The organism is Paenibacillus sp. 1011MAR3C5 (genome assembly GCF_003591485.1).
GTDB lineage: Bacteria > Bacillota > Bacilli > Paenibacillales > Paenibacillaceae > Pristimantibacillus.
Genome location: NZ_QZCF01000011.1, coordinates 115,343 through 156,079 on the forward strand (window position 1 = coordinate 115,343; position 40,737 = coordinate 156,079).

Annotated in this window: 35 protein-coding genes (1 of these 35 running past the window's edge); 29 read left to right on the plus strand and 6 right to left on the minus strand. The window is 51.2% G+C overall.

Annotation, left to right across the window (positions count from 1 at the left end; translation table 11 throughout):
* The 5 genes from D3P07_RS24385 to D3P07_RS24405 all read left to right on the plus strand — a co-directional run.
* Positions 1 to 1,568, plus strand: the 3' portion of a protein-coding gene (locus tag D3P07_RS24385) for a heparinase II/III domain-containing protein (RefSeq protein WP_182914496.1). The gene continues 931 nt to the left of window position 1, outside the view; 1,568 of the gene's 2,499 nt are visible here — the last part of the coding sequence; the start codon falls outside the window, past its left edge; it ends in the stop codon at positions 1,566 to 1,568.
* A gap of 183 nt (positions 1,569 to 1,751) precedes the next feature.
* Positions 1,752 to 2,375: a TetR/AcrR family transcriptional regulator gene (locus tag D3P07_RS24390; protein WP_259391681.1), complete on the plus strand. Its 624-nt coding sequence runs from the start codon at positions 1,752 to 1,754 to the stop codon at positions 2,373 to 2,375.
* Between the two features lie 309 nt (positions 2,376 to 2,684).
* A complete protein-coding gene (locus tag D3P07_RS24395; RefSeq protein WP_119803318.1) occupies positions 2,685 to 3,428 on the plus strand; it encodes an SDR family oxidoreductase in 744 nt (247 codons plus the stop codon).
* Between the two features lie 278 nt (positions 3,429 to 3,706).
* Positions 3,707 to 4,243 carry a sigma-70 family RNA polymerase sigma factor gene (locus tag D3P07_RS24400; RefSeq protein ID WP_119803234.1) on the plus strand — a complete coding sequence of 179 codons (537 nt, stop codon included), beginning with the start codon at positions 3,707 to 3,709 and terminating at the stop codon, positions 4,241 to 4,243.
* Positions 4,244 to 4,247: 4 nt separating this feature from the next.
* Positions 4,248 to 5,246: a DUF4179 domain-containing protein gene (locus tag D3P07_RS24405; RefSeq protein WP_119803236.1), complete on the plus strand. Its 999-nt coding sequence runs from the start codon at positions 4,248 to 4,250 to the stop codon at positions 5,244 to 5,246.
* 52 nt (positions 5,247 to 5,298) lie between these two features.
* Here the strand turns inward: D3P07_RS24405 and D3P07_RS24410 are convergent, their stop codons facing one another.
* The 3 genes from D3P07_RS24410 to D3P07_RS24420 all read right to left on the minus strand — a co-directional run bounded on the left by D3P07_RS24410 (position 5,299) and on the right by D3P07_RS24420 (position 8,249).
* Positions 5,299 to 5,817 carry a DUF3231 family protein gene (locus D3P07_RS24410; protein WP_119803239.1) on the minus strand — a complete coding sequence of 173 codons (519 nt, stop codon included), beginning with the start codon at positions 5,815 to 5,817 and terminating at the stop codon, positions 5,299 to 5,301.
* A 35-nt stretch (positions 5,818 to 5,852) separates the two neighbouring features.
* Complete coding sequence (locus D3P07_RS24415) at positions 5,853 to 6,473, minus strand: spore coat protein (RefSeq protein ID WP_119803241.1); 621 nt, start codon at positions 6,471 to 6,473, stop codon at positions 5,853 to 5,855.
* A gap of 87 nt (positions 6,474 to 6,560) precedes the next feature.
* Positions 6,561 to 8,249, minus strand: coding sequence for a ribonuclease J (locus D3P07_RS24420; RefSeq protein WP_119803243.1), 1,689 nt, complete (start codon positions 8,247 to 8,249; stop codon positions 6,561 to 6,563).
* A gap of 612 nt (positions 8,250 to 8,861) precedes the next feature.
* Between D3P07_RS24420 and D3P07_RS24425 the strand changes: the two genes are divergently transcribed.
* The 23 genes from D3P07_RS24425 (at position 8,862) to D3P07_RS24535 (ending at position 38,344) form a co-directional block, all read left to right on the plus strand.
* Positions 8,862 to 10,247, plus strand: a complete 1,386-nt coding sequence (locus D3P07_RS24425) for a sugar phosphate nucleotidyltransferase (protein WP_119803245.1) — start codon at positions 8,862 to 8,864, stop codon at positions 10,245 to 10,247.
* Positions 10,244 to 12,301 carry a cyclic di-GMP-binding domain-containing protein, MshE-related gene (locus D3P07_RS24430; protein ID WP_119803247.1) on the plus strand — a complete coding sequence of 686 codons (2,058 nt, stop codon included), beginning with the start codon at positions 10,244 to 10,246 and terminating at the stop codon, positions 12,299 to 12,301. Before D3P07_RS24425 ends, D3P07_RS24430 begins: the two co-directional genes overlap by 4 nt.
* 28 nt (positions 12,302 to 12,329) lie before the next feature.
* Positions 12,330 to 13,895 (plus strand): glycosyltransferase family 39 protein, encoded by a 1,566-nt coding sequence (locus D3P07_RS24435; protein WP_119803249.1) that lies wholly within the window; start codon positions 12,330 to 12,332, stop codon positions 13,893 to 13,895.
* A 215-nt stretch (positions 13,896 to 14,110) separates the two neighbouring features.
* Entirely contained in the window at positions 14,111 to 15,385 is a 1,275-nt protein-coding gene (locus D3P07_RS24440) for a ribulose-bisphosphate carboxylase large subunit family protein (RefSeq protein WP_397334620.1), read from the plus strand.
* A gap of 20 nt (positions 15,386 to 15,405) precedes the next feature.
* Positions 15,406 to 16,779 (plus strand): four-carbon acid sugar kinase family protein, encoded by a 1,374-nt coding sequence (locus D3P07_RS24445; RefSeq protein ID WP_119803253.1) that lies wholly within the window; start codon positions 15,406 to 15,408, stop codon positions 16,777 to 16,779.
* A 40-nt stretch (positions 16,780 to 16,819) separates the two neighbouring features.
* Positions 16,820 to 17,467: a GntR family transcriptional regulator gene (locus D3P07_RS24450; RefSeq protein ID WP_119803255.1), complete on the plus strand. Its 648-nt coding sequence runs from the start codon at positions 16,820 to 16,822 to the stop codon at positions 17,465 to 17,467.
* Between the two features lie 41 nt (positions 17,468 to 17,508).
* Positions 17,509 to 18,534, plus strand: a complete 1,026-nt coding sequence (locus D3P07_RS24455) for a zinc-dependent alcohol dehydrogenase (protein WP_119803257.1) — start codon at positions 17,509 to 17,511, stop codon at positions 18,532 to 18,534.
* A 134-nt stretch (positions 18,535 to 18,668) separates the two neighbouring features.
* Positions 18,669 to 19,688 (plus strand): TRAP transporter substrate-binding protein, encoded by a 1,020-nt coding sequence (locus D3P07_RS24460; RefSeq protein WP_119803259.1) that lies wholly within the window; start codon positions 18,669 to 18,671, stop codon positions 19,686 to 19,688.
* Between the two features lie 122 nt (positions 19,689 to 19,810).
* The gene (locus D3P07_RS24465; RefSeq protein ID WP_119803261.1) at positions 19,811 to 20,335 is read left to right on the plus strand and encodes a TRAP transporter small permease; all 525 of its coding nucleotides are present in this window, start codon (positions 19,811 to 19,813) and stop codon (positions 20,333 to 20,335) included.
* Entirely contained in the window at positions 20,335 to 21,609 is a 1,275-nt protein-coding gene (locus D3P07_RS24470; RefSeq protein ID WP_119803263.1) for a TRAP transporter large permease, read from the plus strand. The genes D3P07_RS24465 and D3P07_RS24470 overlap by 1 nt, the downstream gene beginning before the upstream one ends.
* A gap of 30 nt (positions 21,610 to 21,639) precedes the next feature.
* Entirely contained in the window at positions 21,640 to 22,305 is a 666-nt protein-coding gene (locus D3P07_RS24475) for a class II aldolase/adducin family protein (RefSeq protein ID WP_119803265.1), read from the plus strand.
* Positions 22,306 to 22,670: 365 nt separating this feature from the next.
* On the plus strand, positions 22,671 to 23,603 hold the full coding sequence (locus D3P07_RS24480) for an ABC transporter permease (RefSeq protein WP_119803267.1): 933 nt from the start codon (positions 22,671 to 22,673) through the stop codon (positions 23,601 to 23,603).
* Entirely contained in the window at positions 23,603 to 24,523 is a 921-nt protein-coding gene (locus D3P07_RS24485) for a carbohydrate ABC transporter permease (RefSeq protein WP_119803269.1), read from the plus strand. The genes D3P07_RS24480 and D3P07_RS24485 overlap by 1 nt, the downstream gene beginning before the upstream one ends.
* 102 nt (positions 24,524 to 24,625) lie before the next feature.
* On the plus strand, positions 24,626 to 26,197 hold the full coding sequence (locus tag D3P07_RS24490) for a response regulator (protein WP_119803271.1): 1,572 nt from the start codon (positions 24,626 to 24,628) through the stop codon (positions 26,195 to 26,197).
* Complete coding sequence (locus D3P07_RS24495; RefSeq protein ID WP_119803274.1) at positions 26,194 to 27,960, plus strand: cache domain-containing sensor histidine kinase; 1,767 nt, start codon at positions 26,194 to 26,196, stop codon at positions 27,958 to 27,960. The genes D3P07_RS24490 and D3P07_RS24495 overlap by 4 nt, the downstream gene beginning before the upstream one ends.
* Before the next feature lie 97 nt (positions 27,961 to 28,057).
* Entirely contained in the window at positions 28,058 to 29,542 is a 1,485-nt protein-coding gene (locus D3P07_RS24500) for an extracellular solute-binding protein (protein ID WP_119803276.1), read from the plus strand.
* Between the two features lie 171 nt (positions 29,543 to 29,713).
* Positions 29,714 to 30,655 (plus strand): helix-turn-helix transcriptional regulator, encoded by a 942-nt coding sequence (locus D3P07_RS26765; RefSeq protein WP_182914497.1) that lies wholly within the window; start codon positions 29,714 to 29,716, stop codon positions 30,653 to 30,655.
* Positions 30,648 to 31,658, plus strand: coding sequence for a hydroxyacid dehydrogenase (locus D3P07_RS24510; RefSeq protein WP_182914498.1), 1,011 nt, complete (start codon positions 30,648 to 30,650; stop codon positions 31,656 to 31,658). Before D3P07_RS26765 ends, D3P07_RS24510 begins: the two co-directional genes overlap by 8 nt.
* A 10-nt stretch (positions 31,659 to 31,668) precedes the next feature.
* Entirely contained in the window at positions 31,669 to 33,519 is a 1,851-nt protein-coding gene (locus D3P07_RS24515) for a hypothetical protein (RefSeq protein WP_119803280.1), read from the plus strand.
* A 75-nt stretch (positions 33,520 to 33,594) separates the two neighbouring features.
* The gene (locus tag D3P07_RS24520) at positions 33,595 to 35,169 is read left to right on the plus strand and encodes a glycoside hydrolase family 3 protein (RefSeq protein WP_119803282.1); all 1,575 of its coding nucleotides are present in this window, start codon (positions 33,595 to 33,597) and stop codon (positions 35,167 to 35,169) included.
* Entirely contained in the window at positions 35,159 to 36,730 is a 1,572-nt protein-coding gene (locus D3P07_RS24525) for an FAD-dependent oxidoreductase (protein ID WP_119803284.1), read from the plus strand. Before D3P07_RS24520 ends, D3P07_RS24525 begins: the two co-directional genes overlap by 11 nt.
* A gap of 19 nt (positions 36,731 to 36,749) precedes the next feature.
* Positions 36,750 to 37,433: an N-acetylmannosamine-6-phosphate 2-epimerase gene (locus D3P07_RS24530; RefSeq protein ID WP_119803286.1), complete on the plus strand. Its 684-nt coding sequence runs from the start codon at positions 36,750 to 36,752 to the stop codon at positions 37,431 to 37,433.
* Entirely contained in the window at positions 37,430 to 38,344 is a 915-nt protein-coding gene (locus D3P07_RS24535) for an ROK family protein (RefSeq protein ID WP_182914499.1), read from the plus strand. The genes D3P07_RS24530 and D3P07_RS24535 overlap by 4 nt, the downstream gene beginning before the upstream one ends.
* Positions 38,345 to 38,580: 236 nt before the next feature.
* Here D3P07_RS24535 and D3P07_RS24540 read toward each other — a convergent pair whose 3' ends face one another.
* Positions 38,581 to 39,204 carry a DUF2812 domain-containing protein gene (locus tag D3P07_RS24540; RefSeq protein ID WP_119803290.1) on the minus strand — a complete coding sequence of 208 codons (624 nt, stop codon included), beginning with the start codon at positions 39,202 to 39,204 and terminating at the stop codon, positions 38,581 to 38,583.
* A gap of 4 nt (positions 39,205 to 39,208) precedes the next feature.
* Entirely contained in the window at positions 39,209 to 39,529 is a 321-nt protein-coding gene (locus D3P07_RS24545; RefSeq protein WP_119803292.1) for a PadR family transcriptional regulator, read from the minus strand.
* A gap of 204 nt (positions 39,530 to 39,733) precedes the next feature.
* Between D3P07_RS24545 and D3P07_RS24550 the strand changes: the two genes are divergently transcribed.
* The gene (locus tag D3P07_RS24550; RefSeq protein ID WP_119803294.1) at positions 39,734 to 40,594 is read left to right on the plus strand and encodes a patatin-like phospholipase family protein; all 861 of its coding nucleotides are present in this window, start codon (positions 39,734 to 39,736) and stop codon (positions 40,592 to 40,594) included.
* 58 nt (positions 40,595 to 40,652) lie between these two features.
* Here D3P07_RS24550 and D3P07_RS27980 read toward each other — a convergent pair whose 3' ends face one another.
* Positions 40,653 to 40,736, minus strand: coding sequence for an IS3 family transposase (locus D3P07_RS27980; RefSeq protein WP_397334621.1), 84 nt, complete (start codon positions 40,734 to 40,736; stop codon positions 40,653 to 40,655).
* Position 40,737: the final 1 nt, after the last annotated feature.

A 40,737-nucleotide genomic window follows, 5' to 3' on the forward strand; every position in this document is an offset into this window, starting at 1 on the left:
CGCTTGCCATCGTGGACGAAGAGCCGGCAGCAGCCAAATATGTCAAGCAAGCCTTCGATTATATTCATGCGTATCTGGATGCTCGTGTGGAGTCGGAAGAGACAGAAGGGCTCATGTACAACAACATCGCAGCTACTCATCTGGCGCAAGCGGCGGCGGCATTCAAGAAATCGACTGGCCATGCGGAGCTTATGGAGCATCCATTCTTGACGGTCTTCGTGCCGGACCAGTTTTTTTACTTCCAGTCAGCGGGGAATCAGCCTACGTTCGCGAATCTGTCAGACTGCCATCCCAAGCTGAATTTGGCCTATATGATGTCGATGCTTGCTGAGAATGCGTCTAATGGTGCCGCGATGTGGTATGTGCAGCAATATGAGTCGAATAGTCTAACGGTGCTGTTAAATGTGGTCCGAGGGACGGAGGCGATCCCGCCTGAGCGGTATTTTGCCGGACGTATGTCCAAGGCATTCCCGAGGATCGGTTGGGTTGCTTTGCGAAGCGGATGGGGAGAGCGTGATCATGTCATGGCGTTCACCTCTAGTCCATCGGCACGGGGACATAATCATCTCGATCAGAATCATTTTATCTTGAACGTAGCCGGTGAATGGTTGATTGCCGATCCGGGCTATCAGGATTACAGGCCCGGTCCGAAAAATGAATTTACAGACGGTTCGGTCGGACATAATGTGCTCTTGGTGAATGGACAGGGACAGCGATTGCGCGGGGGCGGCAGACTGACTTCGTCGCATATGTCTCCAGGCTTCGATGCAGTGAGAGGAGATGCGACCGCCAGCTACGAGGGAGCCATTCGTCATTGGTACCGGACAGTAGCCCATATGGACGAGAGCTGCTTCATCATCATCGATGATATAGCACTTCATGACGCTTCAGATCGGGCAGAGCTCCTGCTTCATGCGAAGGACGGTATTGTCATCTCGGAAGCGGGCGATGGCGGAGCATACACCTTCTCCGGTGAGAGAGCATCGGTGCTTGTGTGTACATCCTCCTCCCACGGAGCCTCTTCCATGATCACAGAGTACCCGGGGGCAGAGGAGTATGGGCCGTATTTGGTCTACCAGGTGAACGCTGACCCGAAAGGGAGAGCGCGCTTCGCAACACTGCTTGTGCCACGCCCGGAGCTTGAGTCTATAGAGAACGAGCCTTGCGAGTGGCATGTCGAATGGAGAGAAGAGGGCTCGGTCATCACGATCAATGGCCGGGACCGGCTGCGCATCTGGAATCACGGCGGCATGGAATGGGTCCGCGAGTCTGCTCCCAATGGAATGCCGGAAGCATATGCGCTATTTGCAGGCCAATCGCTTCTCGCGGATGACAAGGAGCTGCTTTCGTTCTCGCTTCCGGCGAGCGGGTCTGTACGGCATGACAGGGATGTCTATACCATCGCGCTTACGCTGCCGGCCGCGACTCAAGTAAAGCTGATGCTGCCGGCAATCTCAAGTATTCAAGATCAGTCTGGCTCTGAGGTTCAAGCCATGATCGTTGAAGAAGGGCGAATTCTTATGGACTTGCCAGCGGGAGAGCATCGGTTGATTGCGACCCTGTCATGATTGATTAAGCTTGTCCATTGCGAAGCCACAGCTTGTTGAAGCTGTGGCTTCGCTTCGTTTCCTATGAACGAGATCAAGGTGTGATCGGTAACAATAAACGGTTAATGATAGTTGTGTTCAAGATCATCGATGCTATAATGAACGGAGTGAAAGGGGGGAGGCAAGTGGCCGAGCTGGCTTTAGTTGAATGCTTGGCTGCTGATTCCTATGACGGCTCATGATTTGCCTTTGTCGAGAGAGGCGATATTGGATGCGGCAGAGCAGGTGTTGAGGCGCTTTGGACCGGACAAAACATCGGTTGTGGATATTGCGAAGGTGCTGAAGGTTAGCCACGGCACGCTGTACCGCCATTTTGCAAGCAAGGCTTCCATTCGAGAAGCGGTAACGGAGAGATGGCTGCATCAGAGCATTACGATCCCATTATCGGCCATCATGGACGAGGACGGAGGCAGCGCGGTGGAGCGCTTGCGCCTATGGATGGAGACGCTTATCCGGCTTAAGCGAACCTTCTCAATCGAGGATGCGGAGATGTTCAGCATGTACGCAGCTGTCACGCTTATTGAAGTGGAGATGATATCCGCACATGTGAACCGGCTCATTGCTCAGATGGGTCAGTTGATTGAATGGGGCATGCAAGCCGGAGATATTAAGTCCGGGGATTCGGCGCAAATGGCAAGGGCTGTCTTCCTGGCGACCTCGCGCTTCCATCATCCCGCTCATGCGCAGGAATGGCTGCAAGACAGTTCTACCGCTGATTTTGATGCTGTGTGGCAGCTGGTTTTGACAGGATTGCTGAGCCGAGAATGAAGCTAGATCCAATACGAATACCAATCAGGAAGTTGAAACCTTCGATCCGCTGACGCGGCTCGAAGGTTTTTTAATCAGTTTTTTGGTGAATGAATGAGGCCATTCATTGTATCAAAGGGGAAGCTGTATCTTTGAATGACAAATAATAAAAAATGTCATTTGACATTTATTTGGCGAATGAGCTATGATGATCTCACATTGCACACGGCAAAGTATTCAACTGCATATGAGGATAGACTAGCAATTAGTCAATAAGCCGCGGTTGTGCTTGATGTCTGGCAGCTGAATGACGATAAAGGCGGGATAAAGATGGAACAATCATTAGTTGGCAAAGTGGCTCTCGTTACAGGCGCATCAAGAGGCATGGGGAGACAGATCGCCGAGGATCTGGCGCAGCATGGCGCCAAGGTCGTTGTGAATTATTCAAGCAGCCCGGCCAAGGCGGAGGAAGTTGTAGCGGGTATTGCGCAGCGCGGCGGCGAGGCGATCGCTATTCAAGCGGACATCAGCCAGGTAATGGAGGTTGAGCGCTTGTTCCGGGAGACGCTGGACGCGTTTGGGCAGGTTGATATATTGGTTAATAACGCGGGTGTTATGGTGACGAAGCCGCTGCTTCAAACGACTGAAGAAGACTTTGACAAGCAATTTGCTATCAATGTGAAAGGGACGTTCTTTGCAATCCAGCAAGCGGCGAAGCATATGGGCGAGGGCGGTCGCATTATCAACTTCTCTACTTCGGTGGCGGGTCACATGTTCCCGGCTTACAGCACTTATGCAGGCACGAAGGGCGCTGTCGAGCAGTTTACGCGTCAGCTTGCCAAGGAGCTGGGACCTAAAGGCATAACAATCAATGCTGTGGCGCCAGGCCCAGTGAGCACGGAGCTGTTCACCGTAGGCAAGTCGGAGGAGCAGATCAAGGCGATCGGCAGCATGAATGCTTTCGGACGTATCGGCGAGCCGGAGGATATCTCCGAAATCGTCCTGTTCCTTGCGAGCGAGCAGTCGCGCTGGGTGACAGGGCAGACGCTTCGCGCTAACGGCGGATTTATTTAATAGCATGAATGGTTTATCGGATAAGTGACAGAGGAGCCGGACCCGGAGGTCCGGCCTTTTGGTTTGAACCGGATCACTTACAGGTCTCATTCGCGTCTGTTACCCTGCCGTGTCAAGAAAGGAGTTAAGATAAGAGGGAAGGACTGACTGACTCAGATCGGTGCGGCATCGACAATGGAACAATATTTTGTGAATGGATATAGATACTGATAGGAATCGGCAATGGCAGTCGTATTAGCTTGTAGGAACAACCACTTAAGCAAAGGAGGGCAGACAGGGTGAGCATATCGGAGGATAACGTAGTGAAGCACATTAAGAAACGCAACGAAAGCGCGCTGGCATTCATCGTCAGGACATATGGAGGGTTGCTGGCGGCGATTATTAAGCGGCATGTGCAGTTCAATGAGCAAGAGTACGAAGAGTGTCTGGACGATGTGCTCCTTGCGGTCTGGCATCATATCGACTCGTTCGATGAGGAAAGGAATACGTTCAAGCAATGGATTGCGGCCATTGCGAAGCACCGCGCCATTGATTATCAGCGTCGAATGTCGAGAAGAAGGCAGCATGTGGTGCCGGCAGACATCACAGATGAACTGTACTACAAGCAGCCTGTATCCATGTCATCGCATGATGTAGAGGATGTGCTGGAGCAATTATCGGATACGGAACGGGCTGTGTTCGAAAAATATTATCTCGAAGGCGTGCCTTCGCGCGAGATGGCGCAGCAGTTGAACGTGAAAGAATCATGGATTCATAACAAGCTGTCGCGGGGACGCAGCAAGCTAAGGGACATATTGATTCCGAGGAAGGTGTAAAGGGATGTCGATCTATCGCGATTTGAATGAGATGAGACTGGACGTATCGCAGTATGAGGAGGAGTCTCTGTCCGATATTGAACAGAAGCATTGGGTGAACCGTGTCAAAAATAAGCTGGGCCGCCGCAGCATGATGGCTGCGAGAAGATGGGTTGGTTTCGCCGCGGTATTGGTTTTGGCGATGGGTGTGACGCTGTCTTATGGGAAGCTGACGCTTGCCAAGATCCCGGCAACGGCAGGCCAGATCGAACGATTCATCCATAGCGAGAATCCTCCGGATTATTCCGCTTACAAGACTATCATTGGCGAATCTGCCGAGAATGCGTACGGCAAGCTGACGCTGAACGAAGTGCTCGTCGATTCCGATCGACTGCTCATCAGCTCGACCTTCGAGCCGGCAAAGGGAGTCGACTTCAACTATCAGACACAGCTCAGGCCGAGCGTGCTGGTGAACGGAGAGGATCTTCAGCTTACGAGAGGCTCGCAGTCGGTTAGGGTGGTGGAAGGCATGTACACCGTCTATGGAGATATTAACGTAGGGGAGCTCCCGCGAGACGGGCGGCCGCTCCAGTTGGCTATCACCTACGATCGGATCATTGGAAGTGGCGAGCATGAGATCACAGGCAAGCCAATCGAGGAGCCCTGGGTATTTCATGTGGAGGTGTCTACGAGCGAGCTTAACGCTGCCATAACAGCCATTGAATTGAATGAAACGATACCGCTTCTTCATGGAGAGGCCGTCACGATCGATAGTGCGATCCTGTCGCCGATATCGACGCTGATTTATTTTGACGCGGCGGAGGCATCGGATTCACTAAGGTTGAAGCTTGTCTCGGACAGCGGTCAAGAGATTCTGGAATCGGAAGGTTATATCTCGGATGAACCGGGAGAGAGGTCGTATATTCGATTCCGTTCAATTGATGTAGGGCAAGAGTCGTATCGCATCGTTCCGATCGGCTTTGACGATCGTCAGGAGCTCGGGCAGGGCGTTCAGATTCCATAGGTTAAAAAAAGGATGGCGCGGACCTTGAAGGCCGTGCCATCCTTTCCGCTTGCTATGCTTCTACCGCTTCCGGACGTTTAATTTGAAGAGGAGGGGGGACGAGCCAGCCCTTTTCTTTGCTGATGCGAAGTATTTTTAGACCATTGGCCATTTTGGTTGCATGGTACTTCGCGAACAACGCACCAACATCCTCACGGATGGACTTGCCCATAATCTGGCTGCAGGCTACAAGCCCGGCCGCATTATCGGCTGCTACCATAGGAGCGATCTCATTGTCAGCGAATCGCGCGCCTGCAGGGATATCCTCCAGCCTTGCTTCAGGTCTCGAAGGCAGAGCTGGGGGAGGAGCAATGCCGTTTTCTTTTAAAATCTCATCACATTCTTCGGCCTCAAGCTTGGCTTGATCAATCGTCTGGTCGAGATATTTTTTTAAATCCCCATCGCCCGCGTGGAGTTTAAGGGCGCTATTGACCGAGATACAGCCCTTGGCAACCATAGAAAATTGCCAGATATCGTAGATCTCGCCGTAATGAAGAGGATTGTCCTTCGGATTTCCTGTTAAAATGCCCATGTTGACTTCTCCTTATTTGCCTATTTTTTGCTGTGTTATTGAGTCATAGTAGGGTATGTCATAGTCGCCGTTCTTTGATAGTAGCCCGGCGCACCCATTGCGTTCGCATTTGCAGGCTGGTAATGATTCAATACTGTATTGGTCGTCATTTCCTTCATCGTTGGAACCTGATAATATCCAGCCTGGTTCATGTATTGCCAGACTTCGTAGGCTTGCTCGGAGCAATTCACCGCGCCTTGCTGCATCATGGACCGCAGCTGCGGGTTAGCGCATTCCAAGGCAGCAATGATCTTCATCGATGCGGAAGACTTGTGTAGTCCAAGCAATGCACAAGCAACATCTCTGTCATCAATTTGATTCGCAGATGCATTCGGGCTTGCAGGAGCCGGATGATCCAGACCGTATGTCGGTGTGAAGTTTTTGGATGCTGCATAAGGCGAGCCTGGAGTGGCGCCTTGTCCAGACAGGTGTTGTACAGCTTGAACGCAGCGGTTATATTCATCAATCGTGAATTGAAGCTGCTTGTCCATAATTTGAGTAAGCTGCGGATCCTTGGCGTGCGGTCGATACAGTTGCATCGTGTTGATACCCGTAATTGTGGCCGACAATACTTCATGTACTTCCATTGTTTCATGAGCGCCCAAATGTGCTGCCAAAATAGTTCCTCCTCAAGGGTTGAAGTGTACATCGTGTTTAAATTGCCTATATAGGCTGTTAAATATGCAAAGCTAAGGGAACTTGTTCTAAACCTCGATAATGATAGGGAGAATCATCGGTCTTCTTTTTGTTTTCGCATAGAGGAACGATCCGACCGAGTCTTTTGTTTTTGTCTTTAACAAGGACCATTTCCAGTCATTCCCTGATTCTTGAAGCTCTTCTATCGCGCGAATGACGATTCTGCTGACTTCGCCAAGCAGGCCTTCCGATTCCTTGACATACACGAAACCTCTCGAAATGACGTCCGGATCCGATAGCAGCGCGTTTTCCTGACGGCTTAGCGTGATGACGATGACGATAATGCCATCCTCGGACAGATGCTTGCGATCCCGCAGTACAATATTCCCCACATCGCCAATTCCGAATCCGTCAACTAACGTATTGCCTGCTGGTATTTGTCTGGTGCTGACTGCTTTGCCGCCGCTAATATCCAATACATCACCGTTTCTTAATATAAAAATATGCTCCCGTTCAACTCCGACATCTACGGCAAGCTGCCGATGCTGGTGAAGCATACGGTATTCTCCGTGGATGGGGACAAAATAAGTCGGCTTCATGAGGGTGAGCATCAGCTTCAGCTCTTCCTGGCTGCCATGCCCGGATACATGCATCCCGGTAGATCCGCTGCCGCCATGGATCACATGCGCCCCCAGCAAATACAGATGATCCAGCGTGCTGGCAACATTGCGTTCATTGCCGGGGATCGGAGACGAAGCGAAGATGACGGTATCGCCGGGATCGATTGTGATCAAAGGATGTGTAGAGCTTGCCAGGCGAGACAAGGCTGCCATAGGCTCGCCTTGGCTGCCGGTGCATAATATTGCGATGCGATCGCGAGTGAACTGGCCGGCCTCCTTGGGCTCGATGAGCATGCCTTCCGGTACATCCAGATAGCCAAGCTCCTGGGAAACCCGGACGACATTCACCATGCTGCGCCCGAGCAACAGCAGTTTGCGGTCGGTTATGCGCGCAGCGTTGATTACCTGCTGCAGTCGGTTTACGTTGGAAGCGAAGGTAGTGAGAAAAATTTTATTTGTTGCTTTCTGGAAGGCTTCTTCGATTCTCTCTCCGACCAGCTTCTCGGATGGCGTGAATCCGGGACGCTCCGCATTGGTGCTCTCGGATAATAAGAGAAGCACACCGCGTTCGCCTATCCGGGCCATTTTATGCACATCGGGAAATTGCTTGTTGGCGGGGGAGAGGTCAAACTTGAAGTCTCCGGTATGAACAACTGTACCCTCTGGCGTATCTATGGCGATCCCTACGCAATCTGGAATACTGTGATTGGTGCGGAAAAAGGATAGCTTCATCGCTCCGAGCTCGACGATGCTGTCGGTTTTAATTATATGCAGCCCTTTATCGCTCAGGTTATGCTCCTTCAGCTTCCCCCTTATCAGGCCGAGCGTCAGCGGTGTTCCATATACCGGCATATCCAGCTGCTTCAATATGTATGGGATGGCCCCGATGTGATCCTCATGTCCATGAGTGATAATTAAACCGCGGACCCGCTGCTTGTTCTCCAGCAAATACGTAATATCGGGAACGATGAGGTCGATGCCGAGCAGGCTCTCGTCCGGGAATTTGGAGCCGCAGTCAATAACGATGATATCGTCGTCATATTGCAAGACGTACATGTTTTTACCAATCTCGAATACGCCGCCTAGCGCGAACACGGACAGTTTTCCTGCATGTTGCGGTTTTTTATGTTGATTCATCTTATCCGTCCTTCCAGTAGAATCCACAATCGATATTCAGCATGCACTTGCGGTTTAGGTTACCTTTAATATTCGATTATTCGGTTAATCTATTCACTAGCCGATCTTTATGCAGCTGTAAGGTTATGGAACCCTGTGATTAAACTAGTTATGTGAATGGAATAATGTTAAGATAGTGTTTAAAACTAAAGTGGGTAAAATGATGCATGCTGACCATTAACTATTTTTGCAACTTCTTGTCGAATTTTTCGTTATAATAAGCATGTGGCACACAAAATGTATATATAGAACTCAGTCATTGTCAGACTGGGTTTTCTTGTGATGGTCACAATTTATTCGAAGAGTCATTTACCAATAATATAAATACTAGAAACCTCTGGCATCATGACAGTATTTAGGTTATATTGAGTACTGTACGTATTACTTTAAGACTACTACCATAACTAATGAACTAGTTTTTTGGCGAGATTCGTGCTTCTCAAGTCCTCTATGAATATATGTCTCTATGAATGTGGTCCATACTCCGCGCACTATGATCTGTTAGCGTTCACCTGGTTCCATTCGAAGCATGCGGCAATTAGTCTTGAATTATGCATGAAGGGAGAAGGTGTCATGAAATTAATTCTACTATCAGGCGGATCCGGCAAGCGTTTGTGGCCCCTATCTAATGACAATCGTTCCAAGCAGTTTATCAAAGTTATGCATAATGATAATGAAGGCGAAGGACCAACTTCAATGATTCAGAGGGTTTGGGCTTCGCTTCAGAAGATGGGATTGGCTGAGTCGGCTGTTATCGCTGCTAGTCAAGTTCAGGAAGAAGTGATTCAATCTCAATTAAATGGGGCTGCGCATCTTGTGCTGGAGCCTGTTAAACGTGATACATTTCCTGCGATAAGTTTAGCATCGACATATCTTTTTTCGAAAATGGGGGTTAATGAAGGCGAGATTGTTGTCGTGATGCCGGTTGACGTTGAGGCGGACGATAGCTTTTTTGAAGCTATTAAGCAGCTGGGCAAAGAGTTCGAAGAATCGGATTCCAACATCGGTTTGATTGGACTTAGACCAACAAGCCCCTCAGAGAAGTTTGGGTATATACTTCCCCGTAAGGGGCTTGCAGATTCGGGTATGCTTCAGATTGATCGATTTATTGAGAAGCCCGACTCTGCTGCAGCGGAAAGGTTAATTAAGCAAGGAGCTATGTGGAATTGTGGCGTGTTTGCATTCAGACTTGGCTATATGCTTGAATTGTTGCGTTCTAGTGGATGGTCCACCGACTATGAGAAGATGATTGCTAACTATCATTTGATGCCTTCTATTAGTTTTGATTATGAAGTGGTGGAGAAAGAACAGAATGTGTCAGTGAAGCCGTATTCAGGCCGCTGGAATGATCTGGGAACTTGGAATGAATGGACAAGCATGATGCCTCGGAGACTGAATGGCAAGGGAGTATTGAGCGAGGACAGTATCAATACTCATATCGTTAACGAGCTGCAAATCCCAGTCGTCGTTTTGGGAATACCGAATGCTGTAATTGCAGCGAGTCCCGACGGCATACTTGTATCGGACAAGGAGTCCAGTACGAAGCTCAAAGACGCGGTCAAATCGTTGTCTGCCCGACCCATGTATGAAGAAACGATCTACGGTTGGTACCGGGTTATGGATTGTGAGCGTAATGGATTGAATCAACAAGTTGTGACAAAACGAGTTCATGTATGGACAGGGAAGCATATCAGCTATCATGTGCACACTGGTCGAGATGAGATATGGACGATTATTGGCGGAAAGGCTGAAATTATGATAAACGGACGAAAATTTCAGGCCGGCGTCGGTGAAGTTATTCATATTGAATCGGGTATCCGGCATGCAATTCGGGCAATTGAAGCTGTCGATTTAATTGAAGTTCAAATCGGAATGAATGTGAATGAAGACGATATCATACGATATGAGTTTGATTGGCAAGTAGGAGAGCAGCGAAAGAAAGGACGTAAGACCATATGAAGGCAGTACGGATTGGCGATGCTTTGCTGCAGGCCGGATTAATATCGGAGAAGCAATTGCAGGAAGCGGTCGAGTATCAAACCAAAAATGGCGGGAGACTTGGTGATATTATCATCGAGTTGACAGGCATTGACCGGGAAGAAGTGCGTGCAATAACAGATAACGTACCTGTCAAAGGCCGACTAGGCGAGATGCTTGTGAATACAGGGCAAATTTCGCAGGAACAATTGGATCGCGCTCTTGCCTTCCAGCAGAAGAGCGGCGGCATATTGGGCGATATTTTGCTCTCACTGAAATTTATTGAACCCGATCGCTTGTATAGAGCTATAGCTACACAAAACAATATGGGAAGAATCGGCCAGGAATTTACCTTTGAGAAGGATGAGAAATTGCCTGAAGAGATGGCTCGCTCCTATAATGCAGTCATTATCAATAAAGATTTCAATCGCTACCTGATTGCTGTTGGATCGAGGCTTACTGAAGAGCAGCAGTCCGGGCTGGAACAATATTTGGGCAGTCCAATTGAACAGGTTATGGCCACAAGGGATGAGATGGAGTTTTTCTGGAAGGAAATCTATGTAAGTGAGCTTATGCAGCAAAGCACAGAAAAGCTGATCGCCGAAAAACCGGAAGACTCTGCCCATATCACTTTTACAACAAGCCAGAAAATATTCCTGTATATTACCGCGGCTCTTTTTATAGGAGGACTGTTGTGGAATTGGCTATGGACGCTTCTTGCTATTAATATTGCCGTTCAGATCGGTTATTTGCTTATGTCCGTCTTCAAATACGGCATATTGATTATTGGGGCTAAGGAAACATCACAGTTGAGGTTTACACCAGAGGAAATCGCGGCAATTGATGAGAGAGATCTGCCAATATACAGTATCCTTGTGCCAGTGTACAAAGAAAGCAACATTATCCCTCAGTTGATTCGCAATATCGAAAATTTGGATTATCCCAAATCGAAGCTAGATGTACGGTTGCTTATCGAGGAAGATGATATTGAAGCCATTGAATTGTTGAAGAAAGACAAACCGCCATCTTATTTTACCGTATTGGTCGTACCGCATAGTCTGCCTAAAACAAAACCGAAGGCATGCAATTACGGTCTTATTCGTGCGCGTGGAGAGATTGTCGTCATCTATGACGCTGAGGACCGTCCGGATCCTGATCAGTTGAAAAAGGTGTATCTGTCCTTCAAAGCAAGTCCAGATAATTGCTGCTGTATTCAAGCCAAGCTCAATTATTACAACAGCAATCAGAATTTGCTGACCCGATGGTTTACCCATGAGTACAGCATGTGGTTCGAATTGCTGCTGCCGGGCGTGATGAAGCTGGATATTCCGCTTCCGCTTGGTGGGACTTCCAACCATTTTAAAACAGAAGTATTGAAGAAAATAAATGCATGGGATCCTTATAATGTAACCGAAGATGCCGATCTAGGTGTGCGGCTATATAAAGAGGGATATAAAACAGCTATTGTCGATTCCCGAACATGGGAAGAAGCGACAAGTCGCGTAGGCAACTGGATCAGACAGCGCTCGCGTTGGATTAAGGGCTATATGCAGACTTGGCTTGTTCATATGCGCAACCCGGTTCAACTTTGGCGCGATCTGGGGCCAAAAGGTTTTCTTGGATTTCAGGCAATGGTGCTTGCCACGCCGCTGCTTCCTCTATTGAATCCGATATTTTGGACGATGTGCTTGCTATGGTATTTGGCGAAAATAAAGTTTATTCCGATGTTTTTCCCAGGGCCCATCTATTATATTGCGGCATTTGAATTGTTTATAGGCAACTTTATATTCGTCTATAGTCATACTGCCGGTATGTACTGGGTAACAAGAGATATGCATAACAAAGGGGAAAAAGTGTTTTCCTTTTCGCTGATCAAGTACTCGCTATTGACGCCAATTTATTGGGTGCTAATGAGTATTGCGGCGATGAAAGCTGCTATCCAGCTTATCACGAAGCCGTTTTACTGGGAGAAGACGGCACATGGACATGCTACGACAGATACGCACAGCAGCAACGGTCCTACGGTAGATTTGTAGCGAAATATGGGAATGGTAAGGTGAAGGTATGTCAGTCGCTTGGAAGCGTTCAATATTCGCAATCTTTATTATTGTATTTCTGCTGGAGCTTGCGGTTGGTTATTATTTGACAGCTATTTACGGTTTTATGTCCGGCGATGCATCTAGCCGCGTAGCTAATGCATTTTACGTGCTATATAGCCGTGAGCCGAGTCTTGCCAATATCGGTTTCATTTGGAATCCGCTCCCCAGCCTAATGCAGTTGCTGCTGCTGGTCTTTTATCCTATTTTTCCTGGACTTGCATCAGAAGGTGTAGCTGCGGTTATTGTATCGAGTTTGTTCGCTGCTCTAACTGCCGCAATGATTGTAAAAGCGGGTTTTCGATTCGGCATTAACAAATGGCTGACCATGGTTTTTGCCGTACTTTATGCGCTTAATCCGTATATTTTCTATTATGGCGCAAACGGATTGACCGAAGTTATTTTTATATATTTTATCAATATAGCTGTCATTCAATTGATTCTTTGGATGAGAGAAGATGGGGCAAGACCGCTTGTTATCGCGGCTATCGCACTGGCACTGGCCTTTTGGACGAGATATGAGACCGTGTTTTTTGGAGCTGCTCTTGCATTCACTGTGTTAATTTGGATATTGCAGCAAAAAACAGAATCGTTGAAAGACCGTCTCCGTCAAGCGGAGGGAACCTGGACTCTTCTGCTTACGCCAGTCGTATTTTCCGGTTTGCTGTGGATATTTTTTAACTACACCATTATGGGCGACGGATTTTATTTTCTGACGGACAGTTATGGCAACTTGGGTCAGGCCGAGCTTCTGAAGAACGATGAACGATTCGCTTCCATGGTGAACAATCCGGGACTAACATTGCTTTTTGTGGTAAAAAGGCTTTGGTATTTCTGTATACCTTTAGTTATCATTTTTGTAATGAGATTAATAGAGCGGAGATTTTTCCGTTGGGACACGCTGATGCTATTCATCTTGGCGGTATCGATTCCTTCAATGCAGGTTATTTTATTGCTAAAAGGCGGCACGGCAGCGTGGATACGTTACTACATGTACGCCTTTCCAATCGCGGCGATCTGGATTCCTTACGAGATTAGTCTGATGAAATTTAAGAAAACAGGCGTGACATTGCTGATTACAGGTATGATTGCCAGTGCAGGAGTTATGGGGCTGATGATGAACGACCCTACCGTGGCTTCTGATGAATATGAAGCCTTCAGACAAAATAAACTCTATGCGGAGCAAGAAGCAGGTAAGGCGGCGACTCGATATATTAATGAGCAATTGTCTGATTCAATGATCCTTACGGATTCATTCAGTAGCTTCAGAATCATAATGGGAAGCAAAACCCCTAGAAATTTTGTCATAACAAGTGATGATGACTTTGAAGACTCAATGAAAGCTCCTTCGGAGCATGGAATTGATTATATTTTAGTGCCTAATCCTCAAGCTGTATTGTCTTTGGATGGAGTGAATCAGCAATACCCGACTCTCTATGAGCAGGGGGCTGAATGGGCACAGTTGCAGCAGGAATTTGATGGTTACTGGAAGCTGTATAAGGTTCTGGCTGACCCGATCCTGCAAAAGGACTAATATTTTTAAAAATATTTAGGTACATTTGGAGAGGGCCCTGTATCGGTATTCATGCTGATACAAGGTCCTTTTTTGTCCGACTATTTATTTAAAAGCGAAATGAAAAATAAATTAATCCGTTGACTTTTGAAAACGTTTTATTTATGATGGGAACTAATAGATCCAACATAGATCTATTATAGATCTATCCAAGAAACCCCAGGAATGGAGGTTGAGTGAACTTGTCACAACATCAGGTGATCGCAACTTACCTCATCGAAACTCCTTATTCCCTGGCGCATGCGGCGGAAGTTATGGCAGGCGAGCAATCAACAGGCACATTCGTAAAGGTGCCTGGCGAGACGCCAGAATTAATAGCTCGCCATCGTGCGGCAATTATTCATATAGAGGAACTGGATGAGAGGTTAGAGCCATCCTTGCCTTACACTATGCCGCCTGCAGGGGAGAAAAATCTGATGTACCGCAGAGGGCTGGTGCAGCTAGCCTTTCCGATAGATAACTTCGGCGCTTCTCTTGCTAATTTAATGAGTACCGTAGCCGGCAACCTCTATGAGCTGCGCGAGCTGTCGGGAATTCGGCTGGTGGATATCGAGCTTCCTGGGCCATTCGCCGACAGATATCCCGGACCACGATTCGGCATAGAAGGGACACGCAGGCTGACACAGGTGAATAGCGGTCCCATAATTGGCACAATTGTCAAACCAAGCATAGGGCTTCCGCTCTCCGAATATGGTCCGCTTGTAAGAAGCCTGGCCGAGGCGGGACTGGACTTCATCAAGGATGATGAGCTTTGCGCCAATCCGCCTTACGCGCCATTCGACCAGAGGGTGAAGACGGTGATGGAGCAGATCGAGCGAGCGGCTGATCGGACCGGCAGGAAGCTGATGTACGCCTTTAATATTACTGGCGACATCGACGAGATGAAGCGGCATCACGATCTCGTCGTGAAGGAAGGCGGCACATGCGTTATGGTCGCTGTCAACAGCATGGGCCTGCCGGCCGTGGCCCACCTGAGACAATATGCTGAGGTGCCGATTCATGGGCATCGCACACAATGGGGGGCGATGACCCGTTCTCCGATGTTAGGGATGGGCTTCAAGGCTTACCAGAAGCTATGCCGGCTCGCCGGTGTGGATCATCTGCATACGAACGGGCTGAACAGCAAGTTTGCCGAAAGCAATGATGGTGTTGCACAGTCGGTCAAGGATTGTCTGAACCCATTCCTGGGCGGCTATCCGATTATGCCGGTACTGTCCTCGGCACAGTGGGCCGGAAGTGCAGAACCGACTTATCGGGCCATTCAGTCGACCAATGTGATCCATTTGGCTGGAGGAGGCATATTGGCCCATCCGGGCGGAGCTGCTGAGGGAGTAGCAAGTATGCGGCAAGGCTGGGAGGCGGCTGCAAGCGGCATACCGATAGAGGAGTATGCCAAGACGCATCCGGCTCTGCAACAAGCCATACAGACATTCGGGAAAGCTCGCAACTAGACTAGACGGAGGTACAGAACATGCAGGACAATGAACTTCTACTCGCTTTCTACGGGGATGACTTTACAGGTTCCACGGATGCCATGGAAGCGCTGTCGCAAAGCGGATACCGCACAGTATTGTTTCTTGAAGCGCCTTCGCCGGATATGTTGAAGCGATTCGAAGGCATCCGATGCGTAGGTGTCGCCGGAACAAGTCGGGCGAAGAATCCCGAGGACCTGGGTAAGGAAGTGGGGCCGATAATGGAGCGGCTAGCGCAATTGCCAGCCGGCATCATCCACTATAAAACATGCTCCACCTTCGACTCCTCACCGGATTTTGGCAGTATCGGGGAAGCGATTAGCGTTACACTCCCATATTTCAAGGACCAAGAGACAGTGCCGCTTTTGGTTGGCGCTCCCGCCCTTGGCCGCTACACGGTATTCGGACATCACTTTGCCCGATATGACGGAGAGGTGTATCGGCTGGACCGCCATCCAGTTATGTCGCGTCATCCGGTCACACCGATGGGAGAAGCGGATTTGAGGCTTCATTTGCAGAAGCAGCTGGATGCCCATATGGAACTGGTGAGCATTGTGGAGCTGGAGGGCGGCGAGAAGTCGGCGAGGACGGCTTACCGGCACAAGCTGGAGCGGAAGCCTGCTGTCATCTTGTTCGATGCGCTGGGTGATGGCACAATGAGGCTGACTGGCCAATTGATTTGGGAATCCGGCGTCGAGGGACAGCGCTTTGTTGTAGGCTCCTCCGGCGTTGAATATGCCCTGACCGCTTATTGGGAAGAAGCGGGCATCCGGAAATCCGATGATCAAACGAATTCGGTTCGTAAAGGTCTCGTTCCGGCAAGCAGAATCTTGGCTGTGTCCGGCAGCGCTTCGCCGGTTAGCCAGCGCCAAGTGGAGACCGCGATCGAGCAAGGGTTCATTGGGTTGCGTATCCCGCCGGAATGCTTGGCTGAGGACAGGGACATGCCGGAGCAGCTGCTGAAAGAAGCGATTCAGCATTTGAATGAAGGACGTAGTGTCGTGCTTTACACTGCACTTGGCCCGGAAGACCCAGCTATCGCCGCCACGCGCAAGGCTATGGCCGACAAGGGCATTGGCGGCTCGCAAGCGGGAGAGCATATCGGCCGTCAGCTCGGCAGATGGACGAAGCATATTATGCTGCAAGCGAACATCGGCAGAGTTGTCATTGCCGGCGGAGACACTTCCGGGTTTGTGACGAGTGAAATGGGGATCTACGGTCTGGAGATGGCATTGCCGGTCTCCCCTGGAGCGCCGCTTTGCAAAGTCTACTCGCAGGATGAGAGAATGGACGGATTGGAGCTCGCGCTCAAAGGCGGACAGTTCGGAAGCCCGGATTACTTTATAAAGGTGCGGGATGCCGCCTCTGGTTAACGAATAGAGAAAACGTGTTGAAAGGATGTTGTCTTGTACGATGGTTGGACAAAAGAAGGACTCACTTCTATTGAAGGACATTGCCTACAATCAAATCAAAGAGCATATTCTCGATGAACGCTTCGAGCCTGGGCGCTTCTTGTCCGAGCGAGAGCTGATCGAGCTGCTGGAGATGAGCAAGACCCCGATCAAGTCGGCGCTCACAAGGCTGGAGACGGAGGGGTTCCTGACCGTATCCTCCAAGCAAGGCATCATCATCAACGATCTGGCAATCGACCGTATTATTGATATCTACGATTTGCGCACAGCGCTGGAGACGTTCAACATTCAGAGCATTGTGGGCAGAGGACTTTCCGAGTCGCAGACATTGGAGCTAAAGGATAATCTTGAAGCGACAGAAGAAATAGTTGGACGGCTCAACGTGAAGGAATTCGCCAAGGCGGATCATGAATTTCATTTGCTCATATGCAAATTCGCAGGCAATCAGGAAATCCATAGAGTCCTGCTGAATTATCAGGATCATCTCCTTCGCATTACGCTCAGACATCTGAAGAAGGACCCGCACCGCATGAAGGATTTCTTGCAGGATCATAAAAATATTTTTGCAGCATTGGAGAAGGGAAGCGCCGAGAGCGTGGATCGCATGAAGGAACATCTACAAGCCTCCAAGCGGAAACTATTGTTTTAAGGAAAGAGACAGCATGAATAAGTCAGAATGGGGGAAAATAGATGAAAGCCGTGTACGTGGACGATGCTTATACCGTTGTAGTGAAAGAGGTAGACAAGCCTGAAATTCAGGATAACGAAGTATTGATTAAAGTAAGAGCCGCAGGTATTTGCGGATCGGATATTCATACCTACAAAGGCTTGCATCCCTTCCGGAAGCCTCCGGTCATTATCGGCCATGAAATCGCCGGTGAGGTCGTTGAGGTCGGACCAGGCGTTACGAAATTCAAGACTGGCGATCGCGTTACCGTTGAACCGCAGACAGGTTGTGGACATTGCGAATACTGCCTTACTGGAAATGTGAACTATTGCTCGGATCGCGGAGCGCCGGGTATTGGAAGCTGGTATGGCGCGATGGCGGAATACTTTGCGGCGCCTGAGCAGACGGTGTTCAAGCTGCCGGATGATATGGACTATGATCGCGGCGTATTGGTAGAGCCGTTCGCCGTTGGCGTTCATGCAGTAAGAAAAGCAGGCATTCAGGTCGGAGATAAAGTCGCAGTACTAGGAGCAGGCCCAATCGGGCTATTGGCTATGGCGGCTGCCAAGGCAGCCGGCGCAACGACAACGCTGGTAACGGATGTGATGGACTACGCCTTGGAGGCCGCTTCCCATATGGGTGCCAGCCACACGATGAATATCATGAACCGGCCGGAATGGACGGAAGAAGCCAAAGCGGCGATTGGCGGGGATTTCGATAAGGTGCTTATCGCTGCAGGCGTTCCGGGCATCATCGATCAATCGCTTAAGCTGCTGCGCAAGGGCGGACGAATCGTGACGATTGCGATGTTCCACGGTACTCAAACCTTCGATATTCATAACCTGCAGAACCAGGAGAAGGAAATTATCGGCTGCATGACCTATACACGCGAGGATACGATCACAGCCATTGATATGATTCAGGCTGGTGCGGTCAGGGAAGAAGTCCTGATCACGCATAGACTTACTGCTGAGCAGGCGGCGGAAGGCTTCCGTCTGGTAGATAAGAAGGAAGATTCTTCGCTGAAGGTGCTGGTATTGTTCGATTAAGCAAAGGAATCATCCATCAGCCAAGAGATGGCTCGCATTCATCCTATTGCAACAAGCCGGCCTCATGCTGTGACGCTGTGAGGCTGGACTGATCATACAACAAGATTTATTCAAACTGGGAGGTCAATGATATTATGTTGAAGAAATTTTCGGTAGTAGCGGTCCTGATGGTCCTTATTGTAAGCGCTGTCGCTTGTGGCGGCAATACGAATTCCGGTGCCAATAGCGGAGGCAACAGTGGCGGGGAAGATAAAAAGGTTAAGCTCCGTCTTGGTCATATCACAGGCGAGTCTGACGCATGGCATGTAGGCGCGCTGAAATTCGCGGAGCTGGTGAAAGAAAAATCCAACGGTACCGTCGAGGTTGAGATTTATCCGAGCTCTACACTGGGCAACGACCGCGACCTTATCGAAGGCATGCAGCTTGGCTCCGTTGACTTTGCGCTAGTAGCGGGCGTATTGTCGAACTTCTATGAACCTTTCTCGATTCTGGAACTTCCATACTTGTTCCGCGATCAAGACCACCTGGAGAAAGTGCTGTATGGCGAAGTTGGCACTCAGATGAAAGAAGATCTGCTGACGAACGCACAGATTCGCGGACTTGAGTTCTGGGTTAGAGGACCGCGCGAGCTGACAAGCAACAAGAAAGTTGAAAAGGTTGAGGATCTGAAAGGTCTGAAAGTACGTGTTCCGGAAATTCCGGCATCGATCGCAGCATGGAAAGCGATGGGCGCCAATCCGACGCCAATGGCATTCGGAGAAGTGTATTCTTCCCTGCAAACCGGCGTAATCGATGGACAAGAAAATCCGCTTGCTTTTATCGCCAGCAACAAAATTCAAGAGGTTCAAGATTATCTGGTTATGACCAACCATGTATACGGTTATGTCATGTTGACGATGAGCGATATTACGTATAGCAAGCTGTCCGAATCTCAGCAAAAGGCGGTAGAGGAAGCGGCGAAGGAAGCAACTCAATTCGAGAATGAGCTTGTGGCTACTCAGGAAGCGGAATTGATGGAGTTTATGAAAGAAAGCGGCGTAACGATCATCGAGCCGGACACAGCGCCATTTATGGAAAAAGCGATGACTGTGCATGAAGAGTTCGCCAACAAGTACGGCAAAGAGCTTTATGACAGCATTGTGAACACCAAGTAGACAGCAAGAGCAAAGGAATAGAACCGGCATGCCTGTGACATCCGTCCATTGGATGCCGGTCTTTCCGCTGCACATCTATACTCAAATGTGACACTGCCATGTGTCCATCGGGAGGTTGAATCATGCGGACAACGATGAAATGCATCGATTGGATGAACAAATTAGTGGGGGTAATCGTTGGTCTCATGCTTGGGGCTATGTCTATCTTCATCATAGCGCAAATCGTAAGCCGGTTTCTCATTAACATGCCGCTGCACTGGACGGAAGAAGCAGCGCGCTACTTAATGGTGTATATCGTCTTTCTTGGAGCGGCACTGGCCGTTCGGCATAACCGGATGATCGCGATTGAGATCATCATGGAAAATGTTAAGCCCAAGGTTCGAAAAGTGTTAAAGATTATCATTATGGTCATTTCGATTATTTTCTTTGTGATCTTGCTCGTACAGGGAGTGGATATGCTGGATATCGTGCATCGCCAGCTGTCGGCCGGACTGGGGATTACGATGGACATCCCGTATATGGCCATTCCTATAGGCGCGCTTCTCATGATTATTAATTCGGTAGCCGTCATCATCGAGCTGCTGACATCGGACAAGGAGCAAGAGACGGAAGTCGAGGAAGCGCTGAGAAAAGGAGGACAACTCTGATGGGCATCATACTATTCCTTTTTCTCATCCTGTTCTTCGCTCTTGGAGTACCAATCGCGATCTCGATGGGCCTGGCTTCTGCCGCAGCGATCTGGATCGATGGCGGAACACCGCTCACCGTATTGGTTCAACGTTCGTTCACATCGCTTGATTCGTTCCCTCTCATGGCGATTCCGTTCTTTGTATTTGCGGGCATCTTGATGGAATACGGCGGCATATCGAGGCGTCTCGTTAACTTTGCGAACGCGCTTACGGGACATTTCTCCGGAGGGCTTGCCATTGTAACCGTCGTGACCTCGATGTTTTTTGCGGCGATTTCCGGCTCGAGCGCAGCGACTACCGCGGCGCTGGGCAGCATACTGATTCCGGCAATGATTCATAGAGGCTATCATCGCAACTTTACAGGCGCGGTTCAATCCGTATCCGGCGAGCTGGGCGTTATTATCCCGCCAAGCATCCCGCTAATTCTGTACGGCATCTCGACGGAAACATCGATTGGCGATTTGTTTATGGCCGGCTTCCTGCCGGGCTTGCTCATTGCCGCATCTCTGATGATTACGATCTTCATCATCGCGAAAAAACGGAAGTATGCGAAAGAAACAAGAAAAAGCGGCAAAGAGCTATGGATTGCTTTCAAAGAATCGTTTTTTGCTTTGCTGATGCCCGTTATTATTTTGGGCGGCATCTACGGCGGCTTCTTTACGCCGACAGAGGCGGCAGGCGTGGCAGTAGCCTATGCGTTCCTCGTTGGTGTCGTGATTTACCGTGAAATCAAGCTGAAAAAGATTATTCATATTATGACGCAATCCGTTGTTACCACGTCGACGATTATGTTCATTCTGGCAAGTGCAGGACTGTTCGGCTGGATTCTGACGCGTGAAGGCATCCCGCAGACCGTCGCTCAATTCTTCATGAGCATATCGGATAATCCGCTTATATTCTTGCTGCTGGTCAATGTGTTCTTGCTTATTGTCGGCATGTTCATGGAGACGAACGCATCCATTATTATACTGGCGCCATTGCTAGTGCCGGTCGCGATGCAGCTTGGCATCGATCCGGTTCACTTCGGCATCATTATGATTGTGAACCTGGCAATCGGAATGTGTACACCGCCGCTTGGCATTAATCTGTTCATATCGGCGCAGCTTGCGAAGATCAATTTGCTGCAGATAACAAGGGGCATGATCCCGTTCTATATTGTGTTAATCGTAGCGCTATTGGCCATTACGTATATCCCGAAAATTTCGATGTTCTTGCCGAATTTGCTTAAGTAGCTTCATGGTTAAGACAGGAGGTTGAGTCGCATGCCGAATGCATCCGATATCAGGAAAGAATTGCAGCACACGGGCAAATATATGATGCAATACGGCCTTGCCTGGGGCAATGCCGGCAATATTAGCGCGAGAAGCGAGGGTGACCGCTATGTCATTACGGCGAGCGGAACCTTCCTTGGAGAGCTGGACGAAACGGATTTGATCGAATGCGACATGTCCGGTGCTGTCTATGGTACAGAGCGCAAGGTTCCGTCCAAGGAGACGCCTATGCACCGCGCGGTCTATGAGAATCGCCCGGAGATCGGCGCTGTCTTGCACGCATCACCGTTCTATAGCACGCTCGTAGCCTGCTCCGATATTGAAATTCCGTCCAATTGGTTCGTGGAGACGATGTACTATTTGGAAAAGGTAGAGCGCGTGCCTTACTATCATCCTGGAAGTGAAGCGCTAGGTGAGGGGGTCCGTGAAAAGGCTAAGCATGCGAATATATTGCTGCTTGAGAATCATGGCGTCCTTGTCTATGATACATCGATTCGTGAAGCGCGCATGGCGCTGCAGACGCTGGAGATGGCCTGCCGCATGCTCGTCGAATCGCAATCGGCTGGTATCCCGATGAAAGGTTTATCGCGCGATACCGAGATGGATTTCCTGGAGAAATCGGACTATAAGCCGCGAAGAAATTGGAATCTGTCTTAGCAGAGCTTTGTCTATGCAAAAGGAGATGTCTCAACAGGCGCTGAGCCTGGTCTGAGGCATCTCCTTTTTGTTGCGGGCTTTGAGCTTAGATCAACGTATCTTGTCTTGTCGCTGCACTTCAGCTGATTAGCTTCTTTGGCTGCTCTTTCGGACGGTATTGTTCGCGTGTTTTATAGGTTTCCGGCAATCGAAATAAATGTTCAGAAAGAAAGGCTCGCAACTGCCCGGTAGCGGCAGGGAGGACAGAACCTTTAGATTTTCTTCATTTTGTTAAGATTGCAATATTTCCTCGCGATTGGCGCTCCACCATAATTAAGCGTAAGCAGCGCATCCGGCCCTATCACACAGCTAAAGGAGTCCAAAGAATGAGAGCGACATCGCGAGTGGCAACCAACACCCGAACCTGGAAGACGATAGCGAAAGAATGGGATCTGTATCTCATGCTCGTGCCGGGACTGGCATTTCTACTTTTGCTAAAGTATACGCCTATGTATGGTTTAATCATTGCTTTCCAGGATTTCAGCATCTACAACGGAATATCGGGCAGCAATTGGGTAGGCCTCAAGCATTTTGAGAGGCTGATGACGAGTGATCAATTTTTGAATGTATTAACCAACACGATTTTGATAAGCGTTTACAAGCTGATCTTCTTATTCCCGGCGCCGATTATTGTAGCCGTCCTGATGAACGAGCTGCGGAAAATGATGTTCAAGCGCATCATTCAATCCGTGATCTATCTGCCTCACTTTATTTCATGGGTCATCATTAGCGGCTTGTTCTTGAATCTGCTGTCGCTGAACGACGGTATTGTCAACACGGTTATCGAGCGGCTGGGCGGAGAGCGGATCGCGTTCTTCATGGATCAGAGCGTATTCCGATCGCTCCTGGTCGGTACGGAAGGGTGGAAGGAAATCGGCTGGGGGACCATCATTTACTTGGCAGCTATCGCGGGCATTGATCCGCAGCTCTACGAAGCGGCCAAGATGGACGGAGCCAGCAAGCTTCAGCAGATGGTTCATGTCACGCTGCCAGGCATCTTCTCGACGATCGTGCTGATGCTGATCCTGAAGCTGGGCAGTATGCTGGAAGCGGGCACGGAGCAAATTTTGGTCATGTACAATCCGGTTGTCTATGACGTCTCCGATGTCATCGGGACGTACGTCTACCGGGTCGGCCTCGGGGCATCCGACTACAGCTTCTCGACCGCTGTGGGCATGTTCGAATCGGTCGTAGCCTTTATACTCGTCGTGGTTGGCAACACGGTGTGCAAAAAGTATCTGGGAAGGAGCATCTGGTAATGGCAACAAAGGCAAACCTAGTGCGTAAGCCTAAGAGCAGAATTAAAGAATCGTTCGGAGAGCGGCTGTTCACGGTATTGAACTATACCTTTTTTACAATTCTCGGCTTGATCACCTTATTCCCGTTCCTCAACGTTGTGGCGAAGTCCTTCAGCAGCGAGGCGGCAGTTGTATCCGGCCTGGTTACCTTTTTTCCGATTGACTTCCAGACCGGAACCTATCAACTTGTACTGGGCAACTCGCAATTTCTGAATTCGTTCAAGATTACGATATTGATTACCGTAGTCGGCACGGTCGCTTCACTGTTCATGACCGTATTAGCGGCATATCCGCTGTCGAAGCCGACCTTGAAATTCCGCAAATCGCTGCTGCTTATCTACGTATTCACGATGCTGTTCAACGGCGGCATTATCCCGTCCTATCTTGTTATGCGCGAGCTTGAGATGGTCAACACGATGTGGGCGCTGTTCGTGCCGGGGCTGATCAACGTCTTCTATATGCTTATTGTAAAAAACTTCTTCGAGGCGCTCCCGGAAAGCCTGGAGGAGTCGGCCAAGCTAGACGGTGCGTCGAACATGCGGGTGCTGTTCAATATTGTATTGCCGCTGTCCAAGCCGGTACTCGCGACAGTCGGGCTGTTCTACGCGGTGCTCTTATGGAACAGCTACTTTAACGCGATGATCTACATTACGTCGCCCGAGCTGAAGACGCTCCAGCTATACTTGAAAGAGCTGATCGCTTCGACCCAGGAGGTGCTGACGACGGCGGGGCAAATTGATATTAACCGCGACTTGAATCAGGCACCGGAGGCGGTGCGGGCCGCATCCATTGTAACGGCGACTATTCCGATTCTGCTGGTCTATCCATTCCTGCAGAAGCACTTTGTGAAAGGGGTGCTGGTCGGGTCCGTGAAAGGTTAGCAGAAGTCAATCCCCTTCAATTGCCACTGAATTACCTACGGCAATAAAGGGGTTTTCTGCTATCATAAGTTTGAAACAACACAAGTGTGAGGGGGCGACATCATGCTAACAGCGATTCTGGTGGACGATGAACCGATGACGAGAAAAGGACTCTTGCGTTTTGTGGATTGGCAGCGGCTTGGCATACAAATCGGGGGCGAGGCTGAAGATGGCCTTGAGGCCTATGAGCTATATGTGGAGCTTCGCCCAGAGCTTGTATTGTGTGATGTCCGCATGCCTAGAATGGACGGAATCGAGCTGGCGCATCGCATTCGCCAAATCGACCCTGATTGCAAAATCATTTTTTTAAGCGGTTACAATGATGTGGAATACTTAAAGTCAGCCATTCAGCTGCAGGCTGTCGATTATATGCTGAAGCCCATTCAGATGGAAGAGTTAACGGCATTAATCGAAAAGACGGCAGCTTCTATATCCCACGCCCGCTCGAAGCAGCAAGAGGTGGACGAGATGCGCGAGCAGCTCGATCGCAGCAAGCCGGAGCTGGCGGAGCGATTGTTCAAGATGTTGCTAAAGACAGGTCCGGAATTTGAAAGCGAATACATAACGGTGGAGAAGGCTATCGCTCGTCTAAGCCCGGAGCTGCTGACGAAGGGCTGGTATCAAATTGCCGTATTTCGGTTCCAGACCGAGGATGCGCTGCAGCATTGGCGGGAAGAGGCCGAGGCGGCGGCAGCGGAGGCAGGCCTTAACGTCATGACGGCCGACATGAACGGAGTTTGCGTCGCGCTATTGGCGCTTTCCTCGCAGCGCCAGGATGATCTTCCAGCGCTCTGGCTGAACCGGCTTACCCGACGCAGAGGGAATGAAGAGCGCGGCGTCGTAGCAGGTGTGGGAGAACCGTTCCAGCATTTGAAGGGCTGTGCCACCTCGTATGAACAAGCTGCCAAGGCGTTATCCCATAGCTTCTATCGGGGGTGGAATACGGTTATCTGGTACAGTAATCTTGCCCCTCAGCAGAATACCGCCAGCCTATTCAGTCAGCAAGCGTTCATTACGTTCGAGGAGCTGCTCAGAGGGAAGGAGCTTCGTGCAGCCTCCGAATGGCTGGATCAAACCATTAATGAGCTGCTGCTTAAGCCGCCGCTTGACGTAGAGTCGGTCAGGAAGAAGCTGTTCCGCTGGTATGTAGCCATGACCCGCATCTATTCGGAGACGATGTGGGAATTTGAGAATGATTATTTGTGGGCGACGACATTCATGTCGGGAGAGCTGTATATGATCCGCAAGTTTATGCTGCAACGGCTCGATATTTTGCAGGAAGCGCTGGACCAGACGCTTGCGAGCGACAAGTCGGTCATTCGCGATATGATCCGCTTTATTCAGCAGAACTACAATCAGGATGTTTCCATTAATACGGTCGCTGCTCACGTGCATCTTGCCCCTACCTATATGTGTATCTTGTTCAAGAAGGAGAAGGGTGTCTCCATCAATGATTATATTACGCAATACCGGATCGAGCAGGCGAAGCGGCTGCTTCGCGACCGGAAGCTGAAGCTGTACGAGGTATCGCATATGGTTGGCTACCAGGACCCCAACTACTTCTCCAAAGTATTCCGTAAGCTCGCGGGCGTCATCCCATCACAATATCGGGAAAGCCAGCGTGAGGAAGGATGATAGGGGATAATCTGCTGCGCGAGAAGCTGTCTCGAGTCCGCATTAAGACCAAGCTGATGCTTGTCTTTATGGCTTTAATCTTTATCTCGGTTGGACTCGTCTCGGTCATTATCTATCAGAATACGATGCGCATCCTGGAGAAGAGGGTGGAGCAATCTACGGAGATGGCGATCGGACAAGCGAGCTCGTTCCTGTCATACAAGATGGATAATGTGAAGGATGTATCCAGTATTCTGTTCATGAACAAGGAGCTGAATGATACGCTCAATAGCGGCCGGGTGGAGCTGCCTCTAGCCAGGCAAATCGATGACTATCATAAAATATTGAACATTCTCCGCTCCGCGCAAACTAGCCGGGAAATCTACAGCATCCGCCTGTTCACTGACTCAACGAATATATATGCCCGGGAGAACAGCACCATATTCGCCTTGTCTGACATCCAGGATGAGGCTTGGTATAAGGAAATGCTGGCGAATCGGGAAGGGCTATACTGCCAATCCACCTACGAATACGACTATCTGGGCGAGAGAGGCAAGCAGAATGTCGTAACCTGCAGCCGGGCGTTGTATTCCGATGGCTTTGTTGGCGATATCATGGCCGTCTTATCCATTGATATATTGGAAGAATCCTTTCAGGACATTATGAAGAAAGCGCAGATTACAAGAGAAGGCAAGGTCTATATAACGGACCGGGCAGACCGTATCGTATCCAGTGTCGATCCTGCCGATATCGGGCAAGCCATCGATTCGGTAGATGTACGCGCCTATATTGTAAGCAGCTTGCCGATAGCAGGCACCAGCTGGCAGGTGGTCGCCCATATTCCGAAAGGGGAGCTTTACGCAGAGAGCAGGCAATGGTCCTATCAATTATATGGACTGCTATTCATCGTCTGCATCTTTGGCGTCATATTGGCTGTCGCGTTTTCTGAAGGATTGACCCGGAGGATTGGACCGCTGCTGCAGCAGATCAAGAAGATCGAAGCGGAAAACTGGGATTCGCAGACGCAGGTAACGGCTCATGACGAGATTGGGGTGCTTCAATCTCATCTGAATCAGATGAGCGTGAACATGCGAAGGCTGATCGAGGAGAAGTACAAGACCGAGGCGGAGAAGCGGACGGCCCAGCTGCAGGCGCTCCATGCCCAGATCAATCCCCACTTCCTGTACAATACGATGGACCTGATTCATTGGATGGCGTTGGAGAAGGGGGCCAAGGACATTAGCGAGGTCGCAGGCCAACTGTCGGACTTCTTCCGGATCAGTCTGAGCCAAGGCCATGATGTCATCTCGATTGCCGATGAAGTGGAGCATGCGCGAACCTACTTGAATATCCAAAGCCGGCGCTTTGGCGGGAATATCCAATTTATCATCGAGACAGACCCGGAATTGCTTCGCCACAAGACGGTTAAGCTGATCCTGCAGCCGATCGTAGAGAATGCGATTCAACATGGCATCAGGGAGAAGCGGGACAAGTCGGGCGAAATTCGGATTACAGGCCAGCTGTCGGGCGACTATGCCCGGTTCATCATCGAGGATGACGGAGTAGGCATGAGCGCCGAGAAGCTGGAGCAGCTCGGCAGCGATTCCCCGGATGTCGGATACGGCATCCGCAATGTGAAGGATAAGCTTAGGCTTTATTTTGGCGAGACGGCAGGCGTAGCGTTTGAACGGCGCGAGGAACGGGGCATTCGAGTGACGATTGTGTTCCCGCTTGGCGCCAGGGATGAGAAGTCGTTTGACGATAACTCAGGAAATAGCCAATAAGGACAACAAAGGCAGCTACTATCGACAAATACGCAAATAAGACCGGATGCTAGAATGAAGTCGTGCTAGACATACTTTCACAAATGGGGGAGATACGGTGAGCAAGAAATGGAGTATCGGTATCGTATGTATGTTGATTATGGCTTTGCTTGCAGCCTGCGGCAGCAGTAATGATTCGAATAGCGGAAAGGGTAACGGCTCGGAGCAAGGCGGGGAGAAGCCGGTACTGAAGCAGCTCGGTTTCCAGCGCAACTTCGATCCGAATCAGGATAAGGTAGCAGCATTCCTGGAAGAGAAGACAGGCTACAAAGTGAAATATGAGACGCTTCCACTTGAGAATCCGGACGACAAGCTGAATCTGCTTATGGCCAATAACGAGCCGTATGATATCGTGAAGCTGTCCGGCACGCAGTACAATCGCTTGGCGGTACAAGGCGCGCTAGAGCCGCTCGACAAGCTGCTCGAGGAATTCGGACCCGATTTGTTGAAAGCGAATCCATCCGAGCTTTTTGATAACGCCAAGGTGGATGGTCAAATTTACGGCATCCCCGAGAAGCATCCCCGCGGATTTGTAGGCAGCGCGCTGGCGATCAACCAGAAGCTGCTCGATGAGCTGGGCATGCAAGTGCCGACGACGATTGACGAATTCTATGAGCTTTTGAAAGCGATTAAAGAGAAAAAAGGCATTGTGCCGTTGACTGGCTTTGAGAGCATTATTCCGGAGATTTCCGGGGCATTCGGCGTTGTGACTTCCTTTGACGTGGAGGACGGCAAGCTGATCCACCGCTTGGAAGGCCCGGGCATGAAAGAGTATTTGGCCTTCATGAACAAGCTGTACAGTGAAGGATTGGCAGACCCGGAATGGCCGGTGAATAAGGCGGAGACGATCCAGCAGAAGTTCACCACCGGCAAGGCGGGCATGATGACGTACGGCTGGGGTGTTGCTCCCGCGGTAACCGAAGCGCTGCATAAAAATGATCCGGATGCCACAATCACGCTTATTACTTCGCTGAAAGGCGAGAACGGCGAGATCGGCAACTGGGTGCAGGGCGGCGGCGTGAGCTGGTATATCGCCATTCCGAAGTCCTCCAAGAACAAGGAAGAAGCGATGAAATATATGAATATGAAAGTACAGACAGAGCTGTTCAAGGAGCTGGCGATCGGCGAGGAGGGCGTACATTATGAGAAGGACAGCGAAGACAGGATGTTCCCTATTCTTCCGGCGTTCAATGACGATCGCGGCAACTCCGACTGGTTCATGACAAGCACGGATGCTGAGGCATTCGAAGAGCTGTGGCTGCTGCGCGTGCGCAAGGATCCGGTGTTGTATGCGACATTTGAGGAAATTCAGGCAAAGCAAATGCCGATCTCCAGAAGCGATCCGACGCTCTTGGCGCCGCCGCTTCCGGTTGTGGCCAACAATCTGCAGAAGCTTAACAAGCTGGAAAGCGATTATATGATCAAGGTAATGGCGGGTGCAGAATCGATCGACTTGTATGACAAGTTCGTAGCCGATTGGAAAGCCCAGGGCGGAGCGGATGTATTAGCCGAGCTGACCGAGTGGTATGAATCATCGAAGTAACAGCATGTAGTAGTGCTCCCTCCGGCATGAGTCCGGAGGGAGTTTTTTTAGGTGGTGTGGAACAAAACCTCAAGATTTTCCTTGTTTTCGTAAGATCATGGCATAACGGCCCGTTCGCATATCGGTTTTAATAGAAGGAGAATGTGGCTCATCATGCGAGGAGGACTGCTCATGCCGCCAATACTTCCATCTGCCGGCAAGAAGGAACAGGGAGCCGGCTTTGATGTTCGTTACTTGGAGAGAGAGGTGTCGTTGAACCTGGTGCATCTCTTTCAGGTGCATGACCGCTGCTGCCGGGAAGAGGAAGGTCGTTCATCCGCCGACCATTTCATTGTGCTGTATATGTTGTCGGGGAGCGGAGAATTGGACACGGATGGACAACGTCAGTCTTTCTCGTATCGGCATCTGGTCGCGCTGGAGCCGGGCATTCGTTACAGGATTGCTGCAAATGCGGGAGAGATGATCCGATTCGTAAGGCTGGAGATCAAGCCTTTGTCCGGGACGCTGCTCGACTTCCCGCTATTCCGGCCGGAGGCATTAGGCCGGATTATCCGGGATCAGTGCGGCTTGGATGAGCGGTTTTTTGCATTAATGAGGGAGTTGAGGTCGGGGGATCGGTATACGCGCGCGATGCTGGACAGCCTCGTCAATCAGATTTTGATTCAAGCAGGGCGCATGCTAGGGGGCTCAGTCTTGGGGGCAGATACAGGTTGCATGTCCCTCCAACCGCTATCAGCAGCCCAGAGGGCAGAGGGCAGAATGAAGCCGGTCAACAAGAAGGAGCTGGTCTATCAGGCTGTTCAATACATGGATTTGCACGTCGGCCATATCGAGGAGCTGGGGCAAGTCGCTGATCGCTTAGGCTACAGCTACTCGCATCTATCCCATGCCTTCCGGCTGGAGATGGGCATGCCGATGCAATCGTATTGGGTCAGCCGAAGAATGATGGCAGCCATGAACAAGCTGCAAGCCGGCAGGGACAGCATTACGCAAATCTCGGAGGAGCTGCGTTATCAGTCCATTCACGCCTTCAGCAAGGCATTCAAGAAGATGACTGGCTTTACGCCATCCGAATATCAAAGCTTATATGGAGCGGGGTGGAACGATGAATAAGATGGCGATGCTGATGAATCCCGCTGTCGTCACCCGCGTGTTCACGCCAGAGGCGATGGCTCGATTGAAAGCGCTGACGAAGGAGCTTGCCATTCCGGAGGGGCCGCTGCAAGAGAATCCTTGTGATGCGGGTGCAGTGATGCGCGGCGCCGATGTCTTGATCACGTCATGGACGAGTCCGGCGCTTACGGAAGAGTGGCTCGCCCCTGCGCCTGGCCTCAAGCTGGCGCTGCATGCGGCGGGTTCAGTGAAGCCGGTCGCGACAGATGCGCTATGGGCGCGCGGGATTCCGGTTGTCTCATCGGCGTCCGTACTCAGCAGAGGGGTGGCGGAGACCGGGCTTGGCCTAACGATTATGGCATTGAAGAATATTGAGGAAATAACTTGGCATACCCGCACGGGCGATTGGTGGAATAATCGGGCGGATGAGGTGCGGGGGCGAATAAGAGAGCTGTACGGTATAACGATCGGCGTCATTGGCGCAGGTCAGGCTGGCAGGAGGTATATGGAGCTGCTGCGCGCCTTCCGAGTCCATGTCCTGCTTTATGATCCGACTGTATCTGAGCAAGAGGCAGCGGAGCTGGGCGCGCGCCTCGTCTCGCTGGAGGAGCTGTCGGCCAGCGCTGCTCTCGTGATGGTACTGGCCCCAGCCATACCGGAAACTTATCACATGATTAATGAGGAGCGATTATCGCTTATGAAGCAAGGGACAGTCCTGATTAATCTAGCTCGGGGCTCGCTTGTGGATGAGGCCGCTCTTCGCAGAAGACTGGATGCTGGGGGATTCCGGGCGATCCTCGATGTGACCGGGCAAGAGCCTCCGCCTGCCGGCCATTGGCTGCGGATTCACCCGCATGTTACGTTGACGGGCCACATTGCGGGATCAGTCAACAACGGATTGCTCGCCATCGGCGACTTCATTGCGGAGCAAGCGGAACGATTCGCGGCAGGACATGGTTTGATTGGACAAATTGAGCCGTCAAGGCTGCATGAATTAGCTTAGGAGGATTGCGATGAGAACAGCAATAGTGGTAGCCGGGTCATCAGTAACCGTACCGGGAGCGCTACAAGCCGAACGATTCCAATGGGGGGAGCTGGAGAGCTGTGACCTGAATCAGTATGATGCGGTCCTGCTGCTTGGTTCTGGCAGCCTGGAAGCAGCGTCGGCATTGACGCCTGCAGCATCCGCCAAGCTATGGGATTATGTCGAGAGGGGCGGTCGGCTTTATGCAGAGCTGGTAGAAGCCTTCGACTTTTCTAGCTCCCGCTTGTTCGGCTGGAAGCAAGACTTCCCGGCTACGAGAAGAACGGTAGAGAAGCTAAGGAGCAAGCGACATATACCAGGATTGACGGAAGGGGCTTTGTTGGAATGGTCGGGCGCGATGCGGCGAGGTTTTGCCGTTGATGCCGAGGTGTGGCTTTCCATTGGGCATTATCAGGATACGCATATGAGCTCTAAGGAAGGGAGCGGGAGCTATCCGGGGCTAGTGGTGCGGAAGCTCGGACTGGGAATCGTTGTTTATGTGGCATTTTCGCTGCTGACCTGCACCGAACCGGTAACGCTGCGGCCTTACAGCCGATGGCGTCCGCTGCTCTTGCAACTGGAGATGGAGACAGGTCTTCCGTTATTGGCTGCAGACCCGCCGGTGACGCTGGCTGGCAAGCGGACATCTGAGCAAGCGGTGAAGGCAAGCGCGAGATGGTTCATCCAGTCGGGCATGCTGCCGGAGGCAGACGGTTCCGCTGGTGTGTATGAGAATATTCATTCGGTAACCGTCCATCTTGCGAAGGACAGAAGACCAGATTGCCATGCGCATACAGCATTTATGTTCCACTTGTACGGAACATGGAAGAAGGATCAGGAGTGGCTGGACGCTTCCAGTTGTCTGCTTCATTACTTGTTCGATCAGGGGTATCAGGATATGGACCCTGCTTCGCCTTCTTACGGATTCTTCAAGTGGTTTGATTATCCCGGCAAATATCCGCAGCAGATCTTCACCGACGATAATGCCTGGGTCTGCTTTGTGCTTCTCTATCTATATCGCAAGACCGGCAATGCTGTCTATCGGGAGCGAGGACTGCTTCTTGCGGCAGGGCTGCTCGCTACGCAGCGCGAGGACGGGTTGCGTCCAAGCGTCCTTACTCGGGATCAGCTGGCGCTGCTCGGACGGGAAGGCGTGAGGGAACTGGATGCCAGCATGAATCCGCATTTTGAGAGCATTGCTCATGCGGCCTTTATACAGGCATATCTTGTTACTGGCGACGAGGCTTACTTGAATTCGGCCTTGAAGGGCTCTCGTACACTGCTGGCCAATAGGGATCACATGCAGTTCATGTACAGCCGAACCTCCGGTTGGACCCGCCTACTGCTGCCTCTCGGCTACCTGGCCCGTCATGACCATACGGGAGAGATTGCATCGGGCCTGTGCGATATCGCGCAAGCTCTGACGGTGAACCAGCATGCCCTTGGCGGGATAGAAGAGGCAGATAACCCGGATCCGGAACGATTCGGACTAGAGGATGCGGGTGTCTATATCTCCAATGGAGAGGGAATCGCCGACCAGCTGTATACCAACAATTTCTTGGTGATGAACAGTTGGGAGATGTGGCGGGCTACCGGTAATGAGTCATACAAAAAGCTGCATGAGGACGTAGCGGCGTTTATGCGGAGCATTCAGATTTGCAGTGCCGACAGTCGTTTCGACGGGGGCTGGATGCGAGCCTTCGATATGAATAGCGGCGAATACTTCGGCAATAACGGCGACACGGGATGGGGCCCGTACTGCATGGAGAGCGGCTGGACGAATGCGCTAACCTCCGCAGGCCTGCTGCTTGCGTTATTGAATGAGAGTGTATTTGATTAACTCCTGCTGGAGGGTTGATTCAGTTGATGATATGGGGTGCAGGGTAGCACTGGAGGCCAAAGGGGGCAAGAGAACATGCAGAAGTTGTTGGAAACGATGACGCTGGAGGAGAAGGTGGGGCAGCTATTCACCTTCTACTATCATGAGACATCATTCGGAGCAGAAGCGGAGCTATACATCGAAGGCTTCAAGGCCGGCGGGATCTTTCTGGATATGGGTTGTCTGGACTCGCCGGAGCAGGTTCATGAATTGACGGGGAGGATGCAGCGATCCGCTTTGGATAACGGAAGCGGACAGCCGCTGTTCATAGCGGCTGATTTCGTTGCGGGAGCGGGCTGCAAGCTGCCGCGCGGGGGAGCAGTCTACTTTCCGAAAAATATGGCGATCGGAGCGGCGGCTGATGAAGAACTAGCCTATGAGACCGGCAGAGTGACAGCCGAGGAGTCACTGGCGATGGGAGTCAACTTTAACTACAGTCCAGTCGTGGACATTAACAACAATCCCAATAATCCCGTGATCGGCACCCATTCCTTCGGCGATACGCGGGAGCTGGTCACTCGCATGGGCGCATGCGTCATTCGCGGCTATCAAGAGCATGGCATGATTGCGACGGCTAAGCACTTTCCCGGCCATGGCGATACGAATGTCGATTCTCATCTTGATCTTCCTGTATTGAACTTCGACCGGGAGCGGCTTGAGACATTCGAGCTGGCACCTTTCCGCGCGGCGATCACAGCAGGTGTCGAAGCGGTCATGATCGGCCATATCGCAGTACCTGCGATCGATCCGTCATGCTTGCCCGCTTCTTTGTCATACAGCGTCATAACGGAGCTTCTTCGCAAGGAGATGGGGTTCGAAGGCTTGATTGTAACGGACGGCATGTCCATGAAAGGCGTGACGTCTGCCTATACGCAGAGCAAAGCTTGTGTTATGGCGCTGAAAGCGGGTGCGGATATCGTGCTTGTCTGCCCGGCAAATCGCGAAGAAGCGCAAGAGATGGTGGGTGCAGTGTTAGAAGCCGTTCGCTCAGGTGAACTGAGCATAGAACGAATAGATGAATCCGCGGCCCGCATCATCCGCTCCAAGCGGAAATACGGATTAACATCGGAACGATTCGAGCAGTTGCCATTTGATCCATCCCGATTCGATACAGCGTCTTCCAGAGCCATTAGCATGGAGGTGGCACGGAAGGCTATTCAGATTCATGGTGATCAATCCATATGGTCATCCATCCAGAGCCTGGCTCATTCAGGCCCTATGCGCATTAGGCTCATATGCGAGCAGTCGCTGCCGATATTTGCGGATCGGGTCGTGGGAGATGGGGCAGCTGCGGAACTGAAGCGAATCGATGCTTACGATCAGTTGCCGGATACGTTGGAGCAGTGGGGTGAGGATGGACCGGTTATAGCGGCGATTACTTGCAATAAGCGGATGCGGCGCGACGTGCTGGAGCGAATTAATCGCGTAGCCGTCCGGTGCAGGAACCCGTTGCTGCTCGTTCATTTCGGCTCGCCATATGACGCGGAGTTCTACACGGACATTCCCGTATTGCTGATGCACGATCGCGCCCCTTCCTTGCAGGAGGCGGCAGCGGAATATATCAAGGGCCTGTTAGGCAACGAAGGAAGGGAGCGACAAGATGCGGAATAGACATGCAGATGTTGTCATTATCGGAGGAAGCACAGGAGGCTGCGCGGCTGCGCTTGCCGCCGCCAGAGCTGGCAGGACAGTTATCATGACGGAGGAATCGGACTGGATTGGCGGACAACTGACAAGTCAGGCGGTGCCGCCTGACGAGCATCCATGGATGGAGCAATTCGGCTGTACAGCCAGCTATCGCGAGTTCCGTACGCGCATAAGAGAGTACTATAGACGAAACTTTTTGCTGAATCCAGCGTCGCATGCCTCAGTCCGCTTCAACCCGGGCAATGCCATCGTCAGCGATATTGCGCATGAGCCGCGGGCTGCTCTGGCGGTACTGAAGGATATGCTGGCTCCATATATCCACCGGGGCTCATTGGCGATCATGGAGAACGTTAGGCCGGTTCGGGCGGAGACGGAAGGAGATCGGGTAAGGGCGGTTTATGTCCGCCATGAGTGGACGGGCGATGAGACGGTTCTGACCGCTGCCTGCTTTCTCGATGCGACGGATGAAGGCGATCTTCTTCCGATGACGGGTACGGAGTACGTAACGGGAGCCGAGTCAGCAAGAGAGACGGGTGAGCCTCACGCGCTTGCCGGTGATGCGGATCCATCGGATATGCAGGCATTCACCTGGTGCTACGCAATCGATCATATCGAGGGGGAAGACCATACAATCGCGAAACCGGCACAATATGACTTCTGGAAGCAGTATCGGGCGGATTTCTGGCCGGACCGTCAGCTTAGCTGGACGGGGCTTGTTCCCCATACGCTTGCGCCTATTACGTACAGCTTCTTTCCTGATGGCAAGTCCTTCTCACTATGGCATTACCGCCGCATCATTGACCGGTCGCAGTTTGCCGAGGGCTCCTTCGAGAGCGATATTACGCTGGTCAATTGGCCGCAGAACGATTACTGGCTTGGACCGATCATCGATGTAGAGGAGGCGGAGCGGCAGAAGCATCTGGAGAGCGCCCGCCAACTCAGCTTGTCCTTGATGTATTGGATGCAGACGGAAGCGCCGCGTCCCGATGGCAAAGCGGGCTATCCTGGCTTGCGTCTTCGCGGCGATGTGACGGGCACGCTTGACGGGCTGGCGAAGCGTCCGTACATCCGCGAATCCAGAAGAATCAAAGCCGAGACGACCGTTGTGGAGCAGCATGTCAGCCCGGAATGCCGTCCTGACGGCAAAGCGATGGACTACCCGGATTCGGTCGGTATTGGCGGTTATCGGATCGATCTTCATCCCAGTACCGGGCTTCGGTCCTATATTGACGTATCCTGCCTGCCGTTCCAAATCCCGCTTGGCAGCCTAATCCCGGAGCGCATGGACAATATGATTGCCGCTTGCAAAAACATAGGCACTACGCACATTACGAATGGCTGCTACAGGCTCCATCCGGTGGAATGGAACATAGGGGAGGCGGCTGGGTTTCTCGCGGCATATTGTGCGGAGCGGGGACTTCAACCTAGAGCCGTAAGGAATAATGAAGAAGCGCTGGCTGGCTACCAAGCTTGGCTGAGAAGAGCTGGCGTTGAGACGAAGTGGCCGCAGCTGCGAGCATTATAATCGAAAGGATGATCCTAAGATGTCAATCCTAACGCCAGGTACGCTGGTTGTGTCTTGCCAAGCGCTTGCTGACGAGCCTTTGCACGGGTCATCTTATATGGCAGGCATGGCCCGCGCAGTCGTAGAAGGTGGCGCAGGAGGCATAAGAGCCAATAGTCCGGAGGATATACGGGTAATCCGGTCAAGTGTCGGGCTGCCGATTATTGGTTTGTGGAAGAGAGACTACGAGGGCTATGAGATGTACATTACGCCAACCGTACAAGATGCCATAGCGGTACATGAAGCGGGTGCCGATATCGTTGCGATTGATGCGACAGGACGGCCGCGCCCAGATGGAATGAGCTTGCAAGACTCCATCGCTGTGCTGAAGGATAGAGGCATCTCCATCATGGCCGATATCTCGACCTTCGAGGAAGGCTTGCATGCTGCAGCATGCGGAGCTGACTATGTCTCCACGACATTGGCGGGCTATACACCATATAGCGAAGGTCCGATACCCCGGCTCGATCTGGTAGCCCGGCTGGCCGACAGATTGGAGGTGCCGGTCGTAGCCGAAGGCGGCATATGGACGCCGGAGCAAGCCGCTCTGGCTCTGGAGAGAGGGGCATGGTTTGTTGTGGTCGGCTCCGCGATTACACGGCCTCAGCTCATAACGGCGAAGTATCGGGCTGCCATGGATCGCAGCGCACGGACGGGTGCATGAACACGGTCAAGTTCGAAGCTCCTTACCTCGGAATAGACATCGGAGGGACAGGCATCAAGGCTGGATTAGTGACAGCAGACGGTAACATTATATTGGAGCGCACAGTACGAACGCCAATCGAGGAAGGCAGAGCCGGAATGATGAGAGAGATCAGCCGGCTTGCCGCCGATCTAATGGAAGCTTCGGCAGGTAGTGTAGAAGGAATAGGAATCGGCTCGGCCGGATTGATCGATCCGGATTCTGGAGAAGTGATCTACGCAACAGACAATTTGCCCGGATGGACGGGTCTTTCGTTGGCCTCGTCTGTCTCACGGGCAACGGGCCTGCCTGTATGGGCAGATAATGACGTGCACACCGCGGCACTCGGGGAAGTGTGGATGGGGGCAGCCCGTGATTATCATTCATTTGCGCTTGTAGCGCTGGGAACAGGAGTCGGAGGCGCGATTGTTCGTAACGGGCAGATCAGTCACGGGTTCGGCGGTCGAAGCGGCGAGATCGGGCATATGATCCTGGAGCAAGACGGATTGCTGTGCAATTGCGGCCAACGAGGCTGCATGGAGCAATATGTATCGGGAAGCGCCCTTAATCGAATCGCTCGCGTAATCGAGCCTGACTGGGACAGCCGGCGGTTGATCAGAGAGGCGCAAGCTTCTGAATCGCGCGCTCTCCAAGCTATAGATCAATTCGCAGCTCGTCTGGCTGCAGGACTGATATCCATCTACCATCTCATTGGTCCGCAATCCATTGTAATTGGAGGCGGACTGGTGAATAGCGCGGATGTATGGTGGTCGAGGCTGGAGCATGCGCTGCGGAGGAAGACGGATATGCCGATTCGGATAGAACCAGCGGGCTTAGGAAATAGGGCAGGTATTATCGGAGCGGCTTATATGGTGAAATGTAAGCTCCGTTAAACACTTGAAGGATAGATGAGATCTGGTTGTTTCAGGCCAGGTCTCTTCTCGTTGTCTTCGCCGTACGCGAATGAGGCTCCTTCCCATGAAGGTGAAGCGCTAGGACAAATGGTCTCGTAATCGCTGGACGAGCCGAAGCGGTTAACGGCAGTGTCGTTATGGCCGACCAAGGCTACGCTTCGAGGCCTGACGAAGGTAAGCCTTAGGTCGGGTGGCTTTCGCTTGCCCATCATGGCTTAAGAAAGCGGCTTCCGGTTCGAATCATATTGTTTCTTGGCCTTATAGGAGAAGAGGCTGGCAAGCGCAATCATGATCGGAATGGTCATCCAGAGGAAGCCCCGGCCTAGCGCAAAAGGCGTCTCGAACAGGAAGGAACCCCAGAATGCCGCCCCTTCCTTCTCCCATAGCCCCGGTGTGTAATATAACGCTTTGGGGTTCAGGAATACAGCAAGATCGATACTGTTCGTTGTAATTAAAACGACAAAGAGAGGAATGAAGCAAGCGGCGAGTGATGTCCACATGTCCGCTAATCTTTTGTAGCGTCCTGCTTTGGAGTCCAGATCCGAGAAGATGTCATCTTCTGTGTCTGTACCGGTTTTCTTGAAGTATTGAGCGCCGGAGCTTCTTGTTCCCGCGATATGCGCCCAGCCGCAATCCTCGAACAGTGCGCGATAATCCTCGAAGTCGGAGGCACGGCGGAAGGTGCGGTAATCGATTCGAATAGCGACATCCAGTCCGGGCTTGGCGGGCTCGAATTCATACCCGATCGACTTGCGGGATAAGATATAGCCTTGTCTTGCCATGTCATTCAACCATTGTTCTTCTTTCTCCAAATCAACAAAATAGTTAAGCTTCCGCATGATATTACCTCCTGTTGTTCCAACTGTCATTCGTCACGTTAATCATATGCAACATTCGATCGAAGTCGGCTCTTAGCATCGACACGCCTTGCTCTGTAATTACATATACTTTGCGGCGGCTGTCCTCGCTCGGAACAGGCTGAATCCATTTCAGCTTCATCAGGTTGTCGATTGCGCCGTATAGTGTTCCAGCCGCCATTCGGACTTGGCCGTGGCTCAACTCCTCGACCTTCTGCAGAATGGCATAACCGTGTGCGGGCTCAATCAAGGCAAGAAGGATATAATAGACCGTCTCGGTTAACGGCAAATTCCGGTCTCTTGGCATCACAAGTTCTCTCCTTTAGTAAGTTGAAGGTTACTGCACAGCATGAAGAACTCACTATACCGTTCAACTATTCAGTTCAACTATATAGTTGAATTATATACAGTTGAACTGTATAAAGCAAGAGGGCTATAGATTTTTGGTTGTTCAAGTGCTAGGCTGAATAGAGAGGTACGTGCGCGATCAGTGTTGCGAAGGGGGCAGCTCATGAGTACGAATGGCTTAATATTGGAAGGCGGAGGCATGCGCGGCATTTATACGGCGGGCGTGCTGGAGTATTTTTCAGAGCAAGAGCTTTATTTTCCATATACGATCGGCGTGTCTGCCGGCGCCTGCATGGGAGCAAGCTATTTATCCAGACAGCTTGGGCGCAATCGCGTCGTGAATGTGGATTGGGTGAGCGATCCGCGCTATATATCATGGGGTAACCTATTGAAGAAGGGACAGCTGTTCGGCATGGATTTTATATTCGATGAAATTCCAAACAAGCTGGTGCCGTTCGATTATGAGGCTTTTCAGAACAGTCCGGAGGAATATGTCATTGGCACGACGGATTGCATGACGGGTGAGTCTGTCTATTACGCCAAGAATGATCCCGATTATGATTTATTAAGGTTGCTAAGGGCATCAAGTTCGCTTCCCTTCATTGCTCCGATCGTGGAGTTCGGAGACAGGAAGCTGCTGGATGGAGGCATTGCCGATCCCATTCCGCTGCGAGAGTCGGAGAGGCAAGGCTTCAAGCGCAATGTGCTGATCCTGACCCGTAATAGCGACTATCGCAAATCCCCGTCTCGCTTCCCCTGGATGCTGAAGCGTGCCTACGCCAAGTATCCGAAGCTTGTGGAGACGATGCTGCGCAGGCATGAGGTCTATAACGAGACACTGGATTATATCGAAAGTCAGGAGAAGGCGGGCAACGTATTCGTCATTCGGCCGCAAGAGACAATGACCGTAGGCAGAATGGAGCGGGATAAGGAGAAGCTGGATGCGCTCTATATGCAGGGCTACCGCGATGCGGGCAATCTGATGCCGTCTCTTCAGGAATGGATGGGCATCACAAAAGGATGATAAGGTCAGCCAATGATGAACTGCTCCCCGTCAAGTAGACAGTACAAAAAATAAAGATCTATGATGCGGCCTTAGCCCTAAATTCTTTGGGACTGAGGCCGTTTAGTTTTTTCTGTAATCGTTCGTAATTGTAAAAGTGGATA

Coding starts and splice junctions, on each gene's coding strand:
- D3P07_RS24515 (WP_119803280.1), top strand. CDS start 31,669: ATGAGAACAGCAATAGTGGTAGCCGGGTCATCAGTAACCGTACCGGGA.
- D3P07_RS24525 (WP_119803284.1), top strand. CDS start 35,159: ATGCGGAATAGACATGCAGATGTTGTCATTATCGGAGGAAGCACAGGA.
- D3P07_RS24445 (WP_119803253.1), top strand. CDS start 15,406: ATGCAGGACAATGAACTTCTACTCGCTTTCTACGGGGATGACTTTACA.
- D3P07_RS26765 (WP_182914497.1), top strand. CDS start 29,714: ATGCCGCCAATACTTCCATCTGCCGGCAAGAAGGAACAGGGAGCCGGC.
- D3P07_RS24550 (WP_119803294.1), top strand. CDS start 39,734: ATGAGTACGAATGGCTTAATATTGGAAGGCGGAGGCATGCGCGGCATT.
- D3P07_RS24495 (WP_119803274.1), top strand. CDS start 26,194: ATGATAGGGGATAATCTGCTGCGCGAGAAGCTGTCTCGAGTCCGCATT.
- D3P07_RS24510 (WP_182914498.1), top strand. CDS start 30,648: ATGAATAAGATGGCGATGCTGATGAATCCCGCTGTCGTCACCCGCGTG.
- D3P07_RS24490 (WP_119803271.1), top strand. CDS start 24,626: ATGCTAACAGCGATTCTGGTGGACGATGAACCGATGACGAGAAAAGGA.
- D3P07_RS24430 (WP_119803247.1), top strand. CDS start 10,244: ATGAAGGCAGTACGGATTGGCGATGCTTTGCTGCAGGCCGGATTAATA.
- D3P07_RS24435 (WP_119803249.1), top strand. CDS start 12,330: ATGTCAGTCGCTTGGAAGCGTTCAATATTCGCAATCTTTATTATTGTA.
- D3P07_RS24530 (WP_119803286.1), top strand. CDS start 36,750: ATGTCAATCCTAACGCCAGGTACGCTGGTTGTGTCTTGCCAAGCGCTT.
- D3P07_RS24420 (WP_119803243.1), bottom strand. CDS start 8,249: ATGAATCAACATAAAAAACCGCAACATGCAGGAAAACTGTCCGTGTTC.
- D3P07_RS24405 (WP_119803236.1), top strand. CDS start 4,248: ATGTCGATCTATCGCGATTTGAATGAGATGAGACTGGACGTATCGCAG.
- D3P07_RS24480 (WP_119803267.1), top strand. CDS start 22,671: ATGAGAGCGACATCGCGAGTGGCAACCAACACCCGAACCTGGAAGACG.
- D3P07_RS24485 (WP_119803269.1), top strand. CDS start 23,603: ATGGCAACAAAGGCAAACCTAGTGCGTAAGCCTAAGAGCAGAATTAAA.
- D3P07_RS24520 (WP_119803282.1), top strand. CDS start 33,595: ATGCAGAAGTTGTTGGAAACGATGACGCTGGAGGAGAAGGTGGGGCAG.
- D3P07_RS24545 (WP_119803292.1), bottom strand. CDS start 39,529: ATGCCAAGAGACCGGAATTTGCCGTTAACCGAGACGGTCTATTATATC.
- D3P07_RS24535 (WP_182914499.1), top strand. CDS start 37,430: ATGAACACGGTCAAGTTCGAAGCTCCTTACCTCGGAATAGACATCGGA.
- D3P07_RS24450 (WP_119803255.1), top strand. CDS start 16,820: ATGGTTGGACAAAAGAAGGACTCACTTCTATTGAAGGACATTGCCTAC.
- D3P07_RS24475 (WP_119803265.1), top strand. CDS start 21,640: ATGCCGAATGCATCCGATATCAGGAAAGAATTGCAGCACACGGGCAAA.
- D3P07_RS24460 (WP_119803259.1), top strand. CDS start 18,669: ATGTTGAAGAAATTTTCGGTAGTAGCGGTCCTGATGGTCCTTATTGTA.
- D3P07_RS24395 (WP_119803318.1), top strand. CDS start 2,685: ATGGAACAATCATTAGTTGGCAAAGTGGCTCTCGTTACAGGCGCATCA.
- D3P07_RS24455 (WP_119803257.1), top strand. CDS start 17,509: ATGAAAGCCGTGTACGTGGACGATGCTTATACCGTTGTAGTGAAAGAG.
- D3P07_RS24470 (WP_119803263.1), top strand. CDS start 20,335: ATGGGCATCATACTATTCCTTTTTCTCATCCTGTTCTTCGCTCTTGGA.
- D3P07_RS24465 (WP_119803261.1), top strand. CDS start 19,811: ATGCGGACAACGATGAAATGCATCGATTGGATGAACAAATTAGTGGGG.
- D3P07_RS24540 (WP_119803290.1), bottom strand. CDS start 39,204: ATGCGGAAGCTTAACTATTTTGTTGATTTGGAGAAAGAAGAACAATGG.
- D3P07_RS24425 (WP_119803245.1), top strand. CDS start 8,862: ATGAAATTAATTCTACTATCAGGCGGATCCGGCAAGCGTTTGTGGCCC.
- D3P07_RS24410 (WP_119803239.1), bottom strand. CDS start 5,817: ATGGGCATTTTAACAGGAAATCCGAAGGACAATCCTCTTCATTACGGC.